This window comes from Agromyces neolithicus (assembly GCF_039529735.1).
Lineage (GTDB): Bacteria > Actinomycetota > Actinomycetes > Actinomycetales > Microbacteriaceae > Agromyces > Agromyces neolithicus.
This window is the reverse complement of record NZ_BAAANJ010000018.1, coordinates 1-50,541: the sequence shown is the minus strand read 5'-3', so window position 1 is coordinate 50,541 and position 50,541 is coordinate 1. Positions and strand designations below refer to the sequence as shown.

Genomic DNA, 50,541 nt, shown 5'->3' with positions numbered 1-50,541 from the left:
CCGATCCGGGAGGCATTCTCGGCTTAACGCGCCGCGCTCAACTCAAACCTGATCGGTGGATCGAGGCTGAGACGTGTCGCGCGCGCAAGAGGGGTCTTCGCCTGCCGATAGCATTGGACGCATGTCGAGTGCGAGTACGGTCCTGCAGTTCCGCGATGTGTCGGTGATCCGCGATGGCAACACGATTCTCGACTCGGTGACGTGGAAGGTCGACTCCGACGAGCGCTGGGTCGTGCTCGGGCCAAACGGTGCGGGCAAGACCACGCTCCTGCAGATCGCGGCCGCGGCGATGCACCCGACCACAGGTAGCGCCGAGGTGCTGCAAGAGGCACTCGGCAAGGTCGACGTGTTCGAGCTCCGCCCCATGATCGGGTTCGCCTCGACGGCGATGGCCCGACGCATCCCGCGCGATGAGACGGTGGTCGATGTCGTGCTCACCGCGGCCTACTCGGTCACCGGCCGCTGGAACGAGGAGTACGAGGGCATCGACGTTCGCCGCGCCGAGCGCGTGCTGAAAGAGTGGGGCCTCGAGGGCTTCGCCGATCGTCGCTTCGGCAGCCTTTCCGACGGCGAGCAGAAGCGCGTGCAGATCGCCCGATCGGTCATGACCGACCCCGAACTCCTGCTGCTCGATGAGCCCGCAGCGAGTCTCGACCTGGGCGCCCGTGAAGAGCTCGTCGGCCTGCTCGGCGGGTACGCTGCGTCGCCGTCGTCGCCCGCGATCGTCATGGTCACGCACCACGTCGAAGAGATCCCCGCGGGCTTCACGCATGCCCTGCTGCTCGCCGACGGCAAGATCGTCGCATCAGGACCCCTCGCCGAGGCGCTCACCTCCGAGACGCTCACCGAGACGTTCGGCATGACCATCGAGCTCACCGAGCGCGACGAACGGTTCGCCGCGCGTGCATCGGCCTGACGTGCGACGTCGTCGGTTCTGCTAGAATCGATAGCTGGCCCGAGGGCCGCAGTACTTTCCTGCGCGCGCAGGTTCTCGTATCCACCATCCGATCGCCGATATCTCAAGGAAGTCTCCATGAAGACCGACATCCACCCCGAGTACAACGCCGTCGTCTTCCGCGACCTCGCTTCGGGCGAAACGTTCCTCACCCGCTCGACCGTGACGAGCGACAAGACCATCGAACTCGATGGCGAGACCTACCCCGTCATCGATGTCGAGATCTCGTCGGCATCGCACCCGTTCTACACGGGCAAGCAGCGCATCATGGACTCGGCCGGCCGCGTCGAGAAGTTCAACCAGCGCTTCAAGAACTTCGGCAAGTAATCCAGCCGAGCCGAAGGGGCGGGTGACTCGAGTCGCCCGCCCCTTCGTCGTCCCTGGCGCGGAACGGCCACGGCCAATCCCGCAATGTAGGAACAATCGACGTCTCGTCGGCGTGTCACCGGCGCTCGCACGGCGATGCGCGCGGTTGTTCCTGCATCAGCGCGAGTGAAGCGGGGCGGATGTCACGAGCCGGGCCTCGTGGCGTCAGCGCACGGGCCAGACGCCCGAGGTCGTGAACTCGGGCTCGCCGTTGGCGCGGCGCCACGCCTGATAGCTCTCGGCCTGCTCGCGGCTCCAGTCGACCTGGCGTGCGTGCAGCTCGGCGACGGCGATGACCGCCAGCTCGGGGTACGCCCGCGCGATGGCCTGGGCGACGCGGCCGGCGGCGACGGCGTCGGCGCCCGCGTCGTGCGCGTTGGGCAGCGCCACGCCGTAGTGCTCGGCGGCGGCCGTGAGCGTGCGCTTTCCGCGCCGGTACCGATCGACCGCCTTGTCGATGACGAGTGGGTCGATGACCGGCCCGGGGCCCGGCAGGGGAGTGACGCCGTAGCGCGCGGCCTCGCGCTCGAGCAACGTGAGGTCGTATGACGCGTTGTAGGCAACGATCGGCAGGCCGCGTGCCGCGACATCGGCGAGCGCGGCGACGATCTCAGCCACGGCCGTCGGCGCCGGCTGGCCCTCGAGTCGCGCGCGCTCGGTGGTGACGCCGTGGATGAGCGACGCGGCGGTGGGGATCTCGACGCCGGGATCGACGATCCACTCGCGCTGTTCGAGCACCTCTCCTGATGCACCGAGCACTCCGACGTGCGCGGTGACGATGCGACACGTGTCGACGTCGATGCCGGTGGTCTCGAGGTCGAAGACGGCAAGGGTGTCGGCCCAGCGGGCGGCGTTCGTATCATGCATGGCGTTAGGCTATGGTCGCCCACCGTCATCGCCTCGGTGCCGGCACGCGTGTCCGGGGCATCCGGTCGCCGAACACTCGCGAAGACTCGCAGCAACCGCGCGAAGCACGCCCGTAGAATGGCTGGGATGATCGCCTCCCCGTACGCCGAGCAGCTCGCTCGCATCCCCGTTCGGGCGCACCGTGTCGACGTCGACGGCACCGAGACCGCGTGGTGGGAGTACGGCGAGGCCGATGCCCCGGTCCTCGTGCTCGTGCACGGGTTCCGCGGCGACCACCACGGGCTCGAACCGGTCGTCGCCCAACTGCCGGGCTTCCGCATCATCTCGCCCGACCTGCCGGGGTTCGGCGAGTCGGCCACGTTCGCCGGGCGCCGCCACGACATCGATGCCTATGCCGACTGGCTCGCCGCGTTCATCGGCGCGATCGGCCTCGATGGGCCCTACGACCTGCTCGGGCATTCGTTCGGTTCGATCGTGTCGGCAGCCGCCGTCGCTCGCGGGCTCGCTCCCGAACGCCTCGTGCTCGTGAACCCCATCGGCGCGCCCGCGCTCGAAGGCCCGAGGGGCATCATGACCCGGCTCGCGGTGCTCTACTACCGCACCGCGGCAGCCCTGCCCGAACGTGCAGGCTATGCGCTGCTCGCGAATGGCGCCATCGTGCGCGTCATGAGCGTGACGATGGCCAAGACCCGGCAGAAGCCGCTGCGCCGCTGGATCCACGACCAGCACGACCGCTACTTCTCGGCGTTCGGCGACCGCGACGCCGTGCTCGAGGCGTTCCGCGCCTCGGTGAGCCACGACGTCAGCGAGTACGCCGCCGACATCCACGTGCCCACGCTGCTCGTCGCCGCCGAGCGCGATGACGTCACCCCGCTCGAGGCCCAGCACCGGCTCGTCACCCGGTTCGCCGACGCGAAACTCGAGGTGATCCCCGAGGTCGGCCACCTCATCCACTACGAGACGCCAGGTGACGCGGCCGCCCGCATCCTGCGGTTCCTGCGCGAAGAGGCACCCGCGTGAAGATCGTCGTCGACTGCCGCTACACCCGCATCGGGCAGCACGACGGCATCAGCCGATTCACGGCGGGCATCGTCACCGAGCTCGCGAAGCGGCATCCGCTCACCATGCTCATCAGCGACCACCGCCAGCTCGACATGCTTCCGCCGCTGCCATGGCAGTTCGTGAGCTCGCCGACGAGCATTCGCGAGCCGCTCGTCGCGCGGCAGGTGAAGAAGCTGCAGCCCGACATCGTGTTCACCCCCATGCAGACGATGGGGTCGTGGGGCCGTGACTACCGGCTGCTGCTGACGCTGCACGACCTGATCTACTACGAGAACCGAACCCCGCCGCGAGACCTGCCTGCACCGGTGCGACTGCTGTGGCGGCTCTACCACCTCGCCTGGTGGCCGCAGCGCATGCTGCTGAATCGCGCCGACGCCGTGGTGACCGTGTCGCAGACGACTGCGGGCCTCATCCGCGAGCACCACCTCACCGATCGCCCGGTGGTCGTCGTGCCGAACGCGGCCGATGACCTGCGCCCGGCTGTGCTGCCGCGCGCGAGACCGACCGGCAACCGGCTCGTCTACATGGGGTCGTACATGCCCTATAAGAACGTCGAAACGCTCGTGCGGGCCGTCGCCGCGCTGCCGGATCACGAGCTGCACCTGCTCAGTCGCATCGGCGGGCCTGAACGCGAGCGGTTGACGCGGCTGGCACCGCAGGCACGGCTCGTCTTCCATGACGGCGTGACCGATGCCGCGTACGCAGACCTGCTCTCCGGCGCAACGGCACTCGTGCACGCGTCGAAGGCCGAGGGCTTCGGCATCCCGCTCGTCGAGGCCATGCGCCTCGGCACCCCTGTGGTGGTGAGCGACATCCCGATCTTCCGTGAGATCGGCGGCGATGCCGCGCTGTTCTTCGATCCCGAAAGTCCCGAGTCGCTCGTCTCGGCGCTGTGGTCGCTCGAGCGCGAGGGTGAGTGGGAACGCCGATCGGCAGCGTCGGTCGAGACGGCTGCGAAGTACAACTGGGCGGACTCGGCCGACCGCCTGCTGGCGCTCATTCGCCAGACGGTCGCGGCGCGTGGGCGGCGGCACAGCCGGCGTTCGTGAGCCCGACCGAGGGGCGTGGCTCACACGCCCCGGTGCGCCAGCGCCCCGGTGCCGGTCAGGGCGTCGGCGAACGCGACGAGCGTCTCGCTCGCGCCCGCGTCGATCTTGACCGCCGCGCGACTGTCGCCCCTGGTGACGCCGCGGTTGACGACCACGATCGGCAGCTTGCGGCGCCGCGCCTGCTCGATGAGGCGGATTCCCGAGTTCACGACGAGCGACGAGCCCGCGACGAGCAGCACGTCCGACGAGGTCACGAGCGCCGCCGCGGCTTGGAAGGTCGTGATCGGCACGAACTCGCCGAAGAACACGACGTCGGGCTTCAGTACACCGCCGCACACTGTGCACGCGGGGATGACCATCGCGTCGACGTCGTCGACCTCGACGTCGCCGTCGGGCGCCGGCCGGATCGCGGTACTGAGGTCGATCGACGGATTGAGCGTCTCGAGCTCGTCGGCGATGGCCTGCCTGGCGTAGTGCTGCCCGCACTGCAGGCAGACCACGCGGTCCATGCTGCCGTGCAGTTCGACGACGTGCCGACTTCCGGCACGGCGGTGCAGTCCGTCGACGTTCTGCGTGATGACGCCTGCAACGTTGCCCGCTCGCTCGAGCTGCGCAAGCGCGAGGTGCCCGCGATTGGGCTGCGCCGCCCCGAAGTTGCGCCAGCCGAGGTGGCTTCCGGCCCAGTAGCGCTTGCGCGCGTGTTCAGAGGCGAGAAAGGTCTGCACGGTCATGGGCGTGCGAACGGGCGCTCCCTCGCCGCGATAGTCGGGGATGCCCGAGTCGGTGCTGACGCCCGCGCCGGTGAGCACTGCGACGCGGGCCCCGCGCACGAGGGCGATCGCCTCGTCGATCATTGCGTCGGTCGCCGTCGGCGCCTCGATGCCGATGTCCACGGTGGTCTCCCTTCGACCGGTACGGCTGAGTCTAGACGCGTCGGTTTTCCGGAATGTTTCGTCAACTGGCACCCTTGAGGGGAGGAGACCCATGCACATCGAACGAGTCCGCGACGCGGCATCCGATTCCGTCGCCGACTACGCTCGGCTGACCGACGTCGCGCTGCGAAGCGCCCACGAGCCCGAGCACGGGCTTTACATCGCCGAGTCGGCGAAGGTCATCCGGCGTGCGATCGCCGCCGGGCACCGGCCGCGATCGGTGCTCATGGAAGAGAAGTGGCTGCCGGGCCTCGAATCCGCCCTCGCGCCGTTCGACGTACCCGTGCATCTCGCCGACGCAGACCAGCTCGAGGCGATCACGGGGTACCGGGTGCATCGGGGAGCCCTGGCCGCGTTCGAACGGCCCGATCTGCCCGACCCGGTCGAGCTGCTGGCCGGCGCACGTCGCGCCGTCGTGCTCGAAGACATCGTCGACCACACCAACGTCGGAGCCATCTTCCGCTCGGTCGCGGCCCTCGGCGCCGACGCTGTGCTGGTGAGCCCCCGCTGCGCCGACCCCCTCTACCGGCGCAGCGTGCGCGTGAGCATGGGCACCGTCTTCCAGGTTCCGTGGACGCGTCTGCCGGAATGGCATGAAGCACAGCGGATGCTCCGTGGTGCCGGTTTCGAGGTCGCCGCGCTCGCACTCACCGAAGGCGCGATCTCGCTGCGCGAACTCGCTGCGGCACCGCCCGAGCGCCTCGCGCTGGTGTTCGGCGCTGAGGGCGACGGACTCAGCACGCACGCGCTCGAGGCCGCCGATCGCGTGGTGACCATTCCGATGCGGCACGGGGTCGACTCGCTCAACGTCGCGGCCGCCGCAGCGGTCGTGCTGTACGCACTCGCCGTCGACGGTGAGGGTGACGCATGACCGACCGTCCCGCCATCGACCCGGGCGCGCGCAAGCGCACGTACCGTCGCCGTCGCATCGTCGTGTTCGGCGCCCTCGCCATCGTGCTGGCATTGCTCGTGAGCGGCGGCGTGTACACGGCGAACGCGCTGGGCGCGCCTGTGCCGGTGGCCGCCCCCGAGGTCTCGACCCCTCACCCGATCGTCGCCGAACCGCAGGCGCTCGCGCTGCCGGGCTTCGGGGGCTATGCCGTCGGGGCCGTCGGGTTCGACGGACTGCTCGCCGCCGGCAACGCCGACCAGTCGATGCCGAGCGCGAGCATCACCAAGATCATCACCGCGCTCGTGATCCTCGACGCGCACCCGATCCCGGCAGGCGAAGGCGGCCCCGAGATCGCGTACACCGAGGCCGACATCGACATCTACTGGGACATGGTCGCCCAGAACGGCTCGGTCGCGCCGGTCGCGGCCGGCTCGTCGCTCACGCTCCGCGAGAGCCTCGAGGCGATGCTCCTGCCCTCGGGCAACAACTACGCCATCTCGCTCGCGAACTGGGCGTTCGGCTCGGGCGACGAGTTCCTGACCGTCGCACGTGCATGGCTCGACGAACACGGGCTGACGAATACGCGCATCGCCGACTCGAGCGGCCTCTCGCTCGACAACGTGAGCACGCCGACCGACCTCATCGAGCTCGGCAAGCTCGCCCTCGCCGACCCCACGCTCGCCGAGATCGTCGCGACCAAGAGCGTCGTCGTGCCCGAGCTGGGTCCGCTCGAGAATTCGAACAAACTCCTCGGCACACACGGCGTCGACGGCATCAAGACGGGCACGACCGATGACGCGGCCAACCTGCTCTTCTCCGCCGACTTCGCCGTGGGGTCGTCGACCGTGACGGTCGTCGGCGTGCTGCTCGGCGGTGAGAACCACGCGGTGCTGCGCAGCGCGATCGCGGCACTGCTCGACACTGTCGGGCCCGGGTTCCACGAGGTCGCGCCGCTCGAAGCGGGGCAGCAGGTCGCCGAGTACGACACGCCATGGGGGGACTCGGCGACGGCGAGAGCCGCCGACGGGGCATCCGTCATCGTCTGGAGCGACACCCCGGTCGAGGTCGAGGTGCACGCCCAACCCGTGGCGCTCGCGGCCACCGGCGACGAGGTCGGAACAGCGACGGTGCGGGCCGGCACCCAAGAGGTCACCGTGCCACTCGTGCTCGACGGCGCGATCGACGACCCCGGCACCTGGTGGCGCCTCACGAACCCGGGTGCGCTCGACGCCGCGACGCCGCAGACGCCTCAGTCGCTCGACGAGAGGTAGGGCGCCGCGTCGGGCCGCTTCGCGCTGACGAAGTCGCCCGACGACTGGTGGCGGATGCGCCGCAGCACCCACGGCACGAGGTACTCGCGCGCCCAGTTGAGGTCTTCGACGCGCGCCTGCCGCCAGGTGCTGTGGGGGAGCGGCTCGGGCCTCATCGGTTCGAGTTCGTTGTCGACGTTGAGGGCAGCCAGCACCATGCGCGCGACGGTGTGGTGGCCGAGGGAGTTCAGGTGCAGCCGATCGGGCGACCACATGCGCTGATCTTGCACCTCGGTGAGCGCCCACTGGTCGGCCACGACGCAGTCGTACTTCTGGGCGATGGTGCGCAGGTTCTCGTTATAGATCGCGACCTTGCCGCGGATGCCGCGGAACACGGGCGAGAAGCCGACATCGACCCCGGTGAAGATGACGATCGTGGCGTGGTCGCGTGAGAGCCGCTCGATCGCGTATTCGAATCGCGCCGAGATCTCGTCGGGGTCGGTGCCGGGCCGGATCACGTCGTTGCCACCGGCCGAGATCGTGATGAGGTCGGGATGCAGGGCCAGCGCGGGCTCGAGCTGCTCGTCGATGATCTGCTGGATGAGCTTGCCGCGCACGGCGAGGTTCGCGTACGCGAAGTCTTCGGTTCCCTGCGAGAGCACCTCGGCGACGCGGTCGGCCCAGCCGCGATGGCCGCCGGGCACGGTGGGCTCGGGGTCGCCGATGCCCTCGGTGAACGAGTCGCCCAGGGCGACGTAGCGGGACCAGGGATGCTGCTGCGTGACCATCCCCCCATTGTGCCAAGACCGGCGGACCGAGGTGGACGATCGGGTGGCCGGTCGGCGACGTCAGGTTGGCGAGGTCGGGTGGGCGAGGTCGGGTGGGCGACCTCGAGCGGGCGACGACGGTTCGGGGATGTCGCAGGGCTCGGCTACGCTCGAATCCAGTGAGCACCTCGACCCCCTTCGGCCCCCAACCGGGCACGTCGGCAGCCGAACATCTCTCACCGTCGTTCCCCGAGCGCGCCGCATGGGGCACCGCATCGAAGCTGCGTGCCTGGCAGGCCGAGGCGCTCGAGCAGTACCTCGCCGACCTGCCTCGTGACTTTCTCGCAGCGGCCACGCCTGGCGCCGGCAAGACCACGTTCGCCCTGCGCCTCGCCGCTGAATTGCGCGCTCGGCGCATCATCGACCGCATCACCGTCGTCGCCCCCACCGACCACCTCAAGCGGCAGTGGGCCGATGCCGCGGCGCGCGCGGGCATTCGCCTCGACCCGGGATTCCGCAACGCGCACGGCCGCAGTGCCAGGCACTTCCACGGCGTGGCCGTGACCTACGCGCAGGTCGCGATGCGCCCCGCCCTGCACCGCGAGCTCACGCTGTCGGGCCGCACGCTCGTCATCCTCGACGAGGTGCATCACGGCGGCGACACGCTGTCGTGGGGTGACGCGATCCGCGAGGCGTTCGGGCCCGCCGAGAAGCGGCTCTCGCTCACCGGCACGCCGTTCCGCTCTGACACGGCGCCGATCCCGTTCGTGCAGTACGAGCCCGATACGCAGGGCGTTCGGCTCTCGAAGACCGACTACGCCTACGGCTACGGCCGTGCACTCGCCGACGGCGTCGTGCGCCCCGTGATCTTCATGGTCTACGCCGGCCACATGCGTTGGCGCACGAAGGCCGGCGACGAGATGGAGGCGAGGCTCGGCGAAGACAACACGAAAGACATCACGTCGTCGGCCTGGCGCACGGCGCTCGAACCCACGGGCGAGTGGATTCCTGCGGTGCTGCGGGCCGCCGACCGCCGACTCACCGAGGTGCGGCACAGCATTCCCGACGCCGGCGGGCTCGTCATCGCCACCGACCAGTCGATGGCGCGTGCCTATGCGAAGATCCTCGAAGAGGTCTGCGGCGAGCCCGTCACCGTCGTACTCTCCGACGAGAAAGAAGCCAGCTCGCGCATCGAGGAGTTCTCAGCGAACACCCGCCGCTGGATGGTGGCCGTGCGCATGGTGTCCGAGGGTGTCGACGTGCCACGGCTCGCGGTCGGGGTCTACGCCACGAGCTCGTCGACGCCGCTCTTCTTCGCCCAGGCCATCGGCCGGTTCGTGCGGGCCCGACGTCGCGGCGAGACGGCGTCGGTGTTCCTGCCGAACGTGCCGGTGCTCATGGCGCTCGGCTCGCAGCTCGAGGTCGAGCGCGACCACGCGCTCGACCGTCGTGGTGCCGACGCCGACGACGACGGGCTCGACGACAGCCTGCTCGAGTCGGCGAACCGTGAGGAGCGCGCGTCCGAAGAGCTCGAGCTCGGTACGTGGGAGGCGATCGGCTCCGACGCCTCGTTCGACCGGGTGCTCTACGACGGCACAGAGTTCGGCACCCTCGCCGAGCCCGGCAGCGACGAAGAATACGACTTCATCGGCATTCCCGGCCTGCTCGAACCCGAGCAGGTGTCAGAGCTGCTGCGCCACCGCCAGGCCCGGCAGGCCCGCCGCGCGGGCGAACGCCGCAAGCACACCGTCGAGTCCGACAGCCCCGAGCCGGTGGCGCTCTACCGCACCCTCAAAGAGCAGCGGTCGCTGCTCAACAGCCTCGTCGGGCTATGGGCGCGCCACACCGGCGAGGCGCACTCGCAGGTGCACGCCGAGCTGCGCCGGGTCTGCGGTGGCCCGGCCGTCGCGCAGGCGACAGTGACCCAGCTGCAGGCGCGTATCGAACTGCTCCGGCGGCGCCTCGGTAGCCGGTGAACGGCTGAGGCGGCGCCGCTGCAGTCGCTGCGGTCGCGGAACGCCGTAGACGCGAGCTCAGCCGGCCTCGACGGTCATCGACGGCGTTGCCGCGTCGTCATCGAGTCCGACGAGTTCGGCTGCGGCGTCGAGTGCAGCCATGAGGTCGCTCGTGAGGTCGTCGACGTGCTCGAGCCCGATCGCGAGCCGCACGATGCCGGCGCCGGGCTTCGCCTCACCGGCGACGGGCCGGTGCGTCAGCGAGGCCGGGTGCTGCACGAGCGAGTCGACGCCCCCGAGCGAGACGGCGTGCGTGATGAGCTCGCACGACTCGGTGAACCGGGCGGCAGCGTCGTAGCCGCCGGCCAGTTCGATCGCGATGATCGACCCGGGGCCCTCCATCTGGGTGCCGATGAGACCGGCGGGGTCCTGACCGGGCAGACCCGGGTAGTGCACGCGAGCGACCGCGGGGTGGGTGAGCAGTCGTTCGGCGACGATCTGCGCGCTCGCCTGCTGTGCACGCACGCGCAGGGGCAGGGTGCGCAGGCCGCGGTGCAGCAGGTATGCGGCCATGGGGTGCAGGAGCCCGCCGGTGAGGGCGCGCACCTGGCGCAGACGCTCGACCCATTCGCGGTTGGCGGCGACGACCCCGCCCATGACGTCGCCGTGGCCGCCCAAGTACTTCGTCGCGCTGTGCAGCACAAGTGTCGCGCCGTGCTCGACGGGGCGCTGCAGCACGGGCGTGGCGAACGTGTTGTCGACGAGCAGCGGCACGTCACCGGCCGCGTCGGCGATCGCTCGCAGGTCGACGAGTTCGAGCGTCGGGTTCGCGGGCGTCTCCACGACGACGAGGCCCGTGTCGGGGCGGATCGCTTCGCGGATCTCCGAGACATCGGCCCAGGTCACCTCGGTGCCGAGCAGTCCGCTCGCGAGCACGTGGTCGGTGCCGCCGTAGAGCGGACGCACCGCGACGATGTGAGGCCGGCCCGCCGAGGCGGTTGCGATGAGCGTTGCTGCGAGTGCCGCCATCCCGGATGCGAACGCGACCGCACCCTCGGTGCCCTCGAGTCCGGCGAGCGACTCCTCGAAGCGGGCGACCCCGGGCTGCCAGAGACGCTGGTAGACGGCCGAACGGCCCTCGCCGAGATCATGCCCGGTCGCGAGCTCTTCGTAGGAGAGGCCGCCGGTCTCGACGGAGCCGAGCGGGTTCGTGGTCGAGAAGTCGATGACGGGGACGTGGGATCCGCTCTCTCGGACGCCCGCCATGCCGCCGTGGACGGCGCGGGTCTCGAGGTGCGACGACGATGTCTGCATGCCTCGAATGAAGCAGATTCTTGCGGAACAAGCAAACGCGAATGCAGGATCAGTGCGATATGCTGCGATTCGCGAATGTTCTGCAAGATCCACGCCGAAGGAGCCCGCCCATGGCGCAGAAACCCGAACTCGATCGTGTCGACCGTGCCCTGCTCGCCGCCCTGTCGACGAACGCGCGCGCATCGGGTGCCGCCCTGGCGTCCGAGGTCGGGGTCGCCGAGTCGACGGTCTCGCTGAGACTCCGCCGCCTGCAGTCGCTCGGCACGGTGCGCGGCTATCGCGTCGACGTCGATCTCGCCTCGCTCGGCGTCTCGCTGCAGGCGCTTATCGCCATTCGCCTCGTGAAGCACGATCGCGGCGAGATCGACGCCTTCCGCGCCGCCGTGCCGCATCTGCCGGGTGTGCTGGGCGTCTTCCACATGGCGGGCGCCGAAGACTACCTGCTGCATGTCGCCGCCCGCGACGCCGAAGAGCTTCGAGAGTTCGTACTGGCCCATCTCACGGGACATCCGGCCGTCGCGCACACCGAGACGAATCTCATCTTCGAACACGTCGACGGCGACGGCTGGAACAAGCTCGTCGGCTGAGGTCGGCCGCCAGTGGCCCGCCTGCCGGCGGCCCGCCGATCAGGCGAGCGTGGTGCCGAAGGCGAGCCCCAGCAGGTACGTCACGGCCGCAGCACCGAGGCCGATGGCGAGCTGCCGCATCGCGCGCTTGAGCGGTGACGCACCCGAGAGCAGGCCGACGATCGCGCCGGTCACGAGCAGGGCGATGCTCACGAGCACCGTCGCGGTGACGACAGCAGCGATGCCGCTCATGCCGAACAGGTAGGGCAGCACGGGAATGAGCGCGCCCGACGCGAAGAAGAGGAAGCTCGAGATCGCCGCGTTGAGACCGGTGCCGACCGCGTCATCATCGTGCTCGGTGACGGTGAGCGCGTCGGTCGGCGCGGTGCCGCGCCCGGCGGCCTGCACCCTCGCCACCACGAGCGCCGCGTGTTCGGCGGCGTCCTGCTCGTCCATGCCGCGCGCGCGATAGACGAGGGCGAGCTCGTTGGCGCCGACGTCGAGGTCGACGAGTGCCTCGCGAGCCGTCGGGTCGGGCGCGGACGCCTCGAGCAGCTCTCGCTGCGACCGCACCGACACGTACTCGCCGGCGCCCATCGACAGCGCCCCTGCGAGCAGGCCCGCGATGCCGGTGAACAGCACGACCCCGCTCGAGACCCCGGTCGCGCCGATGCCCAGCACGAGGGCCAGATTCGAGACGAGGCCGTCGTTCGCGCCGAACACCGCCGCACGGAACGTGCCGGCCAGACGCCGCCGTCCGCGCGCCGCGAGTCCGCGGACCACCTCACCGTGGATGCGCTCGTCGGCCGCCATGGCGGGCGTCGCATCGGGGTCGGTGGCATACGGCGAGCGGGCTTCGGCGCGCTGGGCGAGGGCGAGCACGAAGATCGAACCGAATCGGCGCGCGAGCGAGCCGAGAATGCGGGTGCGGATGTCGGCACGGGGCGTGCCTGCGCCGTCACCGTCGAGCAGCCGCAGCCAGTGCGCCTCATGGCGCCCCTCGGCCGCGGCGAGCGCGAGCAGGATCTCGCGTTCCTCACCCTCGCGGCGTGCGGCGAGTTCGCGGTACACCGCGGCCTCGGCTCGCTCGTCGGCGAGATACCTGCGCCACTTGGCGCGGTCGGCCGCAGTCGCGCTGGTCGGCTCGGTCATGGTGCTCCATTCGCGAGCGCGTGGCGGGGGCGGTGCGCCCGGGGCCTCGCGCTCCGTCACGTCTCCGCCGCGTTCGCGGCCGTGAGCCACGATATCGTCGGTCGCCGCGAGATCGGCGGAATCTCGCGGATTGGCAGCATTTCGGAGCGCCGAACGGGCGTGTGCGGCAGCGCCGCCGACCCGCTGTCTGCGGCTCGGCGGATCAGGTCGCCGGTGTCGTCACGAAGTCGATGAGCTCCTCGACGCGCCCGAGCAGCGCCGGTTCGAGATCGCCGTATCCGCGCACGCGACCGAGGATGTGCTGCCACGCCCGCGCGATGTCGGCCTGCTCGGCGTGCGGCCAGCCGAACGCCTCGCATACGCCGTGCTTCCACTCGGTGCCGCGAGGGATCACCGGCCACGCGGCCTTTCCGAGTCGTGCGGGCTTCACCGACTGCCAGATGTCGATGAACGGATGTCCCACCACGAGCACGTGCGCGCGATGCGGGCCACGCGCCACGGCGTCGGCGATGCGCTGCTCCTTCGACCCGGGTACGAGGTGGTCGACGAGCACGCCGGCCTTGCGGCCCGGGCCTGGTCGAAACTCGGTGAGCACGTCGCCCAGCACGTCGACGCCCTGCAGATACTCGACGACGACGCCTTCGACGCGCAGGTCGGCGCCCCACACCTTCTCGACGAGCTCGGCATCGTGGCGGCCCTCGACGAAGATGCGGCTCGGCAGCGCGACCCGTGCTGGCGAGGAGTCGACCGCGAACGACCCCGACGCGGTGCGAACTCGCCCTGCAGGCGCCTTCGCCTTGGGGGCGATGAGCTGCACCGCGTTGCCGTCGACCAGGAACCCGTGGCCGAGCGGGAACATGCGCTTCGCACCGAAGCGGTCTTCGAGCGTGACGATACCCTTCGCGAGCCCGACGACCGCACCGCAGAAGCCGCTCTCGGCGAGCTCGACGACGAGGTCGCGCTCGGCTTCGACGGTCGGAATCACCCGCCGACCGCGCGCCTTCCAGTCGCCGGCGAGCACGTCGCTGCCGTACCGATCGGGACCTGGGCTGTCGTGGGATGTCGCGGGCACCGGTCGAGGCTAGCCGATATGGTCGTCGCGGCCGGGCGACGACACGGCCACACGTCGAGAGAGCACGAGGGTCCAGATCGCGCCCACCCCGGCGACGGCGGCGCCCGCACCGAACGCCCATGGGATTCCGAATCCGTCGGCCACGAGTCCCAACGCGATCGGGCCGAGTCCCAGGCCGAGGTCGATGACGGCGCTGGCCGTACCCGAGGCGACTCCGCGCTGCGACGGCGTCGCCGTCGCGAAGATCGCCGAGAAGAATGCGGGAGTGCTGAATGCGACGCCGACGGCGAGCACGGCCGCCCCCATGAGGAGCCCGACCGGCGATCGTAGGCTCGCGGCGATGATCAGGCCGACGCCGATCACGACGAGCGCGGCCGTTCCGAGGGCGAGCGACGGCACCTTGTCGGGCACGCGTGCGAAGGCGATGCGGCAGACCACCACGACGGCGCCGTAGACGAAGAGCGCGAGCCCGGCGTTGTCGAAGCCGAGCTGCGTCGCATCCAGCGATGCGAACGCGAGGAATCCGCCCATCGCGATCAATGCGGCGAGGAATCCCAGCACGATCGGAATCGCCGGTCGATGGATCAGGTGGCGCTCGGCGTCATCGGCGGGCGCCTCGGTGCGGGTCTCGCCGACGAGCAGCGTCAGGCTGGCGGCGAGCAGCGCGAGCACCGCGGCAGCCGTCCACGCGAGGCCGAAGCCGGCGAGATCCACGAGGGCGGCGCCGAGCAGCGGCCCGAGCGATATGCCGAGGTAGAGCCCGAGGGAGTTGTACGAAAGTGCTTCGCCCATTCGTGCCTCGGGTGCGAGGTCGGCGAGCGCTGCGAAGCCCGCAACGAAGAACGCCGCCTCGGCGACGCCTGCGAGCAGGCGCAATGCCACGACGACGGGCAAGCTTTCGGCGACGAGCAGCAACGCCAGGCTGGCTGCGGCGAGGAGGGCTCCGCCGAAGAGCAGCGGCAGGCGACCGAACCGGTCGGCCAGGCGCCCTGCGATGGGCCGCAGTACCAATGCAGAGAGGGCGAATGCCCCGACGGCAAGGCCCGCAGCAGCGGCGTCGCCGCCGATCGGACCGGTGACATAGAGCGGCAGAGCGAAGAGCGCGACCCCGAAGGCCGTGAAGTAGCAGAGCTCCGCGATGCCCAGCGTGATGAACGCAGGGGTGAACAGGCGCTCCGTCGTCGAGCGGCGCTTCACGGTTCACCACCCGGAACCGACCACGGTGGATCCTGACCGACCACCTGACCAGCGTAGGCCTGCGGCATTGCTTCTGGGCGATGGGTCCACGTCTGGGCACCGCTCTGCCAACGATCGGGGCCCGCAGTCTGTCGGAGTCATGCCCGCCGAGCGATCCGCAACCGGGCAGCCGTGTTTTGGTTGGCGTGCCCCTGCGGGCATCTTCACCGGGCGTCGATGAAGGCCGGCTGGCGGCGGTGCATGCCATTCTCGGGGGTATGCGATCTTCACGACTCGCGGCTGTGGGAGTCTCGACGATGGTAGTCGGCGGGCTGATGGCCGGATGCACGGCGGAACCGATGGACGCGGAATCCGGCGCGGGGCTCAAGGTGAGAGCGGATGAGATCACCGTGGAATGGGACGGCCACTGCGGCGTCGGGGTAAGGGTCGAGAACACCAGCGATCACCCAGTGAAATTCGTGGAAGCGGATGAGGAGGTCTTCGACGGGTCAAGCACCACCGAGTGGCGTCTGGCCCTTCCTCACCACGTCCCCGAGGACGGAGCAGTCCGCGGGTATGACGTTGGCCCGTTCCCGACGACGCTCGAACCGGGCGCGGTCGCCACCCACGCCGTTGTGGTGTACTGCAAGGAAGACCCGTCGTACACGATCACGGTCAATTCGATCAATGCGGGCTCGGTGAGCTTCGACTTTTGACACCGACGCGCCTCACCGGGCACATCGAGTTCCCTCGCGCGATCGCGGCGACGATCACGATTGCGACCCATCATGACTGCGACGCCTGAGCACCGACAGCCGTGCTTGTGATCCGGCACCTCCAGCAGACTCTACGACCTCACGCAGGGATGGTCGGCGTCTACTCGGGCGGCGCTTCTCGCGCGCTGAGGATCGTCGTTGCGTCGCCGGCGGACCGGCTAGGAGGGCCGCGTGTCGTGATCGCTGGGGCCACCCGGCTTGCAGAGTTGGCCGCGGGCGATAGATTCGCCGCATGATGAAGACCCCGACTGGCCGCGTCGCCCTCACCGCGCTGCTGATCTTCCCCCTGCTCACTGGCTGTACCACTGTGGACGCCTCGTACCTGCCCGACACCGACCCGACCCCGAACGCGGCCGCCCCCGTTCCAATCGAAGGGGACACGGACGGGGACGGCGAGCTCTCCGAGTTTGAGAAGCAGGTACTCGCGAGGAATGCACCCCGCGACATCACCCTTCACGATGGCACTGTCGTCGTGGTCACACCCGGACAGCCCCTCCCGCAGCAGGTCATCGACCAGATCGTCGCCGACGCGGCGCCCGGCGCGGCTCAGGCACAGACCGATGACGAATTTGCGCCCATGGCGGGCATAAGAAGCATCCGCGAGGTGGCAAGCTCATACGCGGACGAGATTGGTCGTACCGTTGTCATCGTCTACTGGGGCTTTGGTGCCTGGGGCACGGTCTCGTCCGTCGACGAATCCAGCGGGATCGAGCTAGCAGGCACCAGCGACCAAGACGCGATGGTCGCGGCGGCTACCGATTGGGCTGAATCCCACGACGCCTACGTCGTCGTTGTCGAGTAGCCACCCGTACCCCGCCGCGAAGTCCCCGCGCTGCCCATCCGGCGCTGAGTGCATGGCACGGCATCCGGATGATCTGGTGACCCGGCTGCGGGAAAATGGCACATGCTCGGGCCATGTCGCGAAGGTTTCCGCTGGCCGCCCGAAGACGTGCTTCCTTGCTAGGCGGGCCCGTTTCCGCGGTGCTGCTGGCGGGGTGCAGCCCCTCGAGCGCATGGCGTCGTGCTCACCAACCGCCGTGGCGACGGCCTCAGTGTCACATCGTCGTCGGGGAACACGACGATCATCTCGCTTGAAGAACCCGAACGTTACCTGGAGAATCTCTGCCGGCGCGGGGTGCCTACCTCTCAGTAGTGTCGCGCGCCGTTGGTTCGTTGTGCCCGGTTGACGATCCGTTTCCGGGCGGTGGAGTTGCTTGAGGATTGGCCAACGGCCGCAAGAGTCAGTTGTCGACCGACGGCGTTACATGTAACATTGTCGTATGGCAAGCACACGAGAGCGGGTACGCGAGCATCGCCAGCGTTTGCGAGAGCAGGGCCTCAGGCCCGTTCAGATCTGGGTGCCCGACGTACGGGCTCCGGAGTTCGGCGCGGAAGCTCATCGCCAGTCGGCTGCGGTCGCGGCGAGCGAACATGAAGCCGATGACCAGGCCTTCGTGGATGCCATCTCAGTCGATTGGGACGAGGCGGAGCCCGGCGAGTGAGGCGGGGCGACATCTATATCGCTGCTGCGCGTGGTGCCTACACCGGCAAGCCGAGACTAGTGGTCATCGTCCAGGATGATCGTTTTGATGCAACCGCTTCGGTTACGGTGTGCCCGTTGACGACCAATCCGGTAGAGGCGCCACTTTTCCGGATCGCAGTGGAGCCGACCGACACCACCGGGATCGAGAAACCAAGCCAGATCATGGTCGATAAGGTCACGACGATGCCGCGGGAAAATGTGCGCGACCGCCTCGGCCAACTGGCGGATGCCGATCTGGTTCGGCTCGACCGCGCCCTTTTGGTGTTTCTCGGGCTTGCCGATTAATTCGGCTCGCTCGGCGGCGCGATGTCGCAAGCCGATCCACTTCCGGGCACCCGCGACGGCCACTCAACCTACGAGAATCGGCCATTTCTGCTGTGACTCACACCGCTCAACGGAAGTCGCGCGAGCGGTGCGGTGCAGACACGGTGAGCGACTCGAATCGGTCGGCGATGAGGTTGGTGACGCCCTCGGCGGTGCGTTCGAGCATGCCCCGCACGACCATGGCCGGGGCCTCGCGCGCGATGCGCCGGTAACGGTTCCACACCCCGACCCCGGCGATCACGTTGAGGGTGCCCGACTCGTCTTCGAGGTTGAGAAAGGTGATGCCGCTCGCGGTCGCCGGTCGTTGCCGGTGCGTGACGACGCCGCCGACCTCGATGCGCCGGCCGGTCTCGGCGGTGGCCAGCAGGTCGATGCGGATCGCTCCTCGGTCGTCGAGCCGTTCACGCACATGCCGTATCGGGTGGTCGTCGGGGGAGATACCCGTGGCCCAGAGGTCGTAGATCACCTGCTCGGCGGGCGTGAGCATGGGCAGTAACGGCGGCTGCACCACGACGACAGAGCCCGCGAGGTACTCTTCACGATCTTCGGCTGCCTCGCCGGCGAGCCACAGCGCCTCGCGCCGCTCGAGGCCGAACCCGTCGAAGGCGCCGGCCGCGGCGAGCGCTTCGAGCTGCGTGGCGTCGAGCGCAGCCCGTCGCGAGACGTCGGCCATGTCGCGGTAGGGGCCGCGCGCCTCGCGCTCGGCGACGATGCGTTCGGCCACGGCGGTGCCGATCGACGAGACGTCGGCGAGTCCCAGCCGCACCGCGAAGGCGCCGTCGCGACGGTGCTCGGCCGAGCGGTCGGGGGCGGTGCGGTCGAACGGGCCGATGGGCTCCTGCGCGGGATCGGCGCACGATGCGAGACCGGTCGGCGCGCGACATCCGCTCTCGTCATTGATCGAATCGCGATCGGATGTCGCAGCCGCGTCGATCGCCTCGAGCCCCGCGTGCACTCCCGAACGCAAGATGTCGGGCCGCAGCATCTGCACCCCGTGACGCCGCGCGTCGGCGGTGAGCGTGGCGGGCGAGTAGAACCCCATGGGCTGGGCGCGCAGCAACGCCGCGAGGAACGCTGCGGGGTAGTGCAGCTTCAGCCACGAGCTCGCGTAGACGAGCAGGCCGAAGCTCAGCGCGTGGCTCTCGGCGAAGCCGAAGTTCGCGAACGCCTCGATCTTGGCGTAGATCGAGTCGGCGACCTCGGGTTCGATGCCGTTGTCGGCCATGCCCTTGTAGAGCTTCGAGCGCAGCTTCTCGATCTTCTCGACCCCGCGCTTCGACCCCATCGCGCGGCGCAGCAGGTCGGCGTCGGCGGCGCTGCAGTTGCCGACGGCGACGGCCATCTGCATGAGCTGCTCCTGGAAGAGCGGCACCCCGAGCGTGCGCTCGAGCACCGGCTCGAGCTTGGGGTGCAGGTAGCTCACCTGTTCTTCGCCGGTGCGCCGCCTGATGTAGGGGTGCACCGCCCCGCCCTGCACCGGACCGGGGCGGATGAGCGCGATCTCGACGACGAGGTCGTAGAAGCACCTGGGCTTGAGCCGGGGGAGCGTGCCCATCTGCGCACGGCTCTCGACCTGGAACACCCCGATCGAGTCGGCCCGGCAGAGCATGTCGTAGACGGCCGGCTCTTCTTTCGGCAGCGACGCGAGCTCCCACACCTCGCCCGTCGACTCGCGCACGAGGTCGAACGTGTACTGCAGTGCGGCGAGCATGCCGAGCCCGAGCAGGTCGAACTTCACGAGGCCCATCCAGGCGCAGTCGTCTTTGTCCCACTGCAGCACCGTGCGGTTCTCCATGCGGGCGTGCTCGATGGGGCACACCTCGCCGACCGGCCGATCGGTGAGCACCATGCCGCCCGAGTGGATGCCGAGGTGCCGCGGAAAGGTGAGCACCTGCTCGGCGAGCTCGACGACGGCGTCGGGGATGTCGTGGTCGTCGGTCTCGACCACCGCGCCCCACCGCTCGACCTGGCGTGACCACGCGTCTTGCTGCCCGGTGGAGTAGCCGAGCGCCTTCGCCATATCGCGTACCGCGGCCTTGGGCCGGTAGCTGATGACGTTCGCGACCTGCGCCGCGTTCTGGCGCCCGTACGTGTCGTAGACGTACTGGATGATCTCTTCGCGCCGGTCGGAGTCGAAGTCGACGTCGATGTCGGGCTCTTCGTCGCGCAGCGCCGACAGGAACCGCTCGAACGGCAGGTCGTAGAAGATCGAGTCGACCGCGGTGATGCGCAGCACGTAGCAGACCGCCGAGTTCGCGGCCGAGCCGCGACCCTGGCACAGGATGCCCCGCCGCCGGGCCTCGTGCACGATGTCGCGCACGATCAGGAAGTAGCCGGGGAAGTCCTTCTGCTCGATGACGTCGAGCTCGCGTGCGAGTCGCTCGCGCACGTGCTCGGGCACGCCCGGGTAGAGCTCGGCGGCGCCCTGCCAGGTGAGTTCGCGCAGCCAGCTCATGGGCGTGTGCCCCTCGGGCACCTGCTGCCGCGGCAGTTTCGGGCGGGCGCTGCGCAGGGTGAAGCCGAGCTCGTCGGCGAGCGTCACCGACCGTGCGACCGCGCCGGGGTACCGGGCGAAGCGCTCGGCCATCTCGGCGCCGCTGCGCAGGTGCAGCCCGTCGGACGCGGGGAGCCACCCGTCGAGCTCGTCGAGGCTGCGCCGCGCGCGCACCGCGGCGAGGGCCGACGCGAGCCGGTGCTCGGGCGGGGTCGCGTAGTGCACGGCGTTCGTCGCGAGCAGGGGCAGCCCCGCCTGCTCGGCGAGGCCCGCGAGCGCGTCGTTCGCCTGCTGATCGTTCGGATGCCCGTGGTCGAAGAGCTCGACCACCACGTTCTCGCGGCCGAAGAGCGCGGCCAGCCGGTCGAGTTCGCGCGCCGCGGCCTCGGGCCCGCCGTCGGCGAGGGCGCGCCGCACGGCGCCCTTGCGGCATCCGGTGGGCACGACCCACTCGCCGCCCGCCCGCTCGGCGAGCGCCTCGAGTGAGTACACCGGCCGCCCCTTCTCGCCCCCGGCGAGTTGCCCGGCGGTGATCGCCGCGGCCAGCCGGTGGTAGCCCGCCTCGCGCCGGGCGAGCACGAGCAGGTGCTCGCCCTCGGGGTCGGTGAAGCCGTTCTGCGGGCCGCTGAGCCCGAGCGAGAGCTCGGCGCCGAAGACGGTCTGCAGGTCGGGGAAGCTCTCGGCCGCCTCGGCGAACCGCACGATGCCGTAGAAGCCGTCGTGGTCGGTCACCGCGAGCCCGGTGAGCCCGAGCCGTTGCGCTTCTTCGACGAGCTGCTCGGGCGTGGAGGCGCCGTCGAGAAAGCTGAACGTCGAGTGCGCGTGCAGTTCGGCGTAGGGCACGACGGGACCGGCCGGTCCCTCGAGCCCTTCGGCCGGATGGTACGGGTGCCGCTTGCGGCTGAACGCCGGGCTGTCGCCGCCGTCGGCGATGAGTTTCGTCGTGCCCGGCCGTCGCCGGTCTGAGAGCTTGCGCTCGAGCTCCGACCAGGGGATCTCGGGGTTGTTCCAGCCCATGCTCACTCCCTCCGCATGTCAGTCGTACCTCGCCTCTGCCCACCAGCCGTCGGCGTCGCGCACGAGCAGCCACGCGCACCCGTCGTGGTCGACGATCTGGAACCGGTGCACGCGCTTGGCGTGCTCGGCGTCCCACCATCGCTCGACGACCGGCCAGGGCCCGGCCCAGGCCCGCACGGGCGCTTCGCCGTCGCCGCCGACCGCGAACCGCGCCGGCGGTGTCGAGATCGCCCCGCGGTCGTCGATGGCGACGGATGCCCCGTCGTCGCCCACGAGCCGAATGCGCAGCCGCTCGCGGAACACGCTCGCCGGCGCGAGCGCCGGCAGGCTGCCCGGCCACGGCGCACCCCTGACCCGGTCGCCGGTGCGCTCGGGCCCTCGGTCGCCCCACGGCACGAGCACCTGCCGATCGGCGAGCATGCGCCCGCCGCCGATCGCTGCGGTGACGACCCCGTCGTGGCCGAGCATGCTCTGCACCCGGGTGAGGCCGTGGTGCACCCGCTCGTCGGGCCCGCCGCCCCAGAGCCCCGCCTCGTGGTTGCCGGTCGAGTCGATGCGCTCGGGCACGACCCGCAGCCGCACGATCGGCGACGCGAGCCCTGCGTCGGCCGTGCCGGTGCCCTGCAGCTGCCAGCGCACCCGGTCGACCACGTCGGCGGGCGTGAACCACTGCGGATGGAGCCAGCTGCGGCTCGAGTGCCCGCCCCGTTCGTCGTCGAGCTCGACCCTGATGCCCGTGCACACGAGCCGTTTCGCCCGCATGCGGTCGATGAACTCGTCAGCCCGCACGCGGAACGCGAACGCGAGCTGGTCGATGCGATCGAGCGGCGGCTCGAACTCCTGCTGCACCTCGAACTCGGGTGGTGGCGTGCGTGCCGTGACCCCGGTCTGCTCGCGCCCCGCTGCCCGGTCGTGCGCGAAGGCACCGGCAGCACCGAACCGCCGGCGCACGTCGGCGCCGGGCAGCGCGGCGAACTCGCCGAGCGTGCGCACCCCGAGCCGGTTGAGCAGCGTCGTCGTGCGGGCGTCGGTGACGAGCCCCACGGGTAACGGTGCGATGAAGGCGGCGGATGTCCCGACCGCGACGATGCCCACGGGAGTTGCGCGCGCGGCGCGCGCCGCCTGCTCGGCCGCGAACGGCCCGTCGGCGATGCCGACCCGTACATCCGGCACCCCGAGCCGGGTCATGGTGGCGAGCAGCGCCTGCGCTGCGGCGTCTTCGCCGCCGTAATAGCGTGCGGGCCCGCGAGCCCGCATGGCGAGCGTGCCCGGGCGCACGATCTGCACCCCGGGCACCGTGGTCTCGACCGCGCGCACCACGGGTTCGAACAGGCGCACGTCGACCGAGACGTCGTAGTCGAGCACCGTGAGCGCGGGGGAGCGGTACTGCGCCTCGCGCAGCTTCAGTCCGCGGGCGACGCCGTCGCCGCGTGCGGCGGCGGAGCAGGCGTAGACGAGCCCCGACTCGGTGAGTGCGATCGGCAGGGCGGGGTCGAGCCCCAGTTCGCGGCATGCAGCGAAGATCGGCCAGTCGGGGCACCAGAGCACGATCGTGCGGGTCGGCGCGCTCATGAGGCCGGCCGCTCGTACTCGTCGAGCCGCACCGGCTCGCGCGGCGCGCGGGCATCGGCGGCTGCAGCGGCTGCAGCGGCCCGGAACCGCAGTGACCGGTCGGGCAGCTGCAGCCGCGAGCGTGCCCGACGGCCGAACTCGCCCCGCCCACCGGCGCTCACGACGACCTCGCGGTCGCTGAGCTGCCCGTGCCCCGCACCGAGCCCGTGCCATTCGCTCGCCTCGACCCCGAGCCGGGCGTCGCTGCCCGGCCAGTCGCCCGCGACGAGCAGCACGCTGCCGCGCTGCCGCAGCCGAGCCGTCAGCCGTGACGCCTCGGTCGGCGCGACGCGCCCCACCGCACGTGCCGCGACCACGGGGATGACGTCGGCGAGCGCCGCCACCACGGTGAGCCATTGGCGCCCGGGGTCTGGCACGAGCACGAGCCGCTCGAGGTCGATGCCGAACCGGTCGGCGGCCTCGACGCCGAAGTCGGGCAGCCCGACGACGGCGACCCAGCGCCCGCTCGCCGACGGCCCGGCGAGTAGCGCCATGAGCAGCGTGGTCGACCCCTCGACCGAGACCACCGTGCCCTCGCGAAGCGTGCCGCCGGGCAGCACTTGCTCGAATACCGGATGCGTGGGCACCGCCTTCGAGTCGAGCCGCGTCGCCTGCATGCCGCGGATGCGCGCCTGCAGCTCGTCGACGCGCGAGGGCGACTCGGCGGGGGCGAGGGGAGCGGTCATGGTCACCCACCCAGTTTCGAACACATGTTCGAATGTCGCAAGTCGGTGTTGCCGACTGTCCACATCATCGGCGAGGGGTACGACATCGGCTCGCGAACGCCGGGCACGGGTCATCCGCCGATCGGAGTCGCAGGCCGGCGCTACGCTGGCCGCATGTGCGGACGATTCGTGATCTCAGACACGACACCCGACCTGGTGCGCATCTTCGACGTCGACACGGTGGGCGAGGGGCTGCCCGAGCCGTCATGGAATGTGCGGCCCACCGACCCGATCCCGGTCGTGCTCGAGTCGAAGAAGGAGGGGCCGGTGGTGCGCCGGCTCGAGGCGGCGCGCTGGTCGCTCGTGCCATCGTTCTCGAAAGAGCTGAAGCTCAAGTACCCCACGTTCAATGCCCGCTCCGAGGGGCTCGCCACGAGTTCGGCGTTCCGTGCCTCGCTCGCCGGCAAGCGCGCGATCATTCCGGCCGACGGGTACTACGAATGGCACACCGTCGGCAAGCAGAAGACGCCGTACTTCATCCATCAGGGCGACGGGCCGATCGCATTCGCCGGGCTCTACTCGTGGTGGCGCGACAAGTCGAAGGCCGAAGACGACCCCGAGCGCTGGGTGCTCACCGCCACGATCATCACGACCGACGCCACCGGCGACCTCGCCGACATCCACGACCGCATCCCGGTCATGCTGCCGCCCGAGTTCTGGTCGACCTGGCTCGACCCCGACGTCACGGGCGACCAGTCGCTCGTCGACCAGGCGGTGGCCGCGTCGCGGCCCATGGTGCCGTCACTCGCGTTCCACGAGGTGGGCCCGGTCAACGACAACGGCCCCGAACTCATCGAGCCCGTGCGGCCCTGAACGGTGCCCCTGTCAGCGAACAGGCAATCTGAGAACGGAAACCTGAACCGGCGGGCGGAGCCCAGGCACGCTAGCCGATTCGGGTGACTCTGAACGGAGCCGCCACGAGTTCGATGACAGGTGCGTACACACCTTCAGCTGAGGCCTGCTCGACCGCCGCAGCCTGTGCCTCTGCGGACTCCCACTCGGCAATCTCCACCAGTCCGTCGGGACTGTCGAGCATCTCGTACTGCGTGCTCCTGAGGAAGCCGGGTGCCTTCGGCCCATAGGTCGCCGAAATGTCTGCGAGCAGGCTCCTGAGCTCGGCTCGCGCACCTGGTTTGGCGTGAAACTCGACGACGACCTTGATGGTCATGGGCGGCCTTCTTCCAGATCACGTACTCGCCGCCCATTCGCGAGCGGACGGCGGTCGCCCAAGCCTACCGCTCGGCGCGACGACACGGCCATGACGACGAACGCAAGAAGGCCGGATCACATGGATCCGGCCTTCTGCACACAAGCGTGCGCGAGGGGGGACTTGAACCCCCACGCCCGTTAGGGCACTAGCACCTCAAGCTAGCGCGTCTGCCATTTCCGCCACCCGCGCTCGTGTCGGGCTCTTCCGATTGCTCGGTGGCCCGAAAGAAGACATTAGCACGGATTCCGGGGCGCTTCCGACACGGTGGCCATCGTCGGATGCCCCGGCTAGCGTGATGGCATGTCCCTGCCTTCGCACGCCGCGCAACCGACCACAGAGCTCGACGAGACGGCCGTCATCGCACGGGATCTCATCCGGTTCGACACGTCGAACTACGGTGGTGGGCGGTCGAATGGCGAGCTCGAGGCCGCCGAGTACGTCGAAGCCCGCCTGGCTGCGCTCGGCCTCGCGCCGCAGCTCTTCGAACCCGCGCCCCGTCGCGCGAGCGTGGTCGCACGGGTGCCCGGCCGCAACCCGGCCAAGCCGGCCCTCGTCGTGCACGGGCACCTCGACGTCGTGCCGGCCGACCCGCGCAACTGGAGCGTCGACCCGTTCGCGGGCGAGATCCGCGATGGCATGTTGTGGGGTCGCGGCGCCGTCGACATGAAAGACATGGACGCGATGATGCTCGCCGCGCTCGGCGACATCCTCAGCAGCGGCAGGCAACCCGAGCGCGACCTCGTCGTGGCGTTCTTCGCCGACGAAGAGGCGGGCGGGGCATTCGGGGCGAGCTGGCTGGTCGACAACCATCCCGAACTGTTCGCGGGCGCGACCGAGGCCATCAGCGAGGTCGGCGGCTACTCGATCACGGTCGCAGGCCGTCGCGCCTACCTGCTGCAGACCGGTGAGAAGTCGCTGCTCTGGGTGCGGCTGGTGGCGCGCGGCACCGCCGCGCACGGCTCGCGTCTCGTGGGCGACAACGCCATCACCAAGCTCGCCGAGGCGGTGGCCACGCTCGGTCGCACCGAATGGCCGCCGCGGCTCACCGCAACCACGCGCGAACTCCTCGGCAAGATCGCCGAGGTGCTCGGCGTCGACCCCGAGCAGGTCTCGCCCGACGAGCTCGCCCTCGCGACCGGCTCGGCATCGGGGTTCATCACGGCGACCCTGCGCACCACCAGCAACCCGACCGTGCTCGAGGCCGGCTACAAGCACAACGTCATCCCCGATCACGCCGAGGCGCTCATCGACATCCGCACGCTCCCCGGCGAAGAAGAGGCGGTGCTCGCCGAGGTGCAGGCACTCGTCGGCGACGAGATCGAGATCGAGATCGTGCACCGCGACGTCGGGCTCGAGGCGCCGACATCCGGCACGCTCGTCGACGCGGTCACGCACGCGCTCGGCGTGCATGACCCCGGCGCCCCGGTGTTCCCCTACCTGCTCTCGGGCGGCACCGACAACAAGTCGCTCAGCCGGCTCGGCATCGAGGGGTACGGCTTCGCTCCGCTCAAGCTGCCGGAAGGCTTGGACTTCCCGGCGATGTTCCACGGCGTTGACGAGCGCGTGCCGCTCGACGCACTAGTCTTCGGTAGGCATGTCCTACGCGACCTGCTGCTCGAATACTGACCAGTTCAGTCCTCTGACCAGTGCAGTCCTCCGATCTCAGCGGGGGCGGAAGGCGGATGCCCCAACGTGATCGAAGCGCTCATCCTCGGCTTTGTGCAGGGCCTCACCGAATTCCTCCCGATCTCGTCGAGCGCGCACCTGCGCATCCTCGGCGAGTTCCTGCCCGGGGCGCAAGATCCGGGTGCCGCGTTCACGGCGATCACGCAGCTCGGAACCGAGACCGCCGTCGTCGTGTTCTTCTGGCGCGACATCGTGCGCATCGTGTCGCACTGGTTCGGCTCGTTCACGGGTCGCGTGCCACGCCACGATCCCGACGCGCGCATGGGCTGGCTCATCATCGTGGGCTCGATCCCGATCGTCGTGCTCGGCCTGCTCTTCCAAGACGAGATCGAGACCGTGCTGCGTTCGCTCTGGATCACCGCCACGATGCTCATCGTGTTCGGCATCATCCTGGGGCTCGCCGACTGGGCCGGCGCCAAGCGGCGGGCGCTCGATCAGATCACGGTGCCGCACGGCATCTACTTCGGGCTCGCGCAGTCGCTCTCGCTCATCCCGGGTGTCTCACGTTCGGGCGGCACGATCACCATGGGGCTGCTGCTCGGCTATGAGCGGGCGGCCGCCGCGCGCTACGCGTTCCTGCTGGCAATCCCGGCGGTGTTCGGCAGCGGGCTGTTCCAGCTGTTCAAGAGCCTCGGCGAGCCGGCGGTCTACGGTCCCATCGAGACGGCGGCGGCCACGCTCGTGGCATTCGTCGTCGCGATCCTCGTGATCGCGTTCTTCATGAGCTACATCTCGAAGCACAGCTTCCTGCCGTTCGTGCTCTACCGCATCGTCCTCGGCGGGGTCATCTTCGTGCTGCTCGGCACGGGTACGATCCAGGCAATCTGAACGCGGCCGACCCGTCAGGCCACCCGTCAGCGCGGGCCGTCGCCACGCCCGTCGGCGCGCCCCTCGGGGCCGTCGCCGCGGCGGCGCAGGTAGCGCTCGAACTCCTGGGCGATGGCCTCACCGCTCGCCTCGGGCGCATCGACCGCGTCGCGCGCCTGCTCGAGCTGCGTGATGTAACCCGCCATGTCTTCATCGTCGGCCGCGAGCGCGTCGACGCCCGCCTCCCACGCCTTGGCCTCGGTCTCGAGCGTGCCGCGGGGGATCGACAGCCCCGTGAGCTCCTCGACCTTGCCGAGCAGGGCGAGCACCGCCTTGGGCGAGGGCGCGTTGTGCACATAGTGGGGCACCGAGGCCCACAGTGACACGGTGGGGATTCCGGCGCGCTCGGCATGGTCGGCGATGACGCTGAGAATGCCGACGGGCCCCTCGTAGCTCGAACGCTCAACGCCGAGCGCGCCGCGCACCTCGGGGTTCTCACTCGACGCGAACACGGTGAGCGGGCGCGTGTGCGGGGCGTCGGCGAGCATCGCGCCGAGCAGCACGACGCCGTCGATGTCGGCCGCGAGCGCGGCGTCGATGAGTTCGGCGGCGAAGCCCTTCCAGCTTCGGGCGGGTTCGGCGCCGATGAGCACGTGCAGTCCGGATGCCCCGGGGCCGGTCACCGGGTCATCGAGCTCCTGCGCTCTGCCGGGGCCGAGGATCGCGGCGCCCGGCCACTCGAGGCGGCGCGCACCGTCGTCGCCGATGGCGACCGTGGGCCGGGTGAACTGGTAGTCGAAGTAGAGCTCGGGGTCGACGGAGGCGATCTCGACGAGGGCGAGCCGCTCGGCGAGGAGTTTCGCCGCGCCGGTCGCCGCCTCACCGGCGTCGTTCCAACCCTCGAAGGCGACGATGAGCAGTCTTCGACCCTCGAAACCGGCCGGCTGATTCACGCTTGGGGCCCCGCTTTCCGCCCCGGGTTCCCGGGGCCCTCTCCACAATAGGCCGTGCCCGTAGACTTGGGCGTTGTGACCACACGCCTGCCCGCCGCCGTTCTCTGGGACATGGACGGCACTCTCGTCGACACCGAACGCTACTGGATGGCTGCCGAAGAGGAGCTCGTCGAGGCGTTCGACGGAACTTGGACCCACGACGACGCGCTCGAGCTCGTCGGCAGCGGCCTCTGGGAGGCGGCTGCGGTGTTCCAGGCGAAGGGCGTCGACCTCGACGCCGACACGATCGTCGCCCGCCTCACGGGGCGCGTGCGCGAGCAGCTCGGTGAACATGGAGTGCCCTGGCGACCGGGGGCCCGCGAGCTGCTCGAGGCGCTCCGCGAGGCATCCGTGCCCACCGCCCTCGTGACCATGTCGGTGCGCGCGATGGCCGACGACATCATCCGCGCCATCCCCTTCACGGCATTCGATGTCGTCGTCACGGGTGACTCGGTCGACCACGCGAAGCCGCATCCCCAGCCGTACCTGCTCGCCGCCGATCAACTCGGCGTCGACATCGCCGACTGCGTTGCGATCGAGGATTCCCCGGCGGGGCTCACCTCGGCCCACGCGGCGGGGGCGATCGCCGTCGGGGTGCCGAACATCCTCTCGCTCGATGACGCCCCGTCGTCGGCCATCTGGCCGACGCTCGTGGGCGCGACGCTCGCCGATCTCGGTGCGCTCGTCGGCGCGAACGGAGCCGCGTCGTGACCGCGAGCCGGGGCGAGCAGAGCGGGCCGTTCCGCGTCGGCGACCGCGTGCAGCTCACCGGGCCGAAGGGCCGCCTGCACACGATCACGCTGCAGCCGGGCGCGCTCTTCCACTCGCACAAGGGACCCATCGCCCACGACGACCTCATCGGGCAACCTGACGGCTCGGTCGTGGCGAACCAGGTCGGCGTCGAGTACCTTGCGCTGCGACCGCTGCTCAGCGACTTCGTCATGTCGATGCCGCGCGGCGCGGCCATCGTCTACCCGAAAGACGCCGCGCAGATCCTCGCGCAGGCCGACATCTTCCCCGGAGCCACCGTCGTCGAGGCCGGCGTCGGCTCGGGCGCGCTCTCGCTCTGGCTGCTGCGCGCCATCGGCTCAGAGGGCTACCTGCACTCGTTCGAGCGTCGCGAGGAGTTCGCCGACGTCGCCCGTGGCAACGTGGCGACGTTCCACGGCGCCGACCCGCAGAACTGGTCGATCACCCTCGGCGATCTCGCCGAAGTGCTGCCCGAGACGGTGGATGAGGCATCCGTCGACCGCGTCGTGCTCGACATGCTCGCACCCTGGGAGTGCATCGACGCCGTCTCCGACGCGCTGAAGCCGGGCGGCGTGCTGCTCTGCTACATCGCCACCGCCACCCAGCTCTCGCGGGTCGCCGAGGCGATCCGCGCGACGGGCGAGTACACCGAGCCGCAATCGTCAGAGACGATGGTGCGCGGATGGCACGTGCAGGGCCTCGCCGTGCGGCCCGACCACCGCATGATCGCGCACACCGGGTTCCTCATCACCGCGCGCCGGCTCGCGCCCGGCGCAGTGCTGCCCGAACTCAAGCGCCGCCCCGGCAAGACCGCGTACAGCGACGACGACGTCGAGGCATGGACGCCCGGCGCCCTCGGCGAGCGCCAGGTCAGCGCGAAGAGCCTGCGCAAGCGGGTGCGAGCAGCCGACGCCGCCGCCGAGCGGTCGCGTTCCACCGCCGATGCTCCCGATCCCGACCCGACCGGCGAGGCCGGGTAGGCTACCAACGCCCCTCCGCGACCCATCGAAGAATCGAGGATCAGTGCGCTCGTCTCTCGCGCTCATCGCCACCGCCGGCGCCGTCGTCATCGCCCTCACCGGCTGCACCGCCCCGGCACCCGCCCCCGTGGCCTCCCCAGGCGATTCGTCTGATGCCGTAGTCGTCACGGGTGACTTCGGTTCCGAGCCCCGCGTCGAGTTCCCGACGCCGCTCGCACCCCCCGAGACGCAATGCACCGAGGTCATCGCAGGCGAGGGCGACTACCTGCAAGAGGGTCAGTTCGTATTGCTCGGTGCGTCGCTGTTCGACGGCACGACGGGTGAACAGGTGCAGGCCGTCGGCTACGACGAGCCCGCCCAGCTCGTGCTCGGCGATGGCACGCTACCTGCATTCACGCATGGGCTGAGCTGTGCACGCGAGGGATCGCGGGTCGTCGTCGTCGCCCCGTCAGAAGAGGTCGGCGGCGAAGAGGGCCAGGGCAGCCTCGTCGCCGTGTTCGACGTGCAGCGTGCCTTCCCGCTTCGTGCCGATGGATCGGTGCGGCTCACCCGTGACGGCTTCCCGGCGGTCGTGCTCGCGCCCGACGGGCGCCCCGGCATCACGGTGCCCGAGGCCGACCCGTTCGAGAACACCGAGGTCGAGGTACTGAAGCAGGGCAACGGCCAGGTCGTCGAAGACGGCGATTCGGTCGTCGTGCACTACACCGGCGTCGTGTGGGAGACCGGCAAGGTGTTCGACTCGAGCTGGGAGACCAAGGAAGAGGACAACCCGACGCCGGGCCCGCGCACGTTCGTCGTCGGCGAGGGCGGCGAGGTCGTCCCCGGGTTCTCCGACGCGATCGTCGGGCAGAAGGTCGGGTCGCAGGTCGGCGTGGTCGTCGCCCCGGTCGATGGCTACGGCGACCAGGCGAGTGGCGACATCCCCGCGAATGCCACCCTCTTCTTCGTGATCGACATCCTCGGCGTGATCTGATTCCGCGATGCCGGCCGAGGGCGGTTCGCGGCCCAGTATGATCGCTCCTGTGCCCGGATCAGAACGCAGGAGCGAGCCGGCGATCCCGGCCGAAGACCGGCTGTTCAGCCTCGTGCTCGCGCTGCTCGCGACCGAGGCCGGACTGCTGAAGTCCGACATCCTGTCGACCGTGCGCGGCTACGCCGAGCGCTTCGACCGGTCGGGGGCGAACGTCAACCTCGACCGGCAGTTCGAGCGTGACAAAGACCAGATCCGTGAGCTCGGCATCCCGCTCGAGACGGTCGAATCACCCGATCGCCCCGGCGACAACCAATCGTTGCGCTACCGCATACCCAAGGGCCTGTACGACCTGCCCGACGAGGTGCGGTTCACCCCCGACGAACTCGCGCTGCTCGGCCTCGCCGCCGAGGTGTGGCGTGAGGCCTCGCTTTCGGAAGACTCGCAGCGTGCCCTCACGAAGCTTCGGGCGCTCGGCATCGAGCCGCGCGAGCCCGTCATCGGCTACGCGCCGCGACTGCGGGTGCGCGACGCCGCATTCGAACCCCTCCGCCAGGCGCTCGACCGCCGCCAGGCCGTGCGGTTCGAGTACTTCAAGCCGGGCGAGCAGGCGCCACGCGAGCGTCGGGTGAACCCCCTCGCGGTCGTGATGCACGAGGGCCGCTGGCATCTGCACGCGCATGACCTCGCCGCCGGCGAGCCGCGCACGTTCCTCCTGTCGCGCATCGTCGGCGACGTCACGCCGATCGCCGGCTCGACGTTCGACCCGCCGCCGCCGGGCATTCAAGATCGCGTGATCGCCGACCTCGCCGAACTGCGCCTGCGCAATGCCGCCGATCTCGCAGTCACCGCGGGCAGCGACGCCGAGGTGCGCCTCGGCAGGCGTGCCGTCGAGCGCGACGAAGACGCCGGAGTCATCCGGTTGCACTACACCGACGCTGCGGTGTTCGCCGACGAGCTGGCCGCCTACGGGCCCGAGGTGCGCGTGCTCGCGCCGGCGGACTTGCTGGCGGCCGTGAAGCAGCGCTTGCACGCAGTGGCCGATGCCCATCGCGACCTCGAGGCGAACCGATGAACGCGAACCGGCAGGGCACCCAGAAGCCGCAGAAGTCGCAGCGTGCGCAGAAGGCGCCCGACAAGCTCGTGTTCCTGCTCGCGCTCGTTCCCTACCTGCTCGAGCGCCAGGTCGTCGACGTCGCCGAGGCCGCCGCGCACTTCGGCGTCTCCGACGATGCCATCCGCGACGCAGTGAAGCTCATCGCCACGTCGGGCCTGCCCGGCGCCACCGGCACCTACCAGCCGAACGACCTGTTCGACATCGACTGGGACGCGTTCGAAGACGACGACTCCATCGTGATCGTGCACCACGTCGCCATCGACGATGCGCCGCGGCTCTCGGCACGCGAGGCCGCGGCGCTCATCGCCGGACTCCAGTACCTGACGGCACTGCCCGAGAACGCCAACAGCGCCTCCCTCGCCTCACTGCTTGCCAAACTCGATGCCGGCGCGTCGGCGACCCCGACGCGCATCGGGGTCGCCGAGACCGAAGCCGACGAGTCGCTCGCGCTCATCCGCGAGGCCGTCGCCGGTGGGCGCCAGCTGGAGTTCGACTACCGCAACGCGCTCGGCATCGCCGGTCGCCGACGCGTCGACCCGCTCAGGGTGCTCTCGCAAGACGCCGACTGGTACCTGCAGGCGTACTGCCACACCCGCGAAGATGTGCGCAACTTCCGTGTCGACCGCATGAGCGCGCTCGTCGTCTCGGACGTGCCCATCGACGAGCACCCCGACCACGTCGTCCCCGAGACACTCTTCCAGGGTTCCGAATCCGACCTCGATGTGGTGGTCGATCTCGCTCCCGCCGCGCTGCCGCTGCTGGCCGACTACCTCGCGGACTCGACGACCACCGAGGTCGACGGGCGCCTTCGGGTCACACTGCGCCTCGCGCACGTGCACGGGCTGAAGCGCCTCGTGGCCGGGCTTCCCGGACTCGTCACGGTCGTTTCGCCGCCCGAGGCGCGGGCTGCGGTCGCCGCATGGGCCGAGGCCGCACTTGCGGGATACGCCGACGACGGGTCATCCGTTCACGAACGTGAACCCGCCGCACCCGGCGACAGGTAGACTGTCCTCACCATTCACCGAGAAACGGACGAATTCCTATGTGGCAAGGCTTCACCGGTTGGCACGCGCTGATCATTCTCGTGGTCATTCTGCTGCTCTTCGGCGCACCCAAGCTCCCGGCACTCGCCCGCAGCCTCGGGCAGTCGATGAAGATCCTGAAGAGCGAGGTTCGGCCCGAGAAGGCCGACGGCGACGCCGCGGCGGCTGACGACGCGACCAAGCCTGAAGAACCCGACTCCAGCAAGACCGCCTGACTCCGATGACCGCGGTGAAGGATCGCGGGAAGGACCGCGAGAAGCGGATGTCGCTGGGCGCGCATCTCATCGAGTTGCGCAAGCGCCTCTTCATCTCTGCGATCGCGATCGTCGTCGGCATGGTCGCGGGCTGGGTGCTCACCGACCTCTTCGTCTGGGACGCCATCCAAGAGCCGGTGGCTCGTGTCGCCGAAGCGCAGGGCACCGACACCGCGATCGTGTTCCCCACCATCTCGAGCGCGTTCGACCTGCGACTGCAGATCGCGTTCACGCTCGGACTTGTGATCTCGGCGCCCGTCTGGCTCTACCAGATCTTCGCGTTCCTCGTGCCGGGGCTCAACACGCGTGAGCGCAAGTTCACGTTCGCGTTCTTCGCCACCGCGATTCCGTTGTTCTTCGCGGGGTGCGCCGCCGGCTGGCTCGTGTTGCCGAACATCGTCAAGCTCATGACGAGCTTCGTGCCGGGCGATGCGATGTCGCTGCTCACCGCGAAGGAGTACATCGACTTCGTGCTGAAACTCGTCGTCGCGATCGGCATTGCGTTCGTGGTGCCGGTGTTCATCGTGCTGCTCAATTTCGCCGGGGTCATCAGCGCCGCGGCGATCATCAAGTCGTGGCGCATCGCGATCCTCGTCATCGTGCTCTTCACGGCCATCGCCACGCCGTCGGCCGACGTCATCTCGATGTTCATGCTCGCGATCCCCATGATCGTGCTGTACTTCGCCGCCTGGTTCATCGCGAGCCTGCACGACAAGCGCGTCGAGAAGCGAAATCGCGAGGAGTTCGGCGCCGCTGTCTAGGCTGAAGGGGTGATGAGCCTCTCGCCGGCCGAGCGCTATGCCCTTTCCCGACAACAGCGCAGGCAGCCTCGGCTCGCCGAGTTCGCCGCCGGCCTGAAATTCGACCTCGACGCCTTCCAGCGGGCATCGTGCGCGGCGCTCGATGAGGGCCGCAGCGTGCTCGTCGCGGCGCCGACCGGTGCCGGCAAGACAGTGGTCGCCGAGTTCGCCGTGTTCCTCGCCATGCAGGAGCGGGGAGCCAAGGTGTTCTACACCACTCCGATCAAGGCGCTCTCGAACCAGAAGTTCCAGGAGCTCGCCGACGTCTGGGGTGCCGAGTCGGTGGGCCTGCTCACGGGCGACACGAACATCAACTCGGGCGCGCGCATCGTCGTGATGACGACCGAGGTGCTGCGCAACATGCTCTACGCCGACTCGCCGCTGCTCGACCGGCTCGCCTACGTGGTCATGGACGAAGTGCACTACCTCGCCGACCGATTCCGCGGTGCGGTGTGGGAGGAGGTGATCATCCACCTCCCCGAGGAGGTGCGGCTCGTCTCGCTCAGCGCGACCGTCTCGAACGCCGAGGAATTCGGAGACTGGCTGCAGGCGGTGCGCGGCGACACCGACGTGATCGTCTCCGAAGAGCGGCCCGTGCCGCTCGAGCAGCACGTGCTGGTCAAGGCGAAGCTGCTCGACCTGTTCGACTCGTCTGGCCAGGCGGCGACGAACCGGGTGAATCCCGAGCTGAAGCAGCTCGCCCGTGTCGGTGGTCGGTCGATCTCGAGCCGGTCGAGCAGGGGGCGTCGCGGCGGCGACCGGGGCCGCTTCCACCAGGGCGGGCCCGGGCAGGGCCGCATCGATCGCCCCGACGTCGTGGCGCTGCTGCAGGGAAAGAACCTGCTGCCGGCGATCGTGTTCATCTTCTCGCGCGCCGGATGCGACCAAGCCGTGCGCCAGGTGCTGCGTTCCGGCATCCGGCTCACCGAATCGCAGGAACGCGCGGAAGTCCGCGCCATCGTCGAAGAGCGGGCACGGATGCTCCGGGATGAAGACCTCGCCGTGCTGGGCTATTGGGAGTGGCTCGAAGGACTCGAGCGCGGTGTCGCGGCCCACCACGCGGGCATGCTGCCGGCCTTCAAGGAGATCGTCGAGGAGCTGTTCCAGCGCAAGCTGCTGAAGGTCGTGTTCGCGACCGAGACCCTTGCGCTCGGCGTGAACATGCCCGCCCGGTCGGTGGTGCTCGAGAAGCTCGAGAAGTTCAACGGCGAGGCGCGGGTGCCGATCACGCCGGGGGAGTACACGCAGCTCACCGGCCGCGCCGGACGCCGTGGTATCGACGTCGAGGGCCACTCGGTCATCCAGTGGGTCGACGGGCTCGACCCCGAATCGGTGGCCGCGCTCGCCTCGCGGCGCAGCTATCCGCTGAACTCGAGCTTCCGGCCGACCTACAACATGGCCGTCAACCTGATCGATCAGTTCGGCCGCGATCGCACCAGGCAGATCCTCGAACTCTCGTTCGCGCAGTTCCAGGCTGATCGTGCCGTCGTCGACCTCGCCCGAACCCTGCGCAAGCAGGAGGAATCGATGGCGGGCTACGAGCAGGCGATGACCTGCCACCTCGGCGACTTCGCCGAGTATGCGGCACTGCGGCGCAGCATCTCGTCGATCGAACGCCAGTCGTCGAAGGGCAACTCGACGCACGCACAGCGCGAGCGCATGCAGCGCGAGCTGGCCGCGGCGCGCAAGGCGATGCGAGCGCACCCGTGCCATGGCTGTGCCGAGCGCGAGCAGCATGCCCGATGGGCCGAGCGCTGGTGGCGCCTGAAGCAGGAGCACGATCAGCTCTCACGTCAGATCCACACCCGCACCGGGCAGGTCGCCAAGCGGTTCGACAGGGTCAGCGAGGTGCTCGAGTCACTGGGCTACCTCGAGCACGACGCGCAGGGGTCGCTCGTGTCGACCTCGGCCGGGCGCATCCTGAAGCGCATCTACGGTGAGCGCGACCTGCTCGTTGCCGAGTGCCTGCGCCGAGGGCTCTGGAACGGGCTCGACACCGCGGGCATCGCGGCCATGGCGGCCGCGCTCGTGTACGAGCCGCGCCGTGACGATCGCGGGGTCGACTACCGGTTGCCGCGAGGCGGGTTCCGTGAGGCGTTCGACCGCACGCTCGACACGTGGAGCGTGCTCGACGACCTCGAGCGCGACCACCGGCTGCCGGGCAGCGACCAGCCGTCGCCCGCGCTGTCTTCGTCAATGCACGCGTGGGCGCGAGGGGCCGGGCTCGGCTCGGTGCTCGACGACCTCGACCTGGCCGCGGGTGACTTCGTTCGGCTCACCAAGCAGGTGGTCGACCTGCTCGACCAGATCTCGATCGTGGCCGACGCCGAGCTGGGTGCCACCGCCCGGGCGGCGATCGACGACGTGCGCCGCGGCGTGGTCGCCTACGGCACCGTTGCGTGACGCGGCATCCGATCGGCCGGCGCTGGCGACGGCGACGTCGGCAGCTGCAGCTGCAGCGAGCCTCACGTCGCCTAGGCTGATCTGGTGCCCGAGAACGATCCGCGTCCGCTGATGCCGTTGTGGGCTGCTGTCGTCGTCGCGATCGCCGGCGGGCTGATCTACGACCTCGGGTTTCCGGGCGCGAGCATCTGGCCGCTCGCGTTCGTCGGCATCGCACTCGCCCTGACCACCCTCATCGGGCGCAGCTCGTGGGCGGCGGCGATGCTCGGGTTCGCGTTCGGGCTCGCCTTCTACCTGCAGCAGGTGTCATGGACGGCGCTCTACCTGGGGCCGATCCCGTGGCTCGCGCTGTCGATTCTCGAGTCGGCGTTCGTCGCCGGCGGCGCCGTGCTCATCACTCTCGCGTACCGATGGGTGCCTCGCGTGACGGCGTCGAAGTGGATACGCCTCATCGGCCTGCCGCTGCTCATCGCCGGTCTCTGGGTCGTGCGTGAGGCCGCCACCGGGTCGATCCCATACGGCGGATTCCCGTGGGGCAGGGCTGCGCTCAGCCAGTCCGAGAGCCCCTTCGCCGACGTCGTGTCGTGGGTGGGGTCGTCAGGGCTCGGATTCATCATGGTCGCGATCGTCGCCGGCGTCATCGAGTGGGTTCGAGCGAGCGGATGGCGCGACCTGCGCACCGCGATTCCGGTCGTGTCACTCGCGCTCGTCGCCATGGTGGTGCCGGCGTGGTCGACGTCGGCCACGGGCGAGCTTCGCGTGGCGAGCGTGCAGGGCAACGGGCCATCCGGCTATTTCGACGTGCGTGAACCCGGCGACGTGCTCACCGCACAGCTCGAGGCGACCGAGCCGATCCTCGATGAGCCCGGCATCGACGTGCTGCTCTGGCCCGAGGGCGGCTCCGACCTCGACCCGACGCGCAGCCCCGAGGTGGCCGACATCTTCGACGACCTGAGCGAGCAGCTCGACGCCCCCGTCGTGCTCAACACCGTGACCGTCGACGAAGACGAGTTCTTCAACACCTCGATGCTGTGGCTCGCAGGCGAGGGTGCCGTCGACACCTACGACAAGCGCAATCCGGTGCCGTTCGGCGAGTACATTCCCGACCGGGCGTTCTGGGAGCCGTTGGCCCCCGACCTCATCGGGCTGATCCAGCGCGGGTACTCGCCCGGCACGAACCCGCCGGTCTTCGACCTGGGCACGGCGATCACCGGCCTCGCGATCTGCTTCGACGTGATCTACGACGAGCTCATCTGGGAGGGCGCCCGCGACGGTGCCGAGCTCTACATGTTCCAGACCAACAACGCCGACTTCCGCGGCACCGACGAGAACCAGCAGCAGCTCGCGATCGCGAGGCTGCGCGCGATCGAGACGGGGCGCTCGGTCGTGAACATCTCGACGGTCGGTGCCAGTCAGGTGATCGACCCGTCGGGTCGAACCATCGACTCACTGCCGATCGATGAGCAGGGCGCCATGGTGACCGATGTCGAGTTGCGCACCGGGCTGACCCCGTCGGTCGTGCTCGGGGGAGCGGTGCCGCTCATCGTCGTGATCGGGTCGCTCGTGGCGCTCGTCGCCGCGGGAGTCATCGCGCGGCAGAAGGCGCGACGTGACCTCGGCGACGAGGTCGCCGAGGAAGCGGGACGTGACGAGGGTTCGACGACGCCGCAGGTCTGAGGCTAGGCGCCGATCTTCTGCTGGCCGCGACGGGCGCGCAGGTAGCTGAGGCGCTCTTCGAGCAGTTCTTCGAGTTCGGCACGGGTGCGACGCTCGAGCAGCATGTCCCAGTGCGTGCGCGCGATCTTCTCGCCGGAACGGTCGATCTCGACCGGCTTGGAGTCGACGAGCAGCACGGCAGAAGCACCGCAGTGGCGGCACTCCCACGTTTCAGGGAGCTCGGCCTCGGTCGAGAAGGTCATCACCGTCTCGCGACCGCACGTCTCGCATCGGTACGTGTAGTCGGCACGGTCGGCGAACACCACGCCGTCTTCGCTCTGCAGGCTCTGCGCGCCGATTCGCATGCCCCGAAGGCTCCGGTCCGCCATGGCGTACTCCTCTTCTCGATCCTCTAACAGTGTCAACGATCAAGCTGGGCGTTCCCTTTCCGCCGCCTGATGTTTACCGGGGAATTCTCAGCTTCGAGCGGCGATGAGCGGCAGCGCGAGGTCGACCCGGTCGGTCACGAGGCCGTCGACGCCGAGGTCGAGCAGCCTGGTCATGTCGGCGGGTTCGTTCACGGTCCACACATGCACTTCGACGCCGACGCGATGTGCCGTTTCGATGATTCGCGGGGTGACCAGTCGCACGATGCCGGCACGCTCGGGCACCTGCAGCGCGCGGGCACCGCGCAGCGCCCGGGTCGTCGCCGACCGCGACCCGAGCGACGCGGCGAGCCGGAACCGCAGCACGCCGGCGCTGCCCGCAGAACTTGCCGCGTCGGGCAGCTGTGCCGCCACGCGGCGGCGTCGCCGGTCGGAGAAACTCGTCACGAGCACCCGGCTCGCGGCTCGCGTGCGAGTGATCGCGGCGACGGTCGGCTCGACGACCGCGTCTTCTTTGAGGTCGATGTTGAACCGGGTGTCGGGAAACGCGTCGAGCGCCTCGTCGAGCGAGGCGAAGCCCTGTGCGTGCCCGAGGTCGATGCGCCGGAGCTCGGCCATCGTGAGCTGGCCCACGGCGACGTCACGACCCGCCACCCGCTCGAGCGTCGGATCGTGCGCGACGACCGCGACACCGTCGTGGCTCACGTGCACGTCGGTCTCGATGTACTGCGTTCCGACCGCGACCGCCCGTGCGAACGCCAGAAGCGTGTTCTCGGGCGCGTCGACCGCGAGTCCGCGATGCGCGAGCGCGCGTGGCGCCGGTGGTTCGAAGTACTCGGATGCCACGACGCGAGGTCAGCCCTGCGGCGCGGGGTTCTCGGGAGTGGTGCGGGGCGCAGCCGCGGGCGGCGTCGAGGGTGCCGCGGCTGTCGACGGCTCGGCGCCTGCCTGCATCGGAGTGAACGCCTTGCCGATGCCCTTGAGCGCCTCGGTCAGCTCGCTCGGGATGACCCACAGCTTGTTGGCATCGCCCTTCGCGAGCTGCGGCAGCATCTGGATGTACTGGTAGCCGAGCAGCTTGGGGTCGGCATCGCCCTTGTGGATGGCATCGAAGACCGTGAGGATCGCCTCGGCCTCGCCCTGCGCGCGCAGCACCGCGGCCTTCGCATCACCCTCGGCCTGCAGGATCGCCGCCTGACGTGCACCTTCGGCGGTGAGGATCTGCGACTGCTTGGTGCCCTCGGCCGTGAGGATGAGCGCACGCCGGTCGCGCTCGGCGCGCATCTGCTTCTCCATCGAGTCTTGGATCGAGTGGGGCGGGTCGATCGCCTTGAGCTCGACACGAGAGACGCGGATGCCCCATTTGCCGGTCGCCTCGTCGAGCACGATGCGCAGCTGCCCGTTGATGTTGTCGCGCGAGGTGAGCGCCTCTTCGAGGTTGAGCCCGCCGACCACGTTACGCAGCGTCGTCGTGGTGAGCTGCTCGACCGCACCGAGGTAGTTCGCGATCTCGTAGGTCGCTGCGCGGGCGTCGGTGACCTGGAAGTAGACGACCGTGTCGATCGAGACGACGAGGTTGTCTTCGGTGATCACCGGCTGGGGCGGGAACGAGACGACCTGCTCGCGCATGTCGACGAGCGGGCGCAGTCGGTCGATGAACGGCACGAGCAGGTTCAGACCGGGCGTGAGCGTCTTGTGATACCGCCCGAGGCGCTCGACGACGCCGGCATAGGCCTGCGGGATGATGCGCACCGAGCGTGCGATGACAACGATGACGAAGATGACGATCGCGATGACGACGATCGTCGTGATGATGCCGGTGATGTCCATTACTGGGGAGTGTTCCTCTCTACCGGCACGACGACCGCCGTCGCGCCGTCGATGCCGGTGACGAGCACGCGCTCGCCCACGGCGACGTCGGCCTGTTCGGTGATGGGGGAGAGCCGCGCCGTCCAGACGTCTCCGTTCTGCAGGCGAACCTGGCCGCCGGCGGCGTTCACGGTGCGTACGACGGTGCCGTCGGCACCGATGAGCGCGTCGATGTTGCTGCGCGCAGGATCGCCGCCGCGGCGGAGCATGCGCAGCAAGGGCGGGCGAAGCGCCAGGATGAGCGCGACCGACACGACCGCGGCGATGATGAACTGGGCCCACCACGGAATGCCGAAGAGGCCCGACAGCAGCCCGGCCACGCTGCCGAGCGCGAGCATCAGGAAGGTCATCTCGAGCGTGAACACCTCGATCGTGGCGAAGGCGAGGATCAGCACGAGCCACACGATCCACGCGTACTGGGTCAGTACATCCAAGTCGATCTCCTCTGCACGTGGTCGTTGCTCTGAAACTATCAGTGCCGGGTGCGACATGGGGGAGTTGATAGTCTCGGTTCGCGCCGTTCCGCCCGTCGGCCGATCGGTCAGCCAACAGCCTCGAGGAGCCCCACGTGACCAACCCACTCGCCCCCGGCTCGCTTGCCGGCCGCGTCGCCGTCGTGACCGGCTCGTCGCGCGGCATCGGTGCCGACACCGCTCGCTACCTGGCCGCTGCCGGAGCCTCGGTCGTCGTGAACTACCGCAGCAAGGCTCCGCGTGCCGAGAAGGTCGTCGCCGAGATCGTGGCCGCGGGCGGCACCGCGATCGCCATCGGCGCAGACCTCACCGACGCGGCATCCGTCGCCTCGATGTTCGAGCGCACCGCGACCGAGCTCGGCAGCATCGACATCCTGGTGCTGAATGCCTCTGGCGGCATGGAATCGGGGATGGGCGACGACTATGCGATGCGCCTCAACCGCGACGCGCAGGTCAACGTGGTCGAGGGTGCGCTGCCGCACCTCGCCGACGGTGCGCGCATCGTGTTCGTCACGAGCCACCAGGCGCACTTCATCCGCACCACGCCGACCATGCCCGAGTACGAGCCGGTCGCGCTCTCGAAGCGTGCCGGCGAAGACGCCCTGCGTGCGAAGCTGCCCGAGCTCGCGGCATCCGGAATCGAATTCGTGGTCGTCTCGGGCGACATGATCGAGGGAACGATCACGGCGACCCTGCTCGAGCGTGCCAACCCCGGCGCGATCGACGCCCGCAAGCACGATGCGGGGCGTCTCTACAACGTCGCCGAGTTCGCGGCCGAGGTCGCCTCTGCGGCCGTCGACCCGGTGCCCGCTGATCACACACGCTACGTCGGCGACGTCTCGGGCTTCCGACCTGATTCGCTCGACTGACGTCGCGAACCAGCGAAACGGGGCCGGCCGGAGCAGTTGCTCCAGCCGGCCCCGGTCGTTGTGACGGTGCTCAGGCGGTCTTGACACCGCGCCCGAACGTGAACGCGCGCACGATCTGCACGATGCCGAGCACGATGAGCGCGATGCCCGCGATGATGAAGAGGACCTCGGCCGCCCAGAGCGGCGAGAAGAGCACGACGATTCCGGCGACGATGCTCAGCAGGCCGAAGAACACTGCCCAGCCCTTCGACGGCGCGTCGCCGAGCTGCGCCAGTGCGACGACGCCCTCGACGATCCACAGCACGCCGATCAGCACGGCGATGAAGATCGCGAGCACGGCAGTGGTCTGGGCGAGGTTCGCGAAGGCGATGATCGCGCCGACGATGAAGAGCACGCCGAGGATGAGGTCGAGTGCTCTCGCACCCCCCGAGATCCCCTTCGAGAAGATGCCCATGCCGAGGTACGCGATGCCCGCGATGATCAGGTAGATCGCGAGGATCGTCGTGAGCACGACGGCAGAGCGTTCAGGCCAGAACGTGATCAGGATGCCGATGATGAGCGCGACGACACCACTGATGCCGAGTGTCGCGCGAATGGTGTTGATCGACGATTTCGAGAGTTCGGCGGCGTCGACCGAGAACGTAGCGAAGAAGCCGGAGGGTTGCGGCGAAGACATTACGGTGTCCTTTCTGACGGCGAGACCGTGCGGGGTCAGGCTACGGCCGAACTCCTCCTGAGGATCGGATGTGCCCCGCGCGTCGCTACATCGGCCCGGGCGCTTCGCCGGTATACATCGCGAAGGTCGCGGATGCCGCGGCGCGGGCGGCCTCGAGGTCGACGCCATCGGCGGCCTGCGCCTCGGCCCATGCGTCGGCCGAGCCGCGCATGAAGGCGCGCCCCTCGTCGCTGAGACTCCAGGCCTCGGGGTCTTCGGGCCGCGCAGCGGGGTCGGTGAGGTGCAGGGAGAGGCCGAGCAGGCCCTGGTCCCAGCCGATGCCGGTGCCGGCGGGGCCGAACTGCTGCCAGATCTCGTCGGGGACGACCGAGGCGGGAGCGACGTGCTCGAGCTCGACCCGGGTGCGATCGGCATCGACGGACTCGAGGTGCACGGTCACCCATGTCTCGCCGCCGCCGCCGAACTCCCAGGTGATGCTGAAGTGCGCCCGGCCCTCGTGCGGGGGTTCGCACGACTGCACGGTGCCGCCGGCGTTGCCCTCGAGCTGGTAGTGGCCGCCCAGGCGCAGGTCGCCGCTCACCGGCAGGAACCAGCGGGGGATGCGCTCGGCCGAGGTCATCGCGTTCCACACGTCGGAGATCGGCGACGGATAGGTCTGCGCGAGCGTCTGCACGCGTGCGGGCGTTCCGTCGACGTCATCGGTGCGCACGGCGCGCTCGACGGCGTCGAGTTGTGCGGCGATGTCAACCATGTCAGTTCTCCTCATTGTCGGTGTCAGTGTCTTCAGCCTCGGCAGCCACTCGCCGCTGCCGGCGACCCCGGGCGAGCTCGGTGCCGAGGGCGTCGAGTCGCGGCATCCAGAATCGGCGGAACGCATCGAACCACTCGTCGGCCGCCGCCAGCGGCGCCGGATCGAGCGCGTACACCCGTCTCGTGCCCTCGGGATGCACCGTGGCGAAGCCCGCCTCGCGCAGCACCCGAAGGTGCTGCGATACGGCGGGCTGCGAGATGCCGAACTCGGCCTGGATCACGTGGCCGAGCTCGCCCGCCGACGATTCGCCGTCGGCGAGCAGTTCGAGGATGCGTCGCCGCACGGGATCGCCGAGGATGTCGAGCGCGTGCATGGCAACCATATTTGCACGGTCACTTATATAAGTCAAGAATGAATGACTGCGGATGCCCCGGCGACGCCCCGGGGGAGCGGACGAACCTGCGGCCGGCCGCTCGAATCTGGTTGGATCGATGACTGTGGTCACGACATCAAGCACGCAATCGTCGGTACACGTCGCCGACAGTCACGAACTGATCCGCGTACAGGGCGCGCGAGAGAACAACCTCAAGGACATCAGCCTCGGGATCCCGAAACGCAGACTCACGGTCTTCACCGGCGTCTCGGGCTCGGGCAAGAGCTCGCTCGTCTTCGACACGATCGCAGCCGAGTCGCAGCGCATGATCAACGAGACGTACAGCACCTTCGTGCAGGGATTCATGCCATCACTGGCGCGGCCTGACGTCGACGTGCTCGAGGGGCTGACCACCGCGATCATCGTCGACCAGGAGCGCATGGGCGCCAATTCGCGCTCGACCCTCGGCACCGCGACCGACACCCACGCGATGCTGCGCATCGTCTTCAGCCGACTCGGGCAACCGCACATCGGCTCGCCGAACGCCTTCTCGTTCAACGTGCCCTCGGTGCGGGGGAGCGGCGCCATCACCGTCGAGCGCGGTGCAGGCGAGAGCGAGAAGGTCGAGCGCACCTTCACCGTGCTCGGCGGCATGTGCCCCCGCTGCGAGGGCATGGGCACGGTGAGCGACTTCGAGCTGTCGCAGTTGTACGACGAGAGCAAGTCGCTCGTCGAGGGCGCCATCACCATCCCGGGGTATTCGGCCGACGGCTGGATGGTGCGCATCTACAGCGAGTCCGGTTTCCTCGAGCCGAACAAGCCGATCCGCGACTACACCGAGACCGAGTTGCACGACTTCCTGTACAAGGAGCAGACCAAGGTCAAGCTCCAGGGGATCAACATGACCTACGAGGGCTTGATTCCGAAGATCCAGAAGTCGTTGCTCTCGAAGGATCGCGAGGCGATGCAGCCGCACATCCGTGCGTTCGTCGACCGAGCCGTCGTGTTCACGGCGTGCCCCGACTGCGGCGGCACCAGGCTCGCTGAGCCCGCGCGGTCGTCCCGCATCGGCGGTATCAACATCGCCGACGCGTGCGCCATGCAGATCAGCGACCTCGCCGAATGGGTGCGCGGGCTCGACGAGCCGTCGGTGGCCCCGCTGCTCGCGACGCTGCAACAGACACTCGACTCGTTCGTCGAGATCGGACTGGGCTACCTCTCGCTCGACCGCCCCTCGGGCACGCTGTCGGGCGGCGAGGCGCAGCGCACGAAGATGATCCGCCACCTCGGCTCCTCGCTCACCGACATCACCTATGTCTTCGACGAGCCGACCATCGGCCTGCACCCCCACGACATCCGGCGCATGAACGACCTGTTGATCCGCCTGCGCGACAAGGGCAACACGGTGCTCGTCGTCGAACACAAGCCCGAGAGCATCGTGATCGCCGATCACGTCGTCGACCTCGGCCCCGGTGCCGGAACGGCGGGCGGAACCGTCTGCTTCGAAGGCACCGTCGACGGGCTGCGGGCCAGTGGCACGCTCACCGGCCGGCACCTCGACGACCGCGCATCACTCAAGCAGGCGGTGCGCACGCCCACCGGCGCGCTGCAGATCCGCGGGGCGACTGCGAACAATCTGCTCGACGTCGACGTCGATATCCCGCTCGGCGCACTCGTCGTCATCACCGGTGTGGCGGGATCGGGCAAGAGTTCGCTCGTGCACGGCTCGATACCCGCCGGCGCGGGGGTCGTGTCGATCGACCAGGGCGCCATCAGGGGCTCGCGACGCAGCAACCCCGCCACGTACACGGGGCTGCTCGAGCCGATCCGCAAGGCGTTCGCGAAGGCCAACGGCGTCAAGCCGGCACTGTTCAGCGCCAACTCCGAGGGTGCCTGCCCGACGTGCAACGGCGCGGGCATGATCTACACCGAATTGGGCTTCATGGACACCGTCGCCACACCGTGCGAGGAGTGCGAGGGCAAGCGATTCCAGGCATCGGTGCTCGAGTACAAGCTCGGCGGTCGTGACATCGCCGAGGTCCTGGCGATGCCGGTCACCGAAGCCGAGGACTTCTTCGCCACGGGCGAGTCGAAGATCCCGGCGGCGCACAAGATCCTTGCCCGCATGGCCGATGTCGGCTTGGGCTACGTGAGCCTCGGACAGCCGCTCACGACCCTCTCGGGCGGTGAACGTCAGCGACTCAAGCTGGCCACGCACCTGGGGGAGGAGGGCGGCATCTACGTGCTCGACGAACCGACGACCGGCCTGCACCTCGCCGATGTCGAGCATCTGCTCGGCCTGCTCGACCGGCTCGTCGACTCGGGCAAGTCGGTCATCGTCATCGAGCACCACCAGGCCGTCATGGCGCACGCGGACTGGATCATCGATCTCGGCCCCGGTGCCGGCCATGACGGTGGTCGAGTGGTCTTCGAGGGCACGCCCGCCGAACTCGTCGCAGCACGATCGACGCTCACCGGCGAACACCTCGCCGAGTACGTCGGCGCCTGAGGCCCTTGGGGTCGCTCGGTGAGTTGAACGAATCGGGCGAGTCTCCTCATTCACGTCTCGCGCCTTCCTCGAGCCCTGATCGCCGTCCACCAGCGATGGCGCATGGTGGCAGGCTGGTCCCGTGAGCGAGCTGCGGAGGTTTCGGACCACGGTTGCCGTGGATCAGCAGGGTCGCACGCGGGTGCCGATTCCGTTCGACCCCGATGAGTCATGGGGCGCCAAGCCCCGCCACCCGGTGAAGGGAACCGTGGCGGGCCGGGCGATGCGCGGCGTCGTTGAGAAGCAGGCGGGCGGGCCGGTGATCGCGCTGGGGCCGGCATGGTGCGCTGTCGCATTACGCGATGGCGCCGAGGTGGAGGTCGTCCTCGAGCCCGAGGGACCGCAGCGATCCGATCTCGCCCCGGATATCGCCGCGGCACTCGATGCCGCTCCCGATGCGGCCGCGTTCTTCGACTCGCTCGCGCAGGTCTACCGGAAAGCCTGGCTCAGGTGGATCGACTCCACGAAGCGTCATCCGCAACAGCGCCCGATTCGAATCGCCGAAATGGTTCGCCTGCTGCAGCAAGGACACAAGACACGTCCTTGACCGACTTCTTGAGCGGCGGAGACACGTTATCGCGTCCTCTGGGTCGGCCGGCGAACCACGGCGATACACATGATGCACATGGGCTGTCGCACCCTGATGAACCGGCATCGAACCAATAGCCGATAATGCACATTATGTCCATCAAGGCGGACGCTATTGCAGCCGATGCACGAACATGATGCCCCGCTCCTCGCCGAGCATGTCGGCTCTCCGGAAATCACTCCCGATTCTCATTGAACATGCCGGAGGCGGGAATCGACCGAGGAAAACTCTTGCGGTGCATCGCAATCGGTTCAGTGCCTCTCCCAATGGCCAAGTGCCGGCTCGGTTGATGACTTCCGGCTCAGCAATCAATCTGATGGACGAATCGCGGGTGACGTGCCGCCTGCGGCGCCTTGACGCGCCTCGGAACCTTTCGATTGCAGAGTTCGCGGGCTATCTCCATTGCGAGAGCCTCACCAGTGGTGAGGACTCCCACGACGTTCGAATCGGGCGTCCCAAGGCCGTTGGTGGTTCGCGCCGACCGGCGAACACGTCGCTTCTGGATGGCTCGCCTCGTTGCCCACTCCCCCATGGCTCTATCTCGAAACACGGAATAGGCCACGACTTCTGGTGACCTACCGAAGCGCCGCGCAGTGGGCGCGAATCTTCGCGGGCACGACTACGTCCGAGAGAAACGAACACCGTGCCGCGGGCGCTTCGACTCCTGCGTGATGAGGGACTGCTCGAGTTCCGACGCGAGACAGGGGTGCGAGGTCGGCCGGGGTGGCCTCAGCTCACCCAACGCTCAGGATGATGTCGATGATCTCCTGCGAGCTGTAGCCGTACCGCCGGGCGACCTCGACGAGTTCGCGCGCACGCTGCACCACGGCTCCATGCTCGGGCGCCGCGATGACCGACACGCCTCGGCCGCGACGGAATTCGAGCAGGCCCTCACCGCGCAGTAGGCGGAGGGCGCGGAGCACGGTGTTCGGGTTCACACCGAGCACATCAGCGAGGTCCTTCGCGGGCGGCAGCCGCTCGCCAGGCGCGGCCTCACCATCGGCGATCGCGCGCCGGATCTCGGCGGCCACCTGCTCGTAAAGATCCGTCCGATCGTTTCGATTGATGTTGACATCGATCATGATGCTATTGATAATAGCATCATTGGTTGGAGTGTACGATGACTATCTCCCTGATCGACCGAAGCGACAGAGACTCGCACGATGAGGTACCCGCTCAGAGCCGTGAGCATCCGGCCGCACTCGATGAGCAGTCCATCCGCGAAGAGTCCGCGGTCGGCTCCTCGCCGCCCGCCGTCGAAGACACGCAGCCCATCATCGAAGACGGCGTCATCGCCGACGCCCGACGGCGCGCCCGACGACGACGGGCGGGATACGGGATCGCAGCAGCGGTCTCGGCGCTCGTACTCGGAGCTGGCGCGATCATGATGCTGGGCGGACCGCCCGAAGCCCCTCGCACCACGCTCGACCCGGAGCACGGAGCCGCCGCATGGCCCGCGGCGCCAGCTGATGAGGCCGCGGTCGTCGCCGAGTGGGTCCAGTTCCACGCGGGCTGGGCCTACGTCTACGACGACGGGCGCGTGTTGTGGCGAACCGATGGCGGCCACATCAGGCAGCAGCGCCTCAGCCCCAAGGGCCTCGACCTCGTGCGCGAAAGGGAGATCGATCCCGCGTCCTTCGTCGTGGGTCGGGCTTCGATTCCGGCCAACGCCTTGGCGGAGCCGGTGCCGATCGAGTACCAGCCATCGAATTACGCGATCTGTCCGGTGGTGGTCGACTCGGCAGGATTTTTGAAGGTCATGTTCCCAGCCGATCAGATCGAAGCTCGTCTGCCGGAGGCCGTGCGGACGCTGGTCGCCGGAACCGCCGGGAGCTTCAGGCATGGCGATTGGGGAGGCACCGCCGGCCCAGGCGGCCCAGACCCCGTGCAGACTTGCTTCATCCTCGGGTCGGACCGAGCGAAGGCGGTGTGGTCGCACACGAACGCCCACCCGACCGAGCCCGGTACGGGCGGCGTGATGCAGGTCGGTTACTACACGTACGGGACGTTGACGATGACGGACGGCACGACAATGCTGTTCTGGTCCCTGCCGATCCTGCCCCACGGTGTTGGGGGCAGCTGGGGCGGCTGAGCACCCCACCACCGAAGGAGGATTGACATGCTTCACGAGCGCCGAATCCGCGTACTCCGCTCAGCCGTCATCGCCGCGATGATCAGCGCACTGTCGCTCGGTTCGCTCTTCGTCGCACGTCCGGCGGCCGCTGACGACGAGATCACCTACGGTGATGTCCTCTCACATTTCCAAGCGGCCGAGGGCGCCGGGGGCGTGATCGATCAGCTCGCGGGGCCGCCGGCAGCCGACCTGGCCGGCCCCGCGGTCTTCCTCGAACACGGCATCCGCCCGTTCGTGGACTTTCCGTGGAACGGTTCATCGGTGTGCGAGGACGACTGGCAGCTCCTGGTTCTCGCGTTGATCGTCGGCGCCGTCGAGGGCGAGCCGCCCGTCAAGCGGGACGTCGGCGTCGCGCTGCTCGCACCCACGACCGTCGACCTCTACCTCGACGGCATACGCCTCGAGGACACCGAGCGCTCCCCGATCAAGCGCCTGATCAGCGGCATCGCCGCCCTCGAGGACGGAACGATCGTCGAGGTCACCGACGGATGGTGGATCCAGACCGGTGCATTCCGCGCACCCGGGGAACTCACGATCGGGAGCCACACGTTCGGCGCCGTGATCACCATTCCCGATGTCGGCGAGTTCGTGCTCGAGGAGATCACCTTCTCCGTCGACGCCTCGGGCACGGGAAGCTGCCCCTGACCCGCCGGGCCAGGATCGGAGGTGTTCTGATGTCAGACCATCGCGTCAGGGCCGTGACGATCGGTGCAGTGCTCGCCGTCGTCCTGCTGGCCGGGGGCTGCGCCGGGACGACGACACCCCCAGGCAGCGCTGCGTCGTCAGTCTCACCGACCGCGCCGGCCCCGCTCCTGCCGACCGCGACGTCGGAAGCCGACCTCGCGGTGGACCAGCAGCTGGCCGCGGCACTGGATCAGGAGTTCGCCGCGGACGACTACGCCGGCCTGGCCTCCGTCATCGTGCTCGCCGACGGCCGGACCGCGTACGAGCGGTACTACGACTCGGTCGCGACCGACCACCACCACGTCTGGTCGGTCACCAAGAGCATCATCAGCACGCTGGTCGGCATCGCGATCGGCGAGAGAAAGATCTCCGGGGTCGACGCGACCCTGGCCCAGCTGTTGCCCGACTACGCCGAAGACATGACACCCCGCGTGGCCGGGATCACCCTCGAACAGCTGCTGACCATGACCGCCGGCCTCGCGGACGACCTCCCGGGATCGGACCACGCCGTGGCATCCATCCTCACGAAGCAGGCCTTCGCCCCGGGCACCGAATTCTCCTACACCAACAACAGCGCCCACCTCATCGCCAGGGCCTTCTTAAAGTCGGGGCGTCTGTGACTGTTGTCCGGCGTGGCTGCTGCTAACGAGGGGAAC

At 69.2% G+C, this 50,541-nt stretch carries 50 protein-coding genes and 1 tRNA gene; 30 read left to right on the top strand and 21 right to left on the bottom strand.

Going from position 1 to position 50,541, the window contains the following annotated elements; translation table 11 throughout:
- Nucleotides 1-121 precede the first annotated feature (121 nt).
- Together ABD164_RS16120 and ABD164_RS16115 are read left to right on the top strand one after the other, a co-directional pair.
- Entirely contained in the window at nt 122-916 is a 795-nt protein-coding gene (locus tag ABD164_RS16120) for an ABC transporter ATP-binding protein (RefSeq protein WP_344297378.1), read from the top strand.
- Nucleotides 917-1,033: 117 nt separating this feature from the next.
- A complete protein-coding gene (locus tag ABD164_RS16115) occupies nt 1,034-1,282 on the top strand; it encodes a type B 50S ribosomal protein L31 (protein ID WP_136706977.1) in 249 nt (82 codons plus the stop codon).
- 204 nt (nt 1,283-1,486) lie between these two features.
- Here the strand turns inward: ABD164_RS16115 and ABD164_RS16110 are convergent, their stop codons facing one another.
- Nucleotides 1,487-2,188: an exonuclease domain-containing protein gene (locus ABD164_RS16110; protein ID WP_344297374.1), complete on the bottom strand. Its 702-nt coding sequence runs from the start codon at nt 2,186-2,188 to the stop codon at nt 1,487-1,489.
- A gap of 126 nt (nt 2,189-2,314) precedes the next feature.
- Here ABD164_RS16110 and ABD164_RS16105 point away from each other — a divergent pair, with 126 nt between their 5' ends.
- A complete protein-coding gene (locus ABD164_RS16105; protein ID WP_344297372.1) occupies nt 2,315-3,208 on the top strand; it encodes an alpha/beta fold hydrolase in 894 nt (297 codons plus the stop codon).
- The gene (locus ABD164_RS16100; RefSeq protein ID WP_344297370.1) at nt 3,205-4,299 is read left to right on the top strand and encodes a glycosyltransferase family 4 protein; all 1,095 of its coding nucleotides are present in this window, start codon (nt 3,205-3,207) and stop codon (nt 4,297-4,299) included. The genes ABD164_RS16105 and ABD164_RS16100 overlap by 4 nt, the downstream gene beginning before the upstream one ends.
- Before the next feature lie 20 nt (nt 4,300-4,319).
- Here ABD164_RS16100 and ABD164_RS16095 read toward each other — a convergent pair whose 3' ends face one another.
- Nucleotides 4,320-5,153, bottom strand: a complete 834-nt coding sequence (locus ABD164_RS16095) for an NAD-dependent protein deacetylase (protein ID WP_344297384.1) — start codon at nt 5,151-5,153, stop codon at nt 4,320-4,322.
- A 130-nt stretch (nt 5,154-5,283) separates the two neighbouring features.
- Here ABD164_RS16095 and ABD164_RS16090 point away from each other — a divergent pair, with 130 nt between their 5' ends.
- Nucleotides 5,284-6,102 carry a TrmH family RNA methyltransferase gene (locus ABD164_RS16090; protein WP_344297368.1) on the top strand — a complete coding sequence of 273 codons (819 nt, stop codon included), beginning with the start codon at nt 5,284-5,286 and terminating at the stop codon, nt 6,100-6,102.
- Entirely contained in the window at nt 6,099-7,394 is a 1,296-nt protein-coding gene (locus tag ABD164_RS16085; protein WP_344297366.1) for a D-alanyl-D-alanine carboxypeptidase family protein, read from the top strand. Before ABD164_RS16090 ends, ABD164_RS16085 begins: the two co-directional genes overlap by 4 nt.
- Here the strand turns inward: ABD164_RS16085 and ABD164_RS16080 are convergent.
- Entirely contained in the window at nt 7,373-8,161 is a 789-nt protein-coding gene (locus tag ABD164_RS16080; RefSeq protein ID WP_344297364.1) for an SGNH/GDSL hydrolase family protein, read from the bottom strand. The genes ABD164_RS16085 and ABD164_RS16080 overlap by 22 nt on opposite strands.
- Before the next feature lie 158 nt (nt 8,162-8,319).
- Here ABD164_RS16080 and ABD164_RS16075 point away from each other — a divergent pair, with 158 nt between their 5' ends.
- Complete coding sequence (locus ABD164_RS16075) at nt 8,320-10,116, top strand: DEAD/DEAH box helicase (RefSeq protein WP_344297362.1); 1,797 nt, start codon at nt 8,320-8,322, stop codon at nt 10,114-10,116.
- A gap of 57 nt (nt 10,117-10,173) precedes the next feature.
- On the opposite strand, the gene ABD164_RS16070 is transcribed toward ABD164_RS16075, so the two are convergent.
- On the bottom strand, nt 10,174-11,409 hold the full coding sequence (locus tag ABD164_RS16070) for a trans-sulfuration enzyme family protein (protein WP_344297360.1): 1,236 nt from the start codon (nt 11,407-11,409) through the stop codon (nt 10,174-10,176).
- Between the two features lie 110 nt (nt 11,410-11,519).
- Between ABD164_RS16070 and ABD164_RS16065 the strand changes: the two genes are divergently transcribed.
- Nucleotides 11,520-11,996, top strand: a complete 477-nt coding sequence (locus ABD164_RS16065) for an Lrp/AsnC family transcriptional regulator (protein WP_344297358.1) — start codon at nt 11,520-11,522, stop codon at nt 11,994-11,996.
- A 39-nt stretch (nt 11,997-12,035) separates the two neighbouring features.
- Here ABD164_RS16065 and ABD164_RS16060 read toward each other — a convergent pair whose 3' ends face one another.
- The 3 genes from ABD164_RS16060 to ABD164_RS16050 all read right to left on the bottom strand — a co-directional run bounded on the left by ABD164_RS16060 (nt 12,036) and on the right by ABD164_RS16050 (nt 15,396).
- The gene (locus ABD164_RS16060) at nt 12,036-13,127 is read right to left on the bottom strand and encodes a VIT1/CCC1 transporter family protein (protein WP_344297356.1); all 1,092 of its coding nucleotides are present in this window, start codon (nt 13,125-13,127) and stop codon (nt 12,036-12,038) included.
- A 202-nt stretch (nt 13,128-13,329) separates the two neighbouring features.
- Complete coding sequence (locus ABD164_RS16055) at nt 13,330-14,199, bottom strand: DUF3097 domain-containing protein (RefSeq protein ID WP_344297354.1); 870 nt, start codon at nt 14,197-14,199, stop codon at nt 13,330-13,332.
- Nucleotides 14,200-14,208: 9 nt separating this feature from the next.
- Nucleotides 14,209-15,396 carry an MFS transporter gene (locus ABD164_RS16050; protein ID WP_344297352.1) on the bottom strand — a complete coding sequence of 396 codons (1,188 nt, stop codon included), beginning with the start codon at nt 15,394-15,396 and terminating at the stop codon, nt 14,209-14,211.
- Nucleotides 15,397-15,734: 338 nt separating this feature from the next.
- On the opposite strand from ABD164_RS16050, the gene ABD164_RS16045 reads away from it, so the two are divergent.
- From ABD164_RS16045 to ABD164_RS16030, 4 genes are all read left to right on the top strand, one after another.
- Entirely contained in the window at nt 15,735-16,091 is a 357-nt protein-coding gene (locus ABD164_RS16045; RefSeq protein WP_344297350.1) for a hypothetical protein, read from the top strand.
- Nucleotides 16,092-16,383: 292 nt separating this feature from the next.
- A complete protein-coding gene (locus ABD164_RS16040; RefSeq protein WP_344297348.1) occupies nt 16,384-16,953 on the top strand; it encodes a hypothetical protein in 570 nt (189 codons plus the stop codon).
- Nucleotides 16,954-17,431: 478 nt separating this feature from the next.
- Nucleotides 17,432-17,653 (top strand): antitoxin MazE family protein, encoded by a 222-nt coding sequence (locus ABD164_RS16035; RefSeq protein ID WP_344297346.1) that lies wholly within the window; start codon nt 17,432-17,434, stop codon nt 17,651-17,653.
- Nucleotides 17,650-17,979 (top strand): type II toxin-antitoxin system PemK/MazF family toxin, encoded by a 330-nt coding sequence (locus tag ABD164_RS16030; protein ID WP_344297344.1) that lies wholly within the window; start codon nt 17,650-17,652, stop codon nt 17,977-17,979. The genes ABD164_RS16035 and ABD164_RS16030 overlap by 4 nt, the downstream gene beginning before the upstream one ends.
- Nucleotides 17,980-18,085: 106 nt before the next feature.
- On the opposite strand, the gene ABD164_RS16025 is transcribed toward ABD164_RS16030, so the two are convergent.
- The 3 genes from ABD164_RS16025 to ABD164_RS16015 are packed head-to-tail and all read right to left on the bottom strand — an operon-like array spanning nt 18,086 to nt 23,826.
- Nucleotides 18,086-21,529 carry an error-prone DNA polymerase gene (locus ABD164_RS16025; RefSeq protein ID WP_344297342.1) on the bottom strand — a complete coding sequence of 1,148 codons (3,444 nt, stop codon included), beginning with the start codon at nt 21,527-21,529 and terminating at the stop codon, nt 18,086-18,088.
- Between the two features lie 18 nt (nt 21,530-21,547).
- Nucleotides 21,548-23,101 carry a DNA polymerase Y family protein gene (locus tag ABD164_RS16020; RefSeq protein WP_344297340.1) on the bottom strand — a complete coding sequence of 518 codons (1,554 nt, stop codon included), beginning with the start codon at nt 23,099-23,101 and terminating at the stop codon, nt 21,548-21,550.
- Nucleotides 23,098-23,826 (bottom strand): hypothetical protein, encoded by a 729-nt coding sequence (locus tag ABD164_RS16015; protein ID WP_344297338.1) that lies wholly within the window; start codon nt 23,824-23,826, stop codon nt 23,098-23,100. The genes ABD164_RS16020 and ABD164_RS16015 overlap by 4 nt, the downstream gene beginning before the upstream one ends.
- Before the next feature lie 153 nt (nt 23,827-23,979).
- Between ABD164_RS16015 and ABD164_RS16010 the strand changes: the two genes are divergently transcribed.
- Nucleotides 23,980-24,678 carry an SOS response-associated peptidase gene (locus ABD164_RS16010; RefSeq protein ID WP_344297336.1) on the top strand — a complete coding sequence of 233 codons (699 nt, stop codon included), beginning with the start codon at nt 23,980-23,982 and terminating at the stop codon, nt 24,676-24,678.
- 70 nt (nt 24,679-24,748) lie between these two features.
- Here the strand turns inward: ABD164_RS16010 and ABD164_RS16005 are convergent, their stop codons facing one another.
- Nucleotides 24,749-25,033, bottom strand: a complete 285-nt coding sequence (locus tag ABD164_RS16005) for an antibiotic biosynthesis monooxygenase (RefSeq protein WP_344297334.1) — start codon at nt 25,031-25,033, stop codon at nt 24,749-24,751.
- A gap of 147 nt (nt 25,034-25,180) precedes the next feature.
- Nucleotides 25,181-25,264, bottom strand: a tRNA-Leu gene (locus tag ABD164_RS16000).
- Between the two features lie 111 nt (nt 25,265-25,375).
- On the opposite strand from ABD164_RS16000, the gene ABD164_RS15995 reads away from it, so the two are divergent.
- Together ABD164_RS15995 and ABD164_RS15990 are read left to right on the top strand one after the other, a co-directional pair.
- On the top strand, nt 25,376-26,701 hold the full coding sequence (locus tag ABD164_RS15995) for a M20/M25/M40 family metallo-hydrolase (RefSeq protein ID WP_344297332.1): 1,326 nt from the start codon (nt 25,376-25,378) through the stop codon (nt 26,699-26,701).
- Between the two features lie 33 nt (nt 26,702-26,734).
- On the top strand, nt 26,735-27,589 hold the full coding sequence (locus tag ABD164_RS15990; RefSeq protein WP_425545959.1) for an undecaprenyl-diphosphate phosphatase: 855 nt from the start codon (nt 26,735-26,737) through the stop codon (nt 27,587-27,589).
- Between the two features lie 26 nt (nt 27,590-27,615).
- Here the strand turns inward: ABD164_RS15990 and ABD164_RS15985 are convergent, their stop codons facing one another.
- Nucleotides 27,616-28,521, bottom strand: a complete 906-nt coding sequence (locus ABD164_RS15985; protein ID WP_344297328.1) for a PAC2 family protein — start codon at nt 28,519-28,521, stop codon at nt 27,616-27,618.
- A gap of 75 nt (nt 28,522-28,596) precedes the next feature.
- On the opposite strand from ABD164_RS15985, the gene ABD164_RS15980 reads away from it, so the two are divergent.
- From ABD164_RS15980 to lnt, 9 genes are all read left to right on the top strand, one after another.
- Nucleotides 28,597-29,271: an HAD family hydrolase gene (locus tag ABD164_RS15980; RefSeq protein ID WP_344297327.1), complete on the top strand. Its 675-nt coding sequence runs from the start codon at nt 28,597-28,599 to the stop codon at nt 29,269-29,271.
- A complete protein-coding gene (locus tag ABD164_RS15975; RefSeq protein ID WP_344297325.1) occupies nt 29,268-30,290 on the top strand; it encodes a tRNA (adenine-N1)-methyltransferase in 1,023 nt (340 codons plus the stop codon). Before ABD164_RS15980 ends, ABD164_RS15975 begins: the two co-directional genes overlap by 4 nt.
- Before the next feature lie 43 nt (nt 30,291-30,333).
- Complete coding sequence (locus ABD164_RS15970; RefSeq protein ID WP_344297323.1) at nt 30,334-31,263, top strand: FKBP-type peptidyl-prolyl cis-trans isomerase; 930 nt, start codon at nt 30,334-30,336, stop codon at nt 31,261-31,263.
- Between the two features lie 49 nt (nt 31,264-31,312).
- Nucleotides 31,313-32,335, top strand: a complete 1,023-nt coding sequence (locus ABD164_RS15965) for a helix-turn-helix transcriptional regulator (RefSeq protein WP_344297321.1) — start codon at nt 31,313-31,315, stop codon at nt 32,333-32,335.
- The gene (locus ABD164_RS15960) at nt 32,332-33,381 is read left to right on the top strand and encodes a helix-turn-helix transcriptional regulator (RefSeq protein WP_344297319.1); all 1,050 of its coding nucleotides are present in this window, start codon (nt 32,332-32,334) and stop codon (nt 33,379-33,381) included. The genes ABD164_RS15965 and ABD164_RS15960 overlap by 4 nt, the downstream gene beginning before the upstream one ends.
- A gap of 38 nt (nt 33,382-33,419) precedes the next feature.
- On the top strand, nt 33,420-33,635 hold the full coding sequence (locus ABD164_RS15955) for a twin-arginine translocase TatA/TatE family subunit (RefSeq protein WP_344297317.1): 216 nt from the start codon (nt 33,420-33,422) through the stop codon (nt 33,633-33,635).
- Between the two features lie 47 nt (nt 33,636-33,682).
- Complete coding sequence (gene tatC / locus ABD164_RS15950) at nt 33,683-34,435, top strand: twin-arginine translocase subunit TatC (protein ID WP_344297382.1); 753 nt, start codon at nt 33,683-33,685, stop codon at nt 34,433-34,435.
- Between the two features lie 12 nt (nt 34,436-34,447).
- On the top strand, nt 34,448-36,877 hold the full coding sequence (locus ABD164_RS15945; protein WP_344297315.1) for a DEAD/DEAH box helicase: 2,430 nt from the start codon (nt 34,448-34,450) through the stop codon (nt 36,875-36,877).
- An 84-nt stretch (nt 36,878-36,961) separates the two neighbouring features.
- Entirely contained in the window at nt 36,962-38,554 is a 1,593-nt protein-coding gene (gene lnt, locus ABD164_RS15940) for an apolipoprotein N-acyltransferase (RefSeq protein WP_344297313.1), read from the top strand.
- Nucleotides 38,555-38,556: 2 nt separating this feature from the next.
- Here lnt and ABD164_RS15935 read toward each other — a convergent pair whose 3' ends face one another.
- The 4 genes from ABD164_RS15935 to ABD164_RS15920 all read right to left on the bottom strand — a co-directional run bounded on the left by ABD164_RS15935 (nt 38,557) and on the right by ABD164_RS15920 (nt 41,222).
- Nucleotides 38,557-38,922: an RNA polymerase-binding protein RbpA gene (locus tag ABD164_RS15935; protein ID WP_344297312.1), complete on the bottom strand. Its 366-nt coding sequence runs from the start codon at nt 38,920-38,922 to the stop codon at nt 38,557-38,559.
- An 87-nt stretch (nt 38,923-39,009) separates the two neighbouring features.
- Nucleotides 39,010-39,765, bottom strand: a complete 756-nt coding sequence (locus tag ABD164_RS15930) for a glycerophosphodiester phosphodiesterase family protein (RefSeq protein WP_344297310.1) — start codon at nt 39,763-39,765, stop codon at nt 39,010-39,012.
- 9 nt (nt 39,766-39,774) lie between these two features.
- The gene (locus tag ABD164_RS15925; RefSeq protein ID WP_344297308.1) at nt 39,775-40,749 is read right to left on the bottom strand and encodes an SPFH domain-containing protein; all 975 of its coding nucleotides are present in this window, start codon (nt 40,747-40,749) and stop codon (nt 39,775-39,777) included.
- Complete coding sequence (locus tag ABD164_RS15920; RefSeq protein ID WP_344297306.1) at nt 40,749-41,222, bottom strand: NfeD family protein; 474 nt, start codon at nt 41,220-41,222, stop codon at nt 40,749-40,751. Before ABD164_RS15920 ends, ABD164_RS15925 begins: the two co-directional genes overlap by 1 nt.
- 134 nt (nt 41,223-41,356) lie before the next feature.
- Between ABD164_RS15920 and ABD164_RS15915 the strand changes: the two genes are divergently transcribed.
- A complete protein-coding gene (locus ABD164_RS15915; protein ID WP_344297304.1) occupies nt 41,357-42,130 on the top strand; it encodes an SDR family oxidoreductase in 774 nt (257 codons plus the stop codon).
- Nucleotides 42,131-42,200: 70 nt separating this feature from the next.
- On the opposite strand, the gene ABD164_RS15910 is transcribed toward ABD164_RS15915, so the two are convergent.
- The 3 genes from ABD164_RS15910 to ABD164_RS15900 form a co-directional block, all read right to left on the bottom strand.
- Nucleotides 42,201-42,806, bottom strand: coding sequence for an HdeD family acid-resistance protein (locus ABD164_RS15910; RefSeq protein WP_344297302.1), 606 nt, complete (start codon nt 42,804-42,806; stop codon nt 42,201-42,203).
- Between the two features lie 85 nt (nt 42,807-42,891).
- Entirely contained in the window at nt 42,892-43,557 is a 666-nt protein-coding gene (locus ABD164_RS15905; RefSeq protein WP_344297299.1) for an SRPBCC domain-containing protein, read from the bottom strand.
- Between the two features lies 1 nt (nt 43,558).
- Nucleotides 43,559-43,930, bottom strand: a complete 372-nt coding sequence (locus ABD164_RS15900; protein WP_344297380.1) for an ArsR/SmtB family transcription factor — start codon at nt 43,928-43,930, stop codon at nt 43,559-43,561.
- 118 nt (nt 43,931-44,048) lie between these two features.
- Here ABD164_RS15900 and ABD164_RS15895 point away from each other — a divergent pair, with 118 nt between their 5' ends.
- Together ABD164_RS15895 and ABD164_RS15890 are read left to right on the top strand one after the other, a co-directional pair.
- On the top strand, nt 44,049-46,439 hold the full coding sequence (locus ABD164_RS15895; RefSeq protein WP_344297297.1) for an ATP-binding cassette domain-containing protein: 2,391 nt from the start codon (nt 44,049-44,051) through the stop codon (nt 46,437-46,439).
- Between the two features lie 121 nt (nt 46,440-46,560).
- Complete coding sequence (locus ABD164_RS15890; RefSeq protein WP_344297295.1) at nt 46,561-47,025, top strand: YdeI/OmpD-associated family protein; 465 nt, start codon at nt 46,561-46,563, stop codon at nt 47,023-47,025.
- A gap of 776 nt (nt 47,026-47,801) precedes the next feature.
- Here the strand turns inward: ABD164_RS15890 and ABD164_RS15885 are convergent.
- The gene (locus tag ABD164_RS15885) at nt 47,802-48,149 is read right to left on the bottom strand and encodes a GntR family transcriptional regulator (RefSeq protein WP_344297293.1); all 348 of its coding nucleotides are present in this window, start codon (nt 48,147-48,149) and stop codon (nt 47,802-47,804) included.
- Nucleotides 48,150-48,451: 302 nt separating this feature from the next.
- Here ABD164_RS15885 and ABD164_RS15880 point away from each other — a divergent pair, with 302 nt between their 5' ends.
- From ABD164_RS15880 to ABD164_RS15870, 3 genes are all read left to right on the top strand, one after another.
- Nucleotides 48,452-49,159 (top strand): hypothetical protein, encoded by a 708-nt coding sequence (locus ABD164_RS15880; protein ID WP_344297291.1) that lies wholly within the window; start codon nt 48,452-48,454, stop codon nt 49,157-49,159.
- A gap of 27 nt (nt 49,160-49,186) precedes the next feature.
- The gene (locus ABD164_RS15875) at nt 49,187-49,846 is read left to right on the top strand and encodes a hypothetical protein (RefSeq protein ID WP_344297289.1); all 660 of its coding nucleotides are present in this window, start codon (nt 49,187-49,189) and stop codon (nt 49,844-49,846) included.
- Nucleotides 49,847-49,914: 68 nt separating this feature from the next.
- On the top strand, nt 49,915-50,505 hold the full coding sequence (locus tag ABD164_RS15870) for a serine hydrolase domain-containing protein (protein ID WP_344297287.1): 591 nt from the start codon (nt 49,915-49,917) through the stop codon (nt 50,503-50,505).
- The last annotated feature ends 36 nt before the right edge of the window (nt 50,506-50,541 follow it).

Bases quoted from the DNA above. Each gene is read 5' to 3' on its own strand.
- ABD164_RS16120 (WP_344297378.1), top strand. From the start codon at position 122: ATGTCGAGTGCGAGTACGGTCCTGCAGTTCCGCGATGTGTCGGTGATC.
- ABD164_RS16115 (WP_136706977.1), top strand. From the start codon at position 1,034: ATGAAGACCGACATCCACCCCGAGTACAACGCCGTCGTCTTCCGCGAC.
- ABD164_RS16110 (WP_344297374.1), bottom strand. From the start codon at position 2,188: ATGCATGATACGAACGCCGCCCGCTGGGCCGACACCCTTGCCGTCTTC.
- ABD164_RS16105 (WP_344297372.1), top strand. From the start codon at position 2,315: ATGATCGCCTCCCCGTACGCCGAGCAGCTCGCTCGCATCCCCGTTCGG.
- ABD164_RS16095 (WP_344297384.1), bottom strand. From the start codon at position 5,153: ATGATCGACGAGGCGATCGCCCTCGTGCGCGGGGCCCGCGTCGCAGTG.
- ABD164_RS16090 (WP_344297368.1), top strand. From the start codon at position 5,284: ATGCACATCGAACGAGTCCGCGACGCGGCATCCGATTCCGTCGCCGAC.
- ABD164_RS16085 (WP_344297366.1), top strand. From the start codon at position 6,099: ATGACCGACCGTCCCGCCATCGACCCGGGCGCGCGCAAGCGCACGTAC.
- ABD164_RS16080 (WP_344297364.1), bottom strand. From the start codon at position 8,161: ATGGTCACGCAGCAGCATCCCTGGTCCCGCTACGTCGCCCTGGGCGAC.
- ABD164_RS16070 (WP_344297360.1), bottom strand. From the start codon at position 11,409: ATGCAGACATCGTCGTCGCACCTCGAGACCCGCGCCGTCCACGGCGGC.
- ABD164_RS16065 (WP_344297358.1), top strand. From the start codon at position 11,520: ATGGCGCAGAAACCCGAACTCGATCGTGTCGACCGTGCCCTGCTCGCC.
- ABD164_RS16060 (WP_344297356.1), bottom strand. From the start codon at position 13,127: ATGACCGAGCCGACCAGCGCGACTGCGGCCGACCGCGCCAAGTGGCGC.
- ABD164_RS16045 (WP_344297350.1), top strand. From the start codon at position 15,735: ATGGACGCGGAATCCGGCGCGGGGCTCAAGGTGAGAGCGGATGAGATC.
- ABD164_RS16040 (WP_344297348.1), top strand. From the start codon at position 16,384: ATGATGAAGACCCCGACTGGCCGCGTCGCCCTCACCGCGCTGCTGATC.
- ABD164_RS16035 (WP_344297346.1), top strand. From the start codon at position 17,432: ATGGCAAGCACACGAGAGCGGGTACGCGAGCATCGCCAGCGTTTGCGA.
- ABD164_RS16025 (WP_344297342.1), bottom strand. From the start codon at position 21,529: ATGGGCTGGAACAACCCCGAGATCCCCTGGTCGGAGCTCGAGCGCAAG.
- ABD164_RS16020 (WP_344297340.1), bottom strand. From the start codon at position 23,101: ATGAGCGCGCCGACCCGCACGATCGTGCTCTGGTGCCCCGACTGGCCG.
- ABD164_RS16015 (WP_344297338.1), bottom strand. From the start codon at position 23,826: ATGACCGCTCCCCTCGCCCCCGCCGAGTCGCCCTCGCGCGTCGACGAG.
- ABD164_RS16010 (WP_344297336.1), top strand. From the start codon at position 23,980: ATGTGCGGACGATTCGTGATCTCAGACACGACACCCGACCTGGTGCGC.
- ABD164_RS16005 (WP_344297334.1), bottom strand. From the start codon at position 25,033: ATGACCATCAAGGTCGTCGTCGAGTTTCACGCCAAACCAGGTGCGCGA.
- ABD164_RS15995 (WP_344297332.1), top strand. From the start codon at position 25,376: ATGTCCCTGCCTTCGCACGCCGCGCAACCGACCACAGAGCTCGACGAG.
- ABD164_RS15960 (WP_344297319.1), top strand. From the start codon at position 32,332: ATGAACGCGAACCGGCAGGGCACCCAGAAGCCGCAGAAGTCGCAGCGT.
- ABD164_RS15955 (WP_344297317.1), top strand. From the start codon at position 33,420: ATGTGGCAAGGCTTCACCGGTTGGCACGCGCTGATCATTCTCGTGGTC.
- tatC (WP_344297382.1), top strand. From the start codon at position 33,683: ATGTCGCTGGGCGCGCATCTCATCGAGTTGCGCAAGCGCCTCTTCATC.
- ABD164_RS15945 (WP_344297315.1), top strand. From the start codon at position 34,448: ATGAGCCTCTCGCCGGCCGAGCGCTATGCCCTTTCCCGACAACAGCGC.
- ABD164_RS15935 (WP_344297312.1), bottom strand. From the start codon at position 38,922: ATGGCGGACCGGAGCCTTCGGGGCATGCGAATCGGCGCGCAGAGCCTG.
- ABD164_RS15925 (WP_344297308.1), bottom strand. From the start codon at position 40,749: ATGGACATCACCGGCATCATCACGACGATCGTCGTCATCGCGATCGTC.
- ABD164_RS15910 (WP_344297302.1), bottom strand. From the start codon at position 42,806: ATGTCTTCGCCGCAACCCTCCGGCTTCTTCGCTACGTTCTCGGTCGAC.
- ABD164_RS15905 (WP_344297299.1), bottom strand. From the start codon at position 43,557: ATGGTTGACATCGCCGCACAACTCGACGCCGTCGAGCGCGCCGTGCGC.
- ABD164_RS15900 (WP_344297380.1), bottom strand. From the start codon at position 43,930: ATGCACGCGCTCGACATCCTCGGCGATCCCGTGCGGCGACGCATCCTC.
- ABD164_RS15895 (WP_344297297.1), top strand. From the start codon at position 44,049: ATGACTGTGGTCACGACATCAAGCACGCAATCGTCGGTACACGTCGCC.
- ABD164_RS15885 (WP_344297293.1), bottom strand. From the start codon at position 48,149: ATGATCGATGTCAACATCAATCGAAACGATCGGACGGATCTTTACGAG.
- ABD164_RS15880 (WP_344297291.1), top strand. From the start codon at position 48,452: ATGATGCTGGGCGGACCGCCCGAAGCCCCTCGCACCACGCTCGACCCG.
- ABD164_RS15875 (WP_344297289.1), top strand. From the start codon at position 49,187: ATGCTTCACGAGCGCCGAATCCGCGTACTCCGCTCAGCCGTCATCGCC.